We start from the raw sequence: 43,535 nt of genomic DNA on the forward strand, positions 1-43,535 counted from the left end.
AAAAATATATATTTCCTTAAAGAGACGGGCTTGTCCAACCACGGATAAGATTGTGGTTCGTTCGTTCCTCACTCACACAATCTATCCTTATTCGTTAGCGTTTTTGTCATTATTTCAATTGTTTGATTGTTATTCACATTGGGCTTTTCCATTCTGAATGAGCATGTCTGAAACGTGGACTTTCTGCTTTAGGGTTATACGATGCTTTTGTGTCGTCAATTATTACATTTCTTCCAAGAATGTCTCTAGCTTCACCAAGCGACCAAACAGTTGAAAGATCACTTGAAATATCTCGATACATTGATGAAAATCCAGTTTCTCTACCAATATTATGAAATATTTCTGGTAACTTTATTTTGAAATTATATGCAGGCAATTTGGGTAGGCCATTTAATGCAGCATATGTGTTATATACATGTATTAATCTAGTGATTGGAGTTCCTTGCCTTGTGGTGATAGAGAATTTAACTCGAATTGATTCTGAGATTTTATCTATTTCACCAATAATTTTTGACACCGCCTTGTTTGCTTGACCTATATCTGATTCATCAAAAAGTCTCCTAACCTCTCTGATTTGCTCTCTTGCCTGCGTAATATTTTTGTCATTTCTTATTTCAAAAGCAGCCTTGATAATATCTTTAACATTTCCGGTTTCTTTAGCTAACCAAGCCGAAAATATTGGTAGATCTATTGCTGTGGCTGAAGAAAGGCCGCCATTGTGTATTTCTATGAGATCTTTTGAAAGTATTCTTGAGAAATGATCTACTATTCGCCCAGTATAATCAAAACCATAGTTGCAGGTTTTGGAAATATAGTGTTGTTGGTATGCCTGTCTGATAGGATACACAAATGTGTCAGATTTTAGATACTTGGCAACCATTGAGTAAAAGATAGTTCGATTTGCCAACCATGTAAGTGATGCAACGAAAGCACTTATTGCAGGGGTTAAACCACCAGTTTCACCACTTCCCCATTTAGCTTTCGGAATACGATAACCTTTTTTTACTGGGTTACCTTTAGAATCATACAACCTTACAGCTGAACTTGTGTTGCCACTAACGTCCTCAATATCAGATAATTCAGAGAAAATTGCAGATGCTAAATTACCATATTTGTTGAATTCGGTTGAGCCCTGTTCTGCTAGACATTTTAATGTTAAATAATATACACTTGAGCTAATATCCCAGGTAACTCATGATATGAGTTTTTAAGATGTTGAAAAATTCACGGAAATTCTCATTGACGAACTCACCACCTCTAATTTCTGGATTCAGCTTGCTTGACTCTTCATATGCTTTTGTTTCTATATCATGCAAATTGTAAACGGTTGGGTCAATAAACTCTATATAAGGGAAGTCTTTAATCCTTTGCTCTCTATGTTTTGGAATATAGTTGTCTAGGGCAACTATTTTATCGTAAAACAAGATAGATTGAATCAAATTTTCTAAAGCAATAATATCCGTATCTACGGAATCTCTTGACCTTGTTTTTACCTCGCCAATTATTCTTTGAACACCAGTTATTGTTGCATTATCAATTAGAGAATAGGTCATAACGTTTAGTAATTACATGGGATTGTTTGTTTCGCTAACGTTGAGTTCAGTGGCGAGCTTCAGCGAGTCCACTGGAATGGTTGGTTGTGTGTTTTATTTCTATTTTCAATTTCCTGCCACCAGTGATTTCAAAACCATTAACTTGATAAAAATTTAGAGTCTTATCGAATTGAGGGAGTGGTGGTGTGGTGACTTCTAATCTTGACCAATTCTTGCCTTTAGCAAATTTAATTGCCTCATTGACTAGAGCATTGCCAATTTTATTTGAACGATACTTCTGAGAGATAAACAGTTCTGGTATAGTTCCATAGGCACCTTCAGAATATAGAGCGAAGCTTTCATAAAGGGATATAAAACCGATATTTTTTCCAGAAACAATATCCTTTGCCATAAAAACCCAATATTTTTCATTTGATATTAGATCTTTTGCAATAATTAGTGTCTTTTCAGGGTCGAAATGAAAGGCATGTAAATTGATTTTTGTCATTATTTCATTTAACAGATCTCCGACCAAGAGTATTAGATCTGAGAAATCTTCAGCTTGGATTGGCGCTATTGTAATATTCTTCATTCGTATTTTACTCACACAACGTGGAATTCACCGGCGAGCTTCGCGAGTCCGGTGGAATGATTGGTTGTGTGAGTTAATCTGCTGTTTTTTCGAGATCTTTAATGTTCTCTACAAGACCATTGAACAATTCAAAAACATCAATCTCTTCTTCTCTTTCAATTCTTTTTGAGATCATAGTCATTGGGTACATTATTATGCTGCTATTTCCTAATCGAATAGCTGGATCGCGACCCATTTCATCTTCAACTATTATCCAGTGCATATCAAGTTCTTGCACAAATGCGTCACCAAATATAATGCCCATGCATTGCAATTCGTAAGTATTAGTTGAATCAAATACTTTCTGCTCTATCAATGCTCTCAGTAAACCAAGTTTTCCAGCTACAGATTTATATTTATCACTTGAAGAAGGACTTAAATATTTCTCGATAACATTTCTTCTTTTTGTCAATTCAGATTCATCAATATTTGTAAGTTCACCAATCACCTGTTTGGGAGGTGGTTCAACAACCCATTCTTTGGCCATAGTAGAATTGTGGTTTGATAGCACTGCTACTGCTATAATTAAGAGTAAATTTAGTATTTTCATACACACAACGTTTTATAGGCGAACGTCGCATTTGGCGAGAAGATCAGCAAGGCGTTTGCGAATTTTCTTCTTTGTTGCCAATGGTTTTGTTCGTATGGATATAAGTGGTATTTTTTCTAACTTGTTTAATTTTCTATAAAATATATAGTTATTCTGTTGTTTTTATACCGCAAAACAGGTGGCATCGCAAGTGAAATGAGTGGCGATATTATGAGTCGTCTAACATTGAAATTTTTTATTTGTGGTATGCTGCATTTTTTGGATTTGGATCTGTTGCGGTACTTCTTTGCGTCGTTATTGGCTTGTAGAGACCGTTTTAGGCGACTGTCGTATAAAACGGAAATTTTTTAGAAAAAAAATTAAAATGAATATAATTTTAATATGTTAGATGCTACGAAATTTGCTGATTTTTTACTTGGAGGCGACTTGGTAGGGCAAGGGAAGGAAAAATATCATGTGATGTGGGTGAGGAAGTTTTTCAAGGTTAGGGTTCAGTGGTTGAATCACCCTTGGCCAGATCAACTACAGTATTTTCTTAAAGTTCTGGAAGCTGACCCCAAGGTTGAGCAATGGCAAATAGACCAGGCAGAGCAGTCAGTTCGTCTATACTTTGTTAATTTTTTGGGGCATCAGGAAAAGATAGATGATTGTGAGCCTCTGATTAGGATTGATCCTGAAAATGGCTTTATGGTTTCGGGAGCTATTGCTGCTTTTCAGGAGTCACTTCGTTTAAAGAATTATGCGTATAAAACGGAACAATCCTACCTCAATTGGTGTAAAAGGTTGCTGCGATTTACCTGCGAAGCACAAAACGTTCCCTCTAACGGGCCAGTACATCTGCATGAGCAACATATCAAAGATTTTCTTGCTTACCTTGTCCTTAAACGATACGTGTCCAGCTCAACACAAAATCAGGCTTTTAGTGCTATTTTGATGTTTTGCCGTGTGGTTTTACGTAGAGATTTAGGAGATTTTAAAGAAAATGTTCGTGCCAAGACTGGAAAACGTTTACCTGTTGTCTTTTCAATTGAGGAGGTTCAACGTATCTTTGCAAAAACACGTGGAACATCTGGACTTATGATCAAAATGATTTACGGAGGAGGGATGCGTCTTACAGAATGTCTTAGGTTGCGCGTCCAGGATATTGATTTTGACCAAAGTTTGATTTTTATTCGAGCTGGAAAAGGCGATAAAGATCGCACTACAATATTGCCGGAAAGTATTCAGGGCATGCTTAAAGAACATTTAGTGCGGGTTCGTGAATTGCACAAGATGGATCTTGAAAAGGGCTACGGACAGGTGTATCTTCCTGACGCCCTTGCCAGAAAGTACCCCGGGGCTGCTTCTCAGTGGGGGTGGCAATATGTTTTTCCAAGTATGGTATTGTCTACTGACCCAAGAACAAATGTTGTGAGAAGACATCACGTCAGTGCCCGGGCAGTCCAGAGAGCCCTTAAACAGGCGATGAATGATGCCGACATCAGTAAGCATGCATCCGTACACACCTTGCGCCACAGCTTTGCCACCCACTTGTTGCTCAATGGAGTGGATCTGCGCCAGATACAGGAATATTTAGGACACGCTCGTGTAGAAACTACCATGGTTTACACGCATGTTGTCAAGGATTTACGCAATCCGGCCGTTAGCCCTCTGGATATGTTGGAACAGTTTTGCAAGTGATTTTTGGAAATAAAAAATAACCAATATTTGGGGCCATGAATAGACTTTATCCGCTTTACGCTTATAGTTAAAATCAAATGCAGAGAGTGAAGATTTTTACCGTAATTGATCACAGGCGCACCTATTTGCGCGATCGTTATTGCCCGAATAGGTAGTGCCTGTAGCGAACAATAACGCTTGCACAAATCTTGGGCGACTTAAATCACTTACAGCCACGATGTAAATGGGGCAAGGGATTGCATGTTTCTGTAATCATTTGCGTTTTGCCATCTTTTATGGAGAGAAGATAAGAACACCAATGGAGTACTATGAAATTCTTGAGGTATCTAAGGATGCCTCAGCAGCTGAAATAAAAAAAGCTTATCGCAAACTCGCTTTAAAATATCATCCTGATAAAAATCCCGATGATAAACAGGCTGAGGCTAAATTTAAGGAAATCAGTGAAGCGTATGCGGTACTTTCAGACCCGGAAAAACGAAAACAATATGATACCTATGGGTCCACCGGTTTTCATCAGCGCTTCTCCCAGGAAGACATTTTTCGAGGTTTTGATCTCAATGATATCCTGCGTCAGTTTGGCTTTGGGGGAGGTTCTTTCCGTTCAGGTGGCAATTTTTTTACTGGCGGACAACAGGGAAGGGGAGGATTTGAATCCTTTTTCACCAATGGCGGGATGCGTGGAGGAGGTTGTGCTGGCGGTGGATGCGGCCCCCAGCAGCCAAAAGGACAGGATTTAACCTATGAGATCAATGTCAGTCTGGAAGACGTGCTGAATGGTGCGGAAAAAAATATTACCTTGCGTCATCACAGTGGGCAACCCCAGCATGTATCTGTGAAGATACCTCAGGGCATTGAAACTGGAAAAAGGCTGCGTTTGAGCGGCAAAGGGAATCCCTCTCCTGCAGGTGGGCCTCCGGGCGATCTGTATTTGAAAGTTTATGTAGAAAAACATCCTGAATATACTCGTGACGGTGACGATCTGATCATTGAAAAAAGGGTGCCATTCAGCCAGGCCTGTCTTGGAACCAGTGTGGAGATCACCACACTGGAGGGGAAAAAGATCAAGCTGAAAGTCCCTGCTGGGGTTCAGCAGGAATCAAAGCTAAGAGTCCGCGGACATGGGTTGCCGGACGGTCCAAATGGGACTAGAGGGGATATATACGTGAAGATTGCTGTGCAAATCCCAAAACAGCTGAGTAAGGAGCAGGAAGAGGCAGTAAACGCTCTAGCCGCACTTTCTCTGTAACACAGAAGGACTGTGTCAGCTTTCAGGATGCAGTAGCAGGGAAAGCTCAAAGCCCCTACAACTGTATCCTGAAAGGTTTTATTGAGCGCTCAGCAGTTGTTTGATGGCATTTGCCATACGTTTGATCCCTTCTTCGATAGTAGGGATGTCCATGCATGAGAAGTTAAGTCGCAGTGTATTGGTGTCATCTGCATTGATGTAAAATGGATTACCTGGAACAAATGCCACCTTGGCTGCCAGCGCATGTTCAAAAAGTTCCATGGCCGAAACTCCTTTTGGCAGGGTCACCCAAAGAAACATACCTCCATCGGGATTTGTACACTGAACTCCCTCCGGAAAGTAACGCCTGATACTCGCTACCATGGCGTCTTTTTGCGCTCCATAAGCAGAGGTAATGGTTCTGATATGCTGATCCAGGTCATTGTCACAAAGAAACTGGTAAATGATACGTTGTGCCAGGTAGTTGGTGTGCAGGTCTGCAGCCTGCTTGGCAACCAGTAGTTTCTCCATCAGGGGTGGCGGTGCAATGAGCCAGCCGATGCGCAATGAAGGCGCGACGGTTTTGGAAAATGAGCCTAAAAGTACAGTTTTTTCTGGAAGTAGCTTGCGGAAACTGGTTTTCGTCTGGGAGACAAAACAAAGATCAGCGTAGGGATCATCCTGGATGATATAAAGCTTCTTTTTTTCAAGCAGACGTGCACACTGCTGACGATTTTCCTCACTATAACTGATTCCGCTTGGGTTCTGAAAATTTGGAACCGTATACATCAGCTTTGGTTGTGTTGTGCTCAGAGTCATTTCTAATTGGTTAAGATCCATCCCTTTTTCGTCTACAGGAATAGGTAGAAACTGAGGACGGTATAAAGAAAACGCCTGGATAGCCCCAAGGTAACCTGGCTCTTCGATAATCATGTGGTCGTTTCTGTTGAGAAGAACCTTGCCAAGTAAATCTATTCCCTGCTGTGAGCCTGTGGTTATCAGGATATGTTCGGGATTGATATCAAGCCCCTGTTTCTCTGCATACCGTTTGGCTATGAGTTCCCTGAGCGGCAAGTATCCCTCGCTATTGGCATATTGCAATACTTCCTGGCCAGCTGTTGCAAACACCTTATCTGTTGCCTGTTGCAATCCTTGTACAGGAAAAAGCTGTCTGTTCGGCAGCCCGCCGGCAAAAGAGATAATGGATGGATCCAGTGTAACTTTCAGTATTTCACGAATAAATGATTGTGGGACATCAGCGATGCGGTCGGCAAATAAGGAGTTCATTTTGTTTTCCTGCAAAATTGAGAACAGCAGGCAATTACAATTGCTCTTTGCATCGCTTGCTGCGCCGAAACTACTCACAGGGTGTTAAGCCCGATGTGGTACCTTCTGTTATTTTACAATGTAGGTGCTGCTGTTGCTCCAGATTTATGTAAAGGTGGGGCTGTTTGTATTTTTGGTCAGCAAAGTTTGTGGTTCAGCAGCATGAAAATTGTTATTAGTACACCTCGGTGTAGAATTCGTCAATTTATTCTGAAAGGGACGGATGACAATCCATGAGGTGAACGATCAGGTGAACTCGTACCTGTTCATAAAGGAAGATTTTTACGCCTATTTAAGGTGTATGACGTTTTGAATGCCCCAAATAATATATATTCCCTGGAGTGCTATGCAAAAAATGAAACCGAGATTTCAAGAACAAGGTTGGCGTATGGCAGTAACGTTTCTCTGTCTTGTACTTTTATCTATGTTGCAACCTGCACAATCTCTCTTGGCTGCCCATGGTGAAAGTCTTGATGGCGAGCTGAAATATCCTAAGGATTTTAAACATTTTGATTATGTTTCACCCAATGCAAAACAGGGGGGAACTCTGAACCTACATAGTTTAGGTGGTTTTGATAAAATGAACCCTTTCACCCTGAAGGGGGAGAGCCCTGAAGGTTTAGGAACATATGTTTACGAAACTTTGACGGTATCCAGTCTTGACGAGCCGTTTGCGCAGTACGGTCTGATTGCTAAGGACATTGCCATGGCGCCGGACCAGAAATCCGTTACCTTTACATTGAATCCAAAAGCTCGCTTTGCAGATGGAACTCCGGTGAGAGCCGAAGATGTGATATTTAGCCTGGAGATTTTACAAAGTGAAGAAGCATCTCCTTTTTATCAACTGTATTTTCATGATATCGAGCGGGGTGAAATAATAGACGTGCACACTGTGAAATTTCATTTTAAAAGAAAAAACAGGGAGTTGCATATGATAGCTGGGCAGCTTCCTGTGCTTAGCAAAAAATTTTTTACTGAACATGGGTTCAACTCCACTGATGCCAAAGACACCCTGGCACTCCCGCTTGGGTCCGGGCCGTATATGGTAAAATCCTATGATTTAGGGAAACATATAACTTATGTCAAAAATCCTGATTATTGGGCAAAAGATCTGCCTGTACGCAAGGGAATGTTTAATTTCGACACCATTAACATTAAATACTTCAAGGATCAGACTGTCAGCCTGGAGGCATTTAAGGCCGGTGAATTTGACTTTATGTATATCAACATTGCCAAGCAATGGCAGCGTGATCTTGTTGGTAGAAAATTTGATCAGGGCCTGCTGACAAAACATGCCTTTGCTCACAAGAATAATGCAGGTATGCAGGGGTTCGCTTTCAACACCCGACGTGATTTGTTCAAAGACAGGCGGGTTCGGCAGGCGTTGGGCCTGGCGCTTGATTTTGAGTGGACCAATACTACCTTGTTTTACAGTCAGTATAAACGCACAAACTCCTATTTTGCAAATTCTGAATTGGCGGCTACCGGCCTGCCGTCTGAAGACGAGCTGAAAATACTGGAACCATTTCGTAAAGAGTTGCCCCCTGAAGTCTTCACTCAGCCATTAACACCTCCGACAACTGCAGGCCCCGGTGGGCTTAGGGCTAACCTGCGTAAGGCTATGGCCTTGCTAAAAGAATCAGGATATCAGATTCAGGATGGCACTCTTGTCGATTCTACTGGAAAACCATTCACCTTTGAAATCTTGCTTGTCTCGCCAACGTTTGAGCGGGTGATGGCAGGATATGTAAACAACCTGCAAAAACTAGGCGTGCGAGCCTCTTATCGAACTATTGATCCGGCACTGTACATAGATAGAATTAAGAATTTCAACTTTGATATGACCGTGCAGGGTTTTCCGCAGTCGCAGTCGCCTGGAAATGAACAGCGGGAATTTTGGGGAAGTAGTGCTGCCCAGCGTAAGGGCTCCCGAAATGTTGTAGGGATAAGTGATCCGGTTGTTGATGCGTTGATTGATGCGGTGATTTATGCGGAGGATCGAAAGACCCTCACTGTGGCATGTCGAGCTCTTGACAGGGTATTGTGGTATGGCTACTATGTCGTGCCTAATTGGTATCTGGATTCGCATCGACTGGCTTTTTCAACCAGTCTCAGATATCCTGAAACATTGCCTGTTTACTACAGTTACGACCAGTTCTTGAATACATGGTGGCAAGAGTGACGTATTCACACACTGTTGGCATTTTTTTTGTAAGGTCCCATATATCCTATATTCCTTGACGGAAGTAGGGTATAATGGGACCGAAGGTATCAACTTTTATCACGCGTATTCGTGACTACATGCTTGAGAGAATATTCTTAGAACAGTATTTAAACGTCTGCAGTACAGGTATTCGCATGTTCCGAAGTCTGTGTTTACCCGTAGGCAAAAAGGTACGTGTCAGATTGCGGAATTCCTCATTCAGGACCAGACAGTAAAGAGGAATTATGACCACTTCAATGGATAAAACGGATAAGGATTATCCGTGGATTTATTTAACCGGTAAGGAGGTCTATGACTTTTTTTGTAAAGTAAAGGGCCGGTTACAGGGCATAACTGTGTACGCCCTGGTGGGTAAAAGCGGAACGGGCAAAAGTTTTCGGGCTCGTTTGCTGGCTGAAAAAATTGGTATTCCCTATATCGTAGATGATGGCCTGCTGATACACGATACCGCCATATTGGCAGGGAGATCCGCCAAGCAGGAAAAGAACTATATCAGTGCGATTAAGACAGCTCTTTTTTCTGACTCTGTTCATCGAGACCAAGTGGTTGAGGTGATGCAGAAAAGAAAAATAAAGAAGATCCTTCTGATCGGTACGTCTGACAAGATGGTAGCCCGGATGGCCAGACGGCTCGAATTGCCCCCGATTTCCCGAATCATAAAAATTGAAGAGATCGCCAGCCAGGAAGATATAGAGAATGCAATTAAATCCCGCTTTGAAGAAGGCAAGCATGTTATCCCTGTGCCAGCCATAGAAATTCGGCGTGATTATGCTCAGATTCTTTCTGATTCCATCCGAATTTTTTTTAAGGGCAGCAAGTCAGCGTCCGGTAATAAAAAATCGCGATTTTTTGACAAGTCTGTCGTGCAACCTGATTTTCATACCAATGATCGTGTCGTTTCTGGAACAGTCACTATCTCTGAAGCTGCTTTAACGCAGATGCTCCTTCACTGCATAGATGAATTTGACAGTGAAATTCAAGTGAAAAAAATCAGGGTTCGTACTGCGCGTTCCGGGTATGGGATCAGTCTGTTTATTGGAGTGCCGTATGGAAAAACCCTGGCCGGAGGACTCCATGGCCTGCGGGCCTATATCACGGATCGATTACAGAGGTACACTGGTATTCTGCTGGAGTCTCTTGAGATTTCGGTTGATGAAGTCGTGCAGCGGAAAAAAGAGCAAAAAGATGAAATCGACAAAAAAAATGAACAGGGATAAAAAAAAGCCAATCTATCTAACCCCTCCATTTTACAACCTCTAACTGAGTCTTCATTCATTTTCACACAGGGGGTAACCCCCCCAAACCTTTATTTATCCCTTGACTCGATAAATATAATGTTGTTATACAACCTGTGTTTTGAGTGATTGTTTTGTAAGCAGTTTGCCGGGTGGAATCGTCGAGTTGTGGGTGAGGGCGGCTTGCTTCTATGGAAATGCACTCAGTCTGCTGTTTTGATTAAGTGCAGCTCTATTCCCGTTGTATCATCTTACTAGGTATATAATTCGATAATTTCACCGCGTCATCTTCTTCGAAAGTCACTTGACTCGTGCTCTGCAGTTTGTGGTAGTGGTGCAGGGTTTTGAGTGGTTTTTTCGGATGTGGTAGCGGTAAAAAGTGCTTAAGGGATGCAGTATAAGGGTAACCTTACAAACATCCTGAGTACGGTAATGTCTGGTCGGTGCGTATATCTGACCACGTCTTCTTTCCTGCTCTCCCATTTCTGAAAAAATGTTTTGTCTGGCCGTGGGGCTGAAGTGCATAGATGCGAAATCTCGTTGGGGGAGATTTTCACACTAGCGTATTGCCTTCTGCTTTGAGGCTGATCGAACGTTTTTTCTTGTTGGGAATGCGGAAGAAAGCTAGGCATATTTTCTGGGGGGAAAATTGCTTCACGTCTTTTCTCCTTGTCTTTTACTCTTCCTGCCGAATCCATCCCCGAAAAAGCGGGTGCATGTCACTTGAAGCTCGCAAAACAGTGTCAACAGGATTTCAAACAATTCTATTTCTCGAGGAGGCCGCCCGTCGATTGCGATCGGTACTCCGCAAAAGGATGCGTCTATGAAAGTTCATGAGTATCAGGCCAAGGAATTATTCCGGAAATTTAATGTACCGACCCCCAATGGTAAGGTCGCTTACACAACTGAAGAAGTTGAGAAAATTGCGGACGAATTTGGACTTCCTGTGGTAGTTAAGGCCCAGGTCCATGCCGGCGGTCGAGGAAAAGGCGGCGGTGTAAAACTCGCCAGAACCAAAGAGGAAGTGAAAGAAGTTGCTGACTCCATCATCGGTATGACCCTGGTTACCAAACAAACCGGTGCTGAGGGTAAGAAAGTAAACAAGGTACTGGTTGAGCAGGGTGTTTCCATAAAGAAAGAACTTTATCTCTCCATTATTCCCGATCGTGAAACCGCAAGCGTTGCCATTGTCTGCAGCCAGGACGGCGGTATGGATATCGAGGATGTTGCCGAGAAGACCCCGGAGCGGATCATCACCGTTAGTGTCAGCCCTGCCACAGGTATTCAGCCTTTCCATCTTCGCCAGGTCTGCTTCGGCCTTGAACTGCCCAAAGAGTTGATGAAAAAGATGTCTGCATTGGTGAAGAACCTCTATGAATGCTTTGTGGCATATGATTGCTCCATGCTGGAGATCAATCCCCTTATCATCACCGAAGAGGATGATATCATCGCGCTTGACGCAAAAATTGACGTTGATGGAAACTCCATGTTTCGTCATCCCGATGTCAAAGAGATGCATGATCCTGACGAAGAGGATCCCATTGAGTTGGAAGCCAGCCAATACGGGCTTAACTACATCAATCTTGATGGAAATGTGGGTAATATCGTTAACGGTGCCGGATTGGCCATGGCAACCATGGATATCGTAAAAATGGCTGGCGCATCTCCTGCAAACTTCCTTGATGTTGGTGGTGGAGCAAATGCTGAGGCTATTGAGAATGGCTTCCGACTGATTATGAGTGATCCTAGTGTAAAAGGTATTTTGATCAACGTATTTGGTGGAATTTTACGCTGTGATATCCTTGCACAGGGTGTGGTTCAGGCTGCAACAAAACTGAAATTGTCTGTTCCTGTTGTCGTTCGTATGGAAGGAACAAACGTAGAAGAAGGACGCAAAATTCTTGCTGACTCCGGTCTTGAGCTGATCAACGCAGTTGATCTGGCTGACGCTGCAGAGAAAGTTGCAAAGATTGTAGCCTAAATAGATTTCGCACTGTTCTCCAGGTTAAAAACACCTAGAGAACAAGATTTCGGGGTGCAAAGGGTCAGGGTTAAATGGCTGACTCCCGCAATAATGCCCTGTAACAGAAATACTAACCATACTCATAGAGGAATACGATGAGCGTTTTTATAGATAAAAATACCCGTTTACTTGTTCAAGGTATTACCGGTTCGGAAGGACAATTTCATACACGATCCTGTATTGCATATGGGACCAATGTTGTAGCCGGTGTAACACCTGGTAAAGGTGGACAAAAAATGGATGATGTACCCATCTACAACGGTGTTAAAGCTGCGAAGAAAGCATCTGACGCCAATGCATCCATGATTCTGGTACCACCTCCATTTGCTGCAGATGCCATTATGGAAGCTGCTGACGCTGGTATTGAATTAGTAGTCTGCATCACAGAAGGTATTCCTGTGATGGATATGATGAGAGTAAAAAATTACCTTGCCACCAAAAATACCCGCCTTATCGGCCCGAACTGCCCTGGCCTCATGACCCCCGGGCAGTGCAAAATCGGAATTATGCCTAATACCATGGGTAAAGGCGGCGGGCCGGTAGGCGTTGTATCTCGCTCCGGCACCCTGACCTATGAAGTTGTTCATCAGTTGTCCCAGGTCGGCCTCGGACAATCCACCTGCATCGGTATCGGTGGTGACCCCATCAACGGTACCAACTTCCTGGACTGCCTTGCAGCATTCAATGCTGATCCTGAAACCAAGGCGGTTGTTATGGTCGGCGAGATCGGTGGTAATGCTGAAGAGGATGCATGTGACTACATTAAAGCGAATATAGACATGCCTGTTGTCGGTTTTATTGCTGGCCTCACAGCTCCTCCAGGTCGTCGTATGGGTCATGCTGGTGCTATCGTAAGTGGCGGTAAAGGTACTGCTGAAGCAAAAATTGAAGCCATGAAAGCCAGTGGCGTTCATCACTGTGAAAATCTTGGCAAGATTGGCGAGCTTTGTAAAAAAGTTTTCTAAACAGCCGAATGTTGAGACCTGGAACTGATTACTCTTGGAACATCAGTTCCAGGTTCTAACAGGAGCACGGAATCTTCATTGAATTCTGCAGCAAGGAGACAGCATGAGTAGTACAACAAAAGAAAAATTGGAAGAGCTGAAAAAGCGCAGAGCCGCGGCTCTCCTCGGTGGTGGTCAAGATAAAATTGACAAGATCCACGCTAAAGGCAAGAAAACAGCCCGTGAGAGGATCGCTCAGTTACTCGATCCCGGTACCTTTGAAGAGTATGATTGCTTTAAGAGGCATCGCTGCCACAACTTCGGCATGGAAAAGATCCAGTTTGACGGTGATGGTATTGTGACCGGATACGGAAAAATCAACGGTCGTCCTGTTTATATTTATGCACAGGATTTTTCCGTACTGGCAGGCTCTCTTTCTGAGACCCTTGCTGAGAAGATCGTCAAGGTTATGGAACTGGGAATGAAAAACGGCGTTCCTGTTATTGGTCTAAACGATTCCGGTGGTGCGCGTATTCAGGAAGCCATTGAAGCACTTCGCGGGTATACGGATATCTTTTTGCGCAACATTCTGGCATCCGGTGTCGTTCCGCAGATCTCAGGCGTTTTCGGCCCCTGTGCTGGTGGTGCTGTATATTCTCCGGCCCTGACAGACTTCATCATCCAGGTCAAATTACAGTCTTACATGTTCCTGACCGGACCAAAAGTTGTAAAAACCGTCCTCAACGAAGATGTGACCGTTGAGGAACTTGGTGGTGCCTCAATGCATACAACCAAGTCTGGTGTGACGGACCATGCTGCAGAGAATGAAGATGATGCGATTTGGTACATCCAGACGCTGCTTTCCTATCTGCCGCAGAATAATATGGAAGATCCTCCTGATGTGGAGTGCACAGATTCCATCATGCGTAGGAGTGAATTGCTCAACGAGATTATCCCGGATAATCCCAATGCCGCATATGACATGAAAGACGTTATCAGAGAAACTGTTGATGATGGTGTCTTTTTTGAAATTAAAGAAAATTTTGCAGCAAACATTATAGTTGGCTTTGCCCGCTATGGTGGGAAAAGTGTTGGTATCGTAGCCAATCAGCCTAATTACTATGCAGGCGTACTCGATATTGACGCTTCAAAAAAAGGTGCTCGTTTTGTTCGTTTCTGTGACTGTTTTAATATTCCCGTTATCACTTTTGTTGACGTCCCAGGCTTTCTGCCAGGTACTGATCAGGAATTCGGTGGGGTTATTACAAATGGCGCTAAATTGATGTATGCCTATGGCGAAGCTACTGTACCGAAAATTACGATTATTACTCGGAAAGCATACGGCGGAGCATATTGTGTTATGTCCTCCAAGCATCTGCGCTGTGACATTAACTACTCTTGGCCGACCGGTGAAATTGCGGTTATGGGTGCAAAAGGGGCCGTTGAAGTTCTGTATGCAAGGGCTGCTAAGAAAGAGGATGATCCAGCAGCGTTTCTGGCTGAGAAAGAGAATGAGTACAATACTAACTTCTCTAACCCGTACTGTGCTGCCGAGCGTGGGTATATTGATGACGTCATCGAACCTGCGGAGACTCGCTATCGTATCATTAACGCTTTGGAATCCATCAAAACTAAACGTGATACTAACCCAGCGAAAAAACATGGTAATATTCCTTTGTAAATCCTGCCATTGTGGGAATACACTGGGGTGTTGCTGATTAATTCAATACTCAACGGGTGAAAAGATGGCAAAAAACAGTAAGAAAATGGCAGCGGCGCTTGCCGCAGTCAATATGTACCTCCAGCAGGAAGCTGAGGCAGCATATCTGGAGCAGCAGGCTGCTGCTGCCCGTGCCGCCAAGGCCGGTCCCAGTATTTGGGCCATAAGCGGGCGTCAGGAAATGATGTCCATGCGTAGGATGATGCAATTACGAGCGTTTTGATAGCTCCCTTTTAGATTTCGATATTTAACGATTACGTATTAGAGGAGAAACGAACAATGAGCGACCAAGTAACAATGACCGCCATGAATTATGATGCTGATCGTCCCAAGGCGGATAATCCAGTAAAAGTAATGGACCTCAGCCTTCGTGACGGACATCAGTCACTGTTTGCAACCCGCGGTCGTACCGAGGATATGATTCCAGTAGCAGAGCTGATGGATGAAGTTGGCTTCTGGGCTATCGAAACTTGGGGTGGAGCTACTTTTGATACAATGCATCGCTTCCTCAATGAGGATCCTTGGGAGCGTCTGCGTACCTTGAAACGCTACATCAAGAAAACACCTTTTTCCATGCTGCTCAGGGCGCAGAACCTGGTTGGTTACCGCAACTATGCAGACGACCTGGCAATGGCTTTTGTTGAGCGCGCTGCAGAAAACGGTATGGACGTTTTCCGTACCTTTGACGCATTGAATGATTACCGTAACTTTGAGACAGTTGTTAAAGGAATCAAAGCTGCTGGTAAACACTTTCAGGGATGTATCTGCTATACCTTGACAGAGCCTCGTCTGGGCGGTGATATTTATAACATTGACTACTATACCAGCAAGGCAAAAGATCTTGTTGATATGGGTGCTGACTCCATTTGTATCAAGGATATGGCAGGTCTGATCGCCCCTTATGATGCATATGCCATTGTCAAGGCTATCAAGGAAACTACAGATATCCCTGTACATCTGCACAGTCACTTTACTTCCGGTATGTCTCCTTTGAGTCATTTGAAAGCAATTGAGGCTGGCGTTGATATTATTGATACCTGTATGTCTCCATATGCATACAGAACAGCCCACGCTGCTGTAGAGCCTTTTGTTATGGCCCTGCTCGGCACCAATCGCGACACTGGTTTTGATATCAAGAAATTGGCAGAGATCAATACCATTCTGGAAAAAGAGGTTATGCCTAAATACAAACACCTCCAGGATGACTCCAAGTTCTCTATCATCGATATCAATGTTCTACTGCACCAGACACCTGGTGGAATGCTCTCCAACCTTGTTAATCAGCTCCGTGAGATGGACGCACTGGATAAGATTGATGATGTATATAAAGAGCTGCCTAAAGTACGTAAGGATCTCGGTCAGATTCCTCTGGTTACCCCAACCAGCCAGATTGTAGGTATTCAGACTGTAAATAACGTACTTTTCGATACCCCTGAAGAACGCTACAAAATGATCACTGCTCAGGTAAAAGACCTGTGCTATGGTCTGTACGGTAAAACGGCAGTACCTATTAACGAAGAAGTACAGAAAAAAGCGCTTAAAGGGTATGAGCGTGGTGAAACCCCAATCACCTGTCGTCCCGCAGAAGTACTTGAGCCAGAGATGGAAAAAGCTAAAGAGGCTATCGGTGATCTAGCCAAAGATATCGATGATCTCATCCTGTATGCTATTTATCCTGTAACCGGTAAGAAATTCCTTGAATGGAAATACGGTGTTTCTGAGCCACCTCCAGAGGTAAAAGCCCTTACCATGGCTGAGGTTAAGAAGCGTGATGATATTGTTGCCAAAGCCAAAGCTGGTAAACTCCTTGAGCCCAAGCCTGATACTCCTGATAAAACCGCAAATGTACGTGAATTCAACGTTTTTGTAGATGGAGAGTACTTCAAGGTTGAAGTTGATCCTCAAGGTGATATGCCTGTTATGGCTGCAGCCCCAGCAGCCGCAGCCCCTGCTGCCAGACCAGCCGCAGCCGCAGCTCCTGCCGCAGCTCCAGCAGCTAAACCAGCCGCAGCCCCTGCTGCACCGGCAGTTGATGTTGGAGATGGTACACCTTTGACTGCTCCAATGCCAGGTCTGATCATCAAGTATAATGTTAATGTTGGCGATAAAGTAAGTGCTGGAGATACAGTAGTTATACTGGAAGCCATGAAAATGGAGAATGCACTTGCCGCTCCATGTGATGGTGAAGTGAAAGCTCTTGGAGCAAACAGTGGTGACAACGTAACCAAAGGCGCTGTACTTGCTGTAATTGGCTAAGATATTCTAGAAATAGTGTTGTTGCAAAAAAGGGCGCTCTGAGCGCCCTTTTTTATTTTATGGCATTTCAAAAAAACTCTGTAATTGGTTGAATACGATAATAGGGGTAGCCCTAATTCTGCTCGCCCCATGGGGTGTCTTTTTTGAATCCTCCTGAAAAACACTCTGTTTTTTAAGGGATGCTAACCACTATCATTTCAGTGAGTGAAGCATATCTTCAAAAAAAATACGGGAAATGCTTGTGTAGATTCTCTCTTCACATCAATCCGAGATGTTTTGCAAGAGAGCAGAGTTGTTGTGCCATCCTGACCGTTGCCTGGTCTACCATTCTCCCTTCGACAGCTATGGCACCTTTACCTGTGGCCAGGGCTCGTTCATTGGCCTGTAATACCTTTTGGGCAAGGGTGATATCTTCACTGGCAGGGGTGAATACTTCATTGATGACATCGATTTGTGCAGGGTGAATAGCCCATTTGCCGTCACATCCCAGGGCACAGGTCATAATGGCAGATTTTCTCAGCCCATCGGCATCTTTGAAATTTCCATAAGGAGCATCTATAGCCATTACACCCGCAGCTTTGGCAGACATCACCATTTTTGACAGCGGATAATGCCATCTGTGTCCAGGGTAAAGATCCTCTTCTTTTTCTCCATGTCCTGAAATGGAAACCAACCTTGCGCCTACGGAAGCGGAATAATCCGCAATTCCAAATACAAGAGTAATAATCCGTGGGCTGGCAAGTGCAATTTCTGCTGCGTTGGAAAGACCCTGGGCTGTTTCAATTGAAGCTTCTATTCCAATGGTTGTTTGCAGCTTCTTCGCAATTTCAATGCCGTTAAGCATGTGATCTGCAAAGTGTATATCACTGACAGTATTCACTTTTGGGATAACAATGGCATCTATTATAGCTCCGGCACCTTCTGCAACCTCAAGCAGATCTCTATAACCAAATTGCGTGTCCAGCGAATTAATACGAACAGTCACGGTTTTTTGAGACCAGTCATAATCATGTAAAGTCTTAATTACCTGTAAACGTGCTTGTTCTTTCTGGTCCACAGGGACACTGTCTTCAAGGTCCAGCATGACGACATCTGCTGCACATTCCACTGCTTTGGCATGCATTTTAGCTACATGTCCCGGTACTGATAGGTTTGAGCGTCTTGGTTTCATGTAAACTCCTTACACATTAATGATTTACAGAGATTATTTTGCAGACGTGCATCTGTACGCAATTGATGTGATTTGCTTGCACCTACTCAGAGCGGACATGTACTGAATATATATGTTTTATAGGAACAATACGGTGTCTTGTTCAATACTTGGAATGTGTGTCCGCGGTGGTAAGTGAGCATTTACCATGGAATGGCTGCCTGTGGATAGCAGTTGCGTATATATGAAACGTTGCCCAGAAAAATATCCCCCCAATAATCGGTAGAATATCAGGCAAACTGTAAGCTGTTAAGCTTTTTATGCGTTGTAGTGGACATTTGTTTAGGGCAACTGGCATGTGAAATAATCCGGAATGAGAGGTGTAACAATTTAGAATTGGAACCATTTTTTCTTTTTTCTGGGATTATACATGGCAACTTTATTCCGGCCGCTATTTTTAGCATCATACAGCGCTTCGTCAGCGAGCCCTATGAATTCATTCTTTTTAAATCCATCACCCGATGGTCTGGCACAGGCAACACCGACACTAATTGTTACATGGTAGGTTTCTGCGCCATCGTCAAAAATGTAATCATCGACAGTTTTTCTAATTTTTTCTGCAACAAGCAATGCATCTTCAGGTTCTGTCTCAGGGAGAACAAATACAAATTCCTCGCCCCCGTAACGAGCAATGAGGTCATACTCCCGAATGACTTCTTTAACAACACGGCAAAAATCTCTAAGTATGAAATCACCAACTTGATGTCCGTACTGGTCATTAAACTTTTTAAAATGATCAATATCAGTGAGCAGTATTGAAATGGTTTTCCCGTTTCGTATGGAGCGATTTATTTCTTTGTCTAAAAAATTTTGAAAAAATCGATGGTTATTAATTTCGGTAAGCCCATCGATATTTGCTAGATTTTCAAGAAGTGAATTTTTGTGGCCAAGTTCTTCTGTCAAATTTTCCAGTGCCATTTTTGCTTTAATGAGTTCTCTGTTCATTTCCTCGTAGCTGAGATTGAGCAGGCTCAAACGCAGGTTGGCTTCCTGCAGGATTTCTGCAACTGATTTTACCTCTCCAATTTTTACCCCAAAATACTCTGCGGAATTTCGTATTTCTCTATCTACTTTACGCAGGATAGCGTTAACAGCTATTGCTTTAAGGCCGAGAAGTTTTTGCGCATCTTGGCGAAACTGTTTGTGGAAGCGTTCAGGACGTTCACTGTAAAAAAGCTGAGTTAATAAATCAGAAAGGTAAACAGCATGTACGTTATGAATGAGTTGTTCATCATGGTTTGAAACATCTTTAGGTAGATGATGGAAACGTATTGGATACAACAGACGTTCTGGAAATCCCCAGTGTTTTGCGACCATATGTCCGGCCTCACTGTGATTTAAGCCGATTATCTCCTCTTCTATGACTTTTTCGTCAGCCTCATCGCCTTCCTGTTGTATACGTTCCAGCACGCGGGCATATTGCTCCGGAAGAGTGGTCGCGAAGATGAGTTTACCTATATCTTGTAACAGGCCTGAAATGAAGATTTCTTCAGTGTCAGCCCCTTCAATTTGCTCTAAAATCAATTTGGCTGAAGCTGCCCGGACAAGAGATTTTTCCCAGAATTTTTGGAAGTCAAAAGAGCTAATACTATTCTTTTTGTTCATACTGAAAAAGGAAAACGATAACACCAGGCTCCGTACTGCATTTGTACCAAGAATAGAGACGGCCTGATTAATAGTCGAAATCTGTTGAGGAAAACTGTAAAAAGATGAGTTGGAAACACGAAGCACCTTTGATGACAGAGCCACATCTTGAGAGATAAGGTGGGCGATATCAGATAGCGTCGTATCTTCCTTAGCAGTTAACGTCAGTAGTTTAGAGGCTACAACAGGTAGTGTTGGGAGTTCTTTTGATTCAATAATAAAATTCTGAATATTTTCCGGAGGATGCTTCATGGATTTTCCTGTTAATTTTAAGCAAAGATACATTTCCTGGTGCTCAAAGACGATGCGGATGGCGTTTATCCGGTAGTATCCTGATCATTATACAGCGGTAAAAGAGACTGGTTCAAGTTTTGATTGGTAAAATATAGCACCACAGGTCAGTCATTGATTTCTACGTTTGGATAGCTGCATTTTTTCCCCTTATAGGTGGTAAAATCAAAGCTCTCTCCTATGTGTTGTATATACTCTGGAGTAATAGGGATTTTGCCACCGCCGCCAGGGGCATCCAAGGCAAAAGTCGGTATGGCCATTCCGCTTACTGAGCCAATGAGCTGTTCCATGATGGAGATACCTTTTTCAACCTTTGTCCGGAAATGGGCGGTTCCTTTTGTCAGGTCAGCCTGGAAGAGATAGTATGGTTTAACACGCATTCGTAGCAGCCCGTACATGAGGTCGCGGATGATGTCAATGGAATCGTTTACTCCACGCAGCAATACGGTTTGACAGCCAAGGGGAATTCCTGCGTCAGCAAGGAGTGCACAGGCATGGGCGGCTTCCGGAGTAAGCTCCGCAGGATGATTAAAATGTGTATTGATATAGATGGGATGATTTTTTTTCAGCATGGCAGCAAGTTCGGGAGTGATACGACTCGGCAGGGTACACGGGATTCGTGTTCCGATGCGTATGGTGATCACAGAAGGTATGGCTCGAACCTGGCTGATGATTTCCTCAAGCTTGCGGTCAGGCAGCATCAAAGGGTCGCCCCCTGAAATCAAAACATCTTTAATGGCTGGTGTTTTTTTGAGATAGTCCAGCCCTTGCCGTATGGTATCATCATTGATAACCATTGATGACGTTCCAACTTTTCTTTTTCTGGTGCAAAAACGGCAATACACAGCACATTCATTGCTTACCAAAAACAGTGCACGGTCTGGATATTTATGTACCAGGTTAGGGACAGGACTGAGATTTTCTTCGTCAAGAGGGTCAATCATACCATCTGAATCATACAGTTCCAGCGGATCAGGTATTGCCTGTTTTTGCAGGGCTTGCCCGTGTTTGCGCATAAGTTCAGCATAATAGGCGCTGATCCTCATTGGATATTTTGCGTGTACTTCAGCAACTTGCCTAATGTCGATTCCTGGAATATTTCTCAGTTGTTCCGGATTAGTGATGGCCGTGCCACCTGTTATGTGAGTATTGCTCATATGTATAATTGACGTAAAGTGGTGTGTATTCCCCAGAAGGTGGATGTTCTTCGATGTTGACTGCCCGGGCTGTTTCCCTGGCAGGTGAACAAATATACGGAATATGATCCTGATTCGCCAGAACCATTTCATTATGGTATGTTTTAGCCTTGTGGGAAATCTGTTTGTCCGAAATTTTCAGGTGCGCCGAAGCCACATGGAGTTTCTGGAAGGCTTTGGCTTTAGGGGTGCCGTAAAAGTACTTCTGTAGCAAATATCCCAAAGGTTTGATTTTTTGAAATACTACCCGGAATCAGTGTTAAAGCTGACTTCTTGTTAGGATAATCTCTAAGCATTATGAAACGCTCCCTGATAACAGTCATTTTGATAGGTATCCTTTGTCTGACAGGTGCTGTGGTTGGTGTCGGCAAATGGGCATACAGGCAGGGTGTTGCTGAACGTGCCAGTGAGTCTAGTGCTCAATTGGCATTATATCAGTCATATCTGAGAGGCGTTCTGGAAAAGTATGAATATCTTCCAGAATTGCTGGCCAATGATAAGAGGCTGATTACTTTTCTGGAAAATCCAGGCGGACGCGAACGTATTGAAGCCTTTAATCGTTATCTGGAAACCGCCAACGCCATCAGTGATGCCGCAGATACATATCTTATGGATAGAGAGGGCTTGACCATTGCTGCCAGTAACTGGCAGACTCCCAGACCTTTTGTTGGTCGCAATTTCAGTTACCGTCCTTATTTTCAGGAGGCCATGCGAGGCAAATTGGGAAGGTATTTTGCGTTGGGGACAACTTCAAGCCAGAGAGGGTATTATTTTGCCTATCCCGTTCGACAAGGTGAAACTATCCTTGGAGCACTGGTTATGAAAATAAATATCGATTCTGTTGAAGAAAACTGGAAAAAACAGGATGCAACTTTTCTGGTTACTGACCCTGACGGTGTTATTTTCATCACTACAAAGTCCAACTGGCGCTATCGGACATTGAAACATTTATCTCCGCAATCAGAAAAAAGAATTGTGGAGTCAAAAAGATATCCTGATGCTTCGTTGAAGCCACTGTTCATCGCAAAACATGATCAGAGTGGAGGATATTCGTTACTTTCAATACAGGACGAAGCCACAGGAATTGTTCGTACTTATCTACATATGACGGCCAATATGCCGCATGCTGGCTGGGAGGTACAGATACTTTCCGATATCAAGGGTGTTGACCGCTTTGTTATTCGCACTATTATCGGTATAAGCTCTGCCATGGTCATAGCCATAATGATTATGTTATTGTTTTGGCAACGGCAGCAGCAGATGTCGGAGAGACATCGCTACGAAGAGGAGTCGCGCAGGGTTCTTGAGCATGCCAACGAAGTTCTTGAATCACGGGTTGCTACCAGAACGCACGCTCTGACAGAATCCAACATCAAGCTTCGGCAGGAGATTATTGAACGTAAAAAGACCGAAGCCAAATTACGAAGCGCACGTGAAGAACTAGTCCATGCTGCAAAACTTGCAGCCCTTGGCCAGATGTCTGCTTCCATTACCCATGAATTGAATCAGCCCCTAGCTGCAATACGTGCGTACACAGACAATGCTGTTCACTTTCTGCAAAATGAGAGACAACAGGATGCGATGTGGAACCTGGAGCAGATTAGCGAATTGACCGAGCGAATGGCAAAACTCGGGAGCCAGTTAAAATTGTTTGCGCGTAAGGAAAGTGATAAGGCTATAACTGTTGCCTTGCACGGATGCCTGGACGGCGCATTGGAGATTCTGGGGCCTTCCATCAAAAAATCAGCTGCGGAATTGAAGGTACAAATTGTACCGGAAGATCTCGCGGTATGCGCAAATAATGTGCTGCTTCAGCAGGTTTTGGTGAATTTAATCGGAAACAGCTTGCAGGCTGTAGAAGGACAGGCAACCAAAAGGATTTCTATCAAGGCCGGCATTGTCAATGATATTGTTGAATTAAGAGTTATGGATAATGGCCCGGGGATAGAGCCTCAGCTGAGAGAAATAATCTTTGAACCATTTGTGACAACCAAGGAACCAGGGAAAGGACTTGGCCTGGGCTTGACCATCACCTCACGCATTGTCAGGGAAATGGGGGGGAGTATTTCCTATGAGGATGTTGGTGGTGGGGCTTGCTTTGTCGTACAACTACAATTACCGGACACGACCCATGAAAATGTTGACCAAGGTACTGTTTATAGATGATGAAATGCATATTCGCCAAGCCAATCGCCAGACATTGGAGTTGGCAGAGCTTGAAGTCACTACCTTGGAGACGGCTGAAGACGCGCTAGGCATCATTACCTCTGATTTTCCAGGAATAGTTGTCTGTGATATCAAGCTTCCAGGAATGAGTGGCTTGGAATTACAGGAAAAATTGCAGACAATTGACAGGCATCTCCCTGTTATTTTCATTACGGGCCATGGTGATGTGTCTACTGCTGTCCGTGCCATGCGTAATGGAGCCTATGATTTTTTGGAAAAGCCCTACTCATCGGAACGGCTGGTGAAAACTGTCACGCGGGCACTTGAAAAACGTATGCTTACGCTGGAAAACCGACAGCTGCGTACAGAGTTGGAAGCTCATAGTGCACCAGGCCCACGTATTATTGGAAAAACACAGGCCACACAACGCTTACGCGCCACAATTACTCAGATTGCCGATACAGGCGCTGATGTTCTGATCGTTGGTGAGACGGGAACAGGTAAAGAACTGGTCGCGCGTTCACTACATGAACATAGCCAGCGCAGGAATAAGAATTTCGTAGCTGTTAACTGTGGGGCAATTGCTGAGAATATCATAGAAAGTGAGTTGCTTGGACATGAAGCAGGGGCGTTTACCGATGCCAAATCCAGGCGTATAGGCAAGTTTGAGTACGCTAATGGTGGTACTTTGCTGCTTGATGAAATTGAAAGCATGCCCCTTCAGATGCAGGTGCATTTGCTGAGGGTTTTACAGGAAAGGGTTGTTGAGCGGCTTGGCTCAAATAAAACCATACCATTGGATTTGCGTGTTGTGGCGGCAGCTAAAGTGGATCTCAAAGAGGCTTCTGACAAAGGTGAATTTAGAAAAGATCTCTATTATCGTTTGAATGTGGTTTGTATAGAAATTCCGCCATTGAGAGCCAGAAGGGAGGATATTCCGCTACTCTTTCATCATTATCTGCTTGTTGCCGGGCATCGTTACCAGAAAGAGGTTCCGGCCCCTCAGTCTTCAGAAGTCAATATGCTGATGGCCTACGACTGGCCGGGTAATGTGAGAGAATTACGTAATCTTGCAGAACGTTATGTACTTCTTGGTAGCCAGGCTGGATGGTCCATTGACAAACTTCTTTCCTGGGATGTTGCAGAAATGTCCGGTAGTTTGAACCAACAGGTGGAACTCTTTGAAAAAACTCTTCTTGAACAGGCTCTTACCGCCCATAAAGGATCATTGAAAGAGGTCATGGCCACCCTGTCGTTACCAAGAAAAACTCTCTACGACAAATTACAGAAACATGGCCTGGATAAGAACGACTATAAATGATGTTTGATGTGAGTCATATTCTTTGGGTCACATTGAGAGTGTTTCTCAACGTGTGACTTTCCCCTAATAATTTGTACGCAATGGGTGGAGTCCCACCCATTGGTCTTTTTTTTAGACCTTGCCGCTGTCGATTCAGGCAGTGCACTCATCTGTATTGCTACCTGACCGCGATGTCATTTGAATGAATTAGAAATATATCAAAATATCGGTCTGTTATTTGTGGGATATTTGGCTGGATGCCACCATTTTTTACCTGTACTGTATTTGTTGATAGGCGTTTTCTTCTTCAAAATGTCCCTTTACCCGGAACTGGCCTCTTCTTTGCTCCTAATTTCAAGTGAAGCTCTATGTTTCATTTACTCTTTCCTGCTTTTTCGTGGGTGGGAATGCATGCAGCCGGATGATTTCCGAGAGCTGTGTCATTAAAACAATATTGGAGGATTGTATGGTTCGTAAAGTAACATTGGCGTTGGCGTCACTTGCACTTGCAGCAGCTTTTACCAGCAGTTCGGTAATGGCCAAGCAAGTGGTCATTAAGTTTTCTCATGTTGTGGCCGAGAATACGCCAAAGGGGCAAATGGCTAACAAGTTCAAAGAGCTTGTAGCAGAAAAATTAGCAGATAAGGTAGTCGTGGAGGTCTATCCTAACTCCCAGTTGTTTGGTGACAATAAAGTGCTTGAGGCAATGCTCTTGGGTGATGTGCAGATGGCTGCGCCGGCATTGTCAAAATTCGAGAGATATACCAAAGCTGTACAGTTGTACGATTTGCCTTTTCTTTTCAAAGATATGGCAGCTGTAGACAAGTTTCAGTCCAGTGAAGAAGGGCAAAACATGCTGTCTTCCATGAAGAAGAAAGGTTTGATTGGGCTGGGGTATCTGCACAACGGTTTGAAACAGCTTTCATCATCCCAACCTCTGCGTGTTCCCGCCGATGCAAATGGGCTGAAATTTCGCATTATGGCCTCAGATGTGCTCGCAGCGCAGTTTCAGGCGGTAAATGCCGTTCCTCTGAAAAAACCATTTTCTGAAGTTTTCACTTTGCTGCAAACCAAAGCTATCGATGGTCAGGAAAATACGTGGTCTAATATTTATTCCAAGAAGTTTTATGAGGTACAGCCCTACATCACAGAGTCTAACCATGGCCTGCTTGACTACATGGTGGTAACTTCTGCCGAGTTCTGGATGGACTTGGATGACGGTCTGCGTAGTGAAATCAAGGCATTGCTTGATGAATCAATAGCCTTCGGTAACCAAGTAGCTCTGAAAAAATCAGAAGAAGACAAACAGAAAATCATTGAATCTAAACGTAGCGAAATCCTGACTCTCACTCCTGAAGAGAGAGCACAGTGGGTTGAAGTTATGAAACCTGTGTGGAAGGAGTTTGAAGACGAAGTTGGCAAAGACTTGATTGATGCTGCTTACAATTCCAATATGTAAGTCTTATCAGGTTGGTTATTTTATTTCGTGCCGGTGATGGGCGGGGACAGATGTCCCTGCCCATTGTGGTGTGAGGGGATTGGCTATATGTTCTTTCGATTAATAAATAAAGCGGAGGAGGCAATTATCAGTCTGCTTCTTATCGCAACGACATTGCTTGTTTTTGCAGATGTGATCATGCGGTTTGTCTTTAATACCGGATTTTTATGGACCCAGGAATTGACGTTGCACATGTCTGCCTGGTTCGTCCTTTTTGGCACATCTTATGGTATCAAGGTTGGATCCCACATCGGAGTTGATGCCTTTGTCAAGCTTTTCCCAAGGGGAATACGACGCGCATTAACAGTTGTGGCTTGTTTACTTGCACTCAGCTATTGCGGGCTGATTATGTATGGAAGCTGGATTTACCTGGAAAAAATGAAAAAAATCGGCATTGAGCTGGAAGATTTACCAATACCCACTTGGCTGGCCCATGGAATGCTTCTGGTTGGTTTTATTTTTATCAGTGTACGATTGCTTATTCTTTTGGTGCAGGTGATTATAGGTCAGGCTGATTGTTTCCGTCATGTGGATGAGGCCAAAGAAAGTATGGAGATTGTTGAGGAACTCAAAGAAGATGGAGGCATGGCATGACAACAGCTGCACTGTTTATTCTGCTATTTGTGTGTATGCTTCTGGGCATGCCCATTGCGCTCGCTTTGGGACTTTCCAGTATCACTACCATATTGTTTTTTTCCAGTGATTCTTTAGCCTCAATAGCTCTGAAGCTTTTTGAAGCGCTTTCTGAGCATTATACCCTGCTGGCAATTCCGTTCTTTATTCTTTCTTCAGCCTTTTTATCTACAGGTGGTGTTGCAAAACGCATTATCCGTTTTGCATTGAGTCTGGTTGGTCATATTCGAGGAGGATTGGCCATGGCTTCCGTCATGGCTTGTATGATCTTTGCTGCAGTTTCCGGTTCATCCCCTGCAACAGTTGCCGCTATCGGATCCATTGTCATTGTGGGGATGGTTAAGGCTGGTTATCCAGAGAGTTTTGCAGCAGGTGTTATCACCAATGCTGGTACATTAGGGATTTTGATTCCACCCTCAATTGTTATGCTGGTATATGCTGCGGCAACAGAGGAGTCTGCAGCACGCATGTTTATGGCTGGGTTTATTCCCGGTCTGATGATGGGTGGCTTGCTGATGCTGGCCATTTACATAGCTGCCAGAATTAAAAAACTCCCTGCTCAACCGTGGGCAGGTTTTAAAGAAGTTTTTTCTTCCGGAGCTTCCGCGTTCGGCGGCCTGATGCTTATTATTATTGTTTTAGGATCCATTTATGGTGGTATAGCAAGTCCAACTGAAGCTGCTGCTGTGTCAGCGGTTTATGCCTTTCTGGTATCAATATTCGGGTACAGGGATGTAGGACCATTGCGCAATACTGCGTGGCATAATCCTGGCGAGTCCATTGGCGCAGCTGTTGGCCGCAACTGCTTGAGAATCGTTGCAGCTGTTCCCATGTGCGTTGTGGATAAAGATGTGCGTAAAATTGTACTGGATGCGTCAAAGGTATCCATTATGCTGCTTTTTATCATCGCAAATGCCATGCTCTTTGCCCATGTACTGACGACAGAGCGCATTCCCCACCATCTTGCAGAGTTGATCATAGGATGGGGATTGGAACCCTGGATGTTTCTCATTGTGGTGAATCTACTTCTGCTATTGGCAGGAAATTTTATGGAGCCTTCAGCCATTCTTCTGATCATGGCTCCCATTCTTTTTCCCATAGCTGTTAAATTGGGGATTGATCCTATCCACCTTGGTATCATCATGGTGGTGAACATGGAAATCGGTATGCTTACCCCGCCGGTAGGCTTAAATCTTTTTGTTACCGCCGGTATAACAGGAAACAGCATCGGATGGGTTATCAGAGCTTCTCTGCCGTGGCTGCTCTTGCTGATATTCTTTTTGCTCATCATTACGTATGTTCCACAGGTTTCACTGTTTTTGCCAGAATATCTTGATAAAATACAAGGGTATTAACTCTTTGTTCCTCTTCAGGGGTCTGCTTTAATCTCGGACCCCTGAATTTCTCAGCATTCTATTTACCATCGGAGGAGGATACTTCATGATTCCCCAAATACAAAAAGTCCTGTACGCAAGCGACCTTGGCGAGCATACCAGACCGGTTTTTGCACGTGCAGTAAGCCTTGCTCGACGATATGGGGCAGAACTGCTGATGGTTCATGTGGTTGAACCCCTTGGTGTAACAGGCACTTCAATTATTGAGAGCTATCTTCCCGAGGAAACCGTTCATAAAATTCAAAAAAACGGTGGAATGGCAGAAATGATGGAGCGGGTAAAACGCCAGTTGCATGATTTTGCTGAGGAGGAATTGAAGGAGGAGACACCTGAGCGTGTACCTGCTATTGAGGTACATGTCACCCTTGGGATGCCAAGTAGAGAGATAATGCGTATAGCTGAAGAAAATAATGTGGACGTTATTGTCATGGGAAAAAGTGCCCATAGTTTTTTTGGTAATACCATGATGGGGACATGTGCCAGAAGGGTAACTCGTCACAGCAATATACCTGTGTTTCTTATTCCCAACAATGGATAGAATAATTATCTGTAACCAGGAGCCTTTCCCCCTGTGTTAGGGAAGGAAGTTGTCAAATTGTAAGAGAAGTATCCCCGCATGTGATCAACATGCGGGGCCTCGTTGCATTTGGTTTTTTCATTGTTCATTTTTGAAAAATCGTTTCGTAAGCTGCAAATCCTTAGCGTATATATCCCGGTAAAAAATAAGCTCGTCGGTTTCCGGGTCTGCATAAACAGTCATATACAGAAGATGAATAGGGATAGGGTTATCAAGGAGGACGACCTGGGTCTGACCTCTTTTTAGGACATCTTCTATTTGCTGCCGTGACCAGCTGCGTTTATTTCCTGCAAGCAGATATTGGGCAAGTTCCACAGGTCTGCTGACTCGGATACAGCCATGACTATAGGCTCTTGTGGCGTTTTGAAAAAGGTTGTGAGTCGGTGTGTCATGGAGGTAAATATTGTGTTTGTTGGGGAACATGAACTTTAATTGGCCCAGGGAGTTTTCTGGGCCTGGATCCTGTCGAAATCTATAACGTCGTATCCCCTGGCCGAGTTTTTTCCAATCAATAGCCTGAGGATTTACCTCTTTCGCATCCTGCTCCCATCCGGCAAATATTCGCATATTTTTTTCTTGAAGATAGTTTGGATTGTGAATCTGCTGGGGAAGGATTTCACGTACAGCTATACTCACCGGAACATTCCAATAGGGATTCAACACAAGATACCGCATTCTGTCGCTGAAAAGGGGGGTTTTATGGTCAATTTCACCTACAATTACAGGCATATGCAAGTCGACCTTTTCGTTGTTGAGAATTGTCAGTTGATATCCTGCTATATTGACGAGAATCTGTTTGCCAACCATCCTGTGCGGTAACCAGCGCCATCGCTCCATATTGATGCGAATTCTCTGGATAAGAGCGGAAGGGGGAGTATTCAGAGCAATGATCGTATCGCTGCCAATGATACCATCCTGGGTAAGATTAAATTTTCTTTGAAAGGCGCGAACAGCTTCCACTATTCGAGGACTGTAGAGATTGGTTGCATCCGGAATGTAACTCTCTCTCAGGTATCCTTCACTTTTTAAGCGCTGTATGAGGAGAGGTATTCTTTGGTCAGACATTCCAGGTTTAAGGACAGGACCTGACGGCACAGTGGGAAACCCACCGTTCTTTGCAAAAGTACGGTAGCGCGCCAAGCCATTTTTTAACGCGTGATATTGATGGTGTTGCGGTTTATGACGATTTAAAAAATCGGTGATATTCTCTGTCGTCGTAATTTGTTTAAGCAGAAGAGCCACGTCAATGGTAAGTGATTGCTGTGGAGAATAAACGTCATTTTGCAACAGGTTTGGCGGATTGGTTCCTGCGACCGTGTCAACCATGTAATGGACCAGAGCCGTGGAAAGGAGGAGGTCCAGTTTAGCCTGATATTCTGGAAAAGGGATGTTCCAGAGCTGGCTAATATCCTTAATGAAATAGTCTTCAGGGTTGAGACCATCACTCCATGCTTCAGTCAATATGAGGAACAGTTCCTTGGCTTTCTGAGTTGGGCCGGACGTGGACGTCCAGAGAGGTAAGAAATTATTTCTTTGATAATACTGCGTAATGGCCTGATTAATCAATCTGCTTCTTGGGTCGGTAGGGTTGTTGGACGTGTATGTCTGTTGTAAATGGCTCTGGCTTCTCTCTTGCGTGGTAGGTAAAGCTTGTGATGAAGAGGGCAATTGCTGAGCTCGCACGCTATCTGTCAATACCGCATACTGGATAAGAGAATAGCAAAGAAGCAGTCCAAGGTGATTCAGTTTTGGAAAATGCACGATAGTAATATTGGCTTTGGAAGTGTTACAGGTATATGAAACAGTGGCTACAATCAAGTGAAAGTATACACTAAAAATGAGAGGGAGGAAATGAACTTCGAAAGATGGATGATTCTGATTATCGTGTGGGACTGGTGGACAGGTTACAAGGTTATGGGTAAAAAAAACGCCCGGCCCATATGTTGGACCGGGCGTTTGTATGTGGTTCCGTTAGACCTTGTTACTCAGCGTAGGTAAATGCCGCTTTAAGATATTCGCGGTTCAGGCGTGCAATATTACGGATGGAAATGCCTTTTGGACAGACATTTTCACATTCTCGTTCATTACCACAGTTACCAAACCCTTCATTGTCCATACATGCAACCATATTTAATGCACGTTTTTTCGCTTCAAGTTGGCCTTGCGGAAGCAGGGCCAGCTGAGAAACCTTAGCTCCTATAAAGAGCATTGGGACAGCGTTGGGGCAGGCAGCCGCGCATGCTCCGCAACCGATACAGGCTGCAGCGTCCATGGCTGCTTCGGCAACATGCTGGGGAATCAGGATATTGTTACCATCCTGAGGAGAGCCTGTGTTTACAGAAACGAATCCGCCAGCCTGGATGATTCGATCCAGGGCAGACCTGTCAACCACCAAGTCTTTAATAACAGGAAAGCCCCGTGCTCTGAATGGTTCAATAACAATGGTATCGCCATCTTTGAAGCTGCGCATATGCAGCTGACACAGAGTTGTTTCTTTTTCAGGGCCGTGTGCAGTTCCGTTGACCACAGCTCCGCACATGCCGCATATACCCTCGCGGCAGTCGTGATCAAAGGATACAGGCTCGTGCCCTTTCATTGCTAACCATTCGTTCAATACGTCAAGCATCTCGAGAAAAGAGCTGTCGGTACTGATATCTTTCAAAGCGTGATCTTCAAAATGGCCTTTAGCAGTAGGTCCATTTTGTCTCCATATTTTCACTATGATATTAATCGTTTTCGATGCCATGAGATGTCTTCTGCGTTGTGGTTAATGCTCCAGTGGTACACCCACATTCCAGTACGATAGATGAGTATTCCTTACTTATAGCTTCGTTGCGTCAGTTTGACGTTTTCAAAGGTGAGTTCTTCCTTGTGCATAACAGGATCGTTGCCCTCTCCCTTGTATTCCCATACTGCAGCATGAGCGAAGTTCTCATCATCACGCTTCGCTTCGTTCTCTTCAGTCTGACTTTCTTCTCTGAAGTGACCACCGCAAGACTCTTCACGATTGAGAGCGTCTCGTGCAAGGAGTTCGCCGAATTCGAGGAAGTCGGCAACACGTCCTGCTCTTTCCAGAGACTGGTTGAATTCGTTTTTACCGCCAGGTATAACGACGTTTTCCCAGAACTCTTCACGAATGGCAGGAATTTCCTTGATAGCCTTTTCAAGGCCCTCTTTGTTGCGAGACATACCACAGTAGTCCCACATAACATGACCAAGTTTTTTATGGTAATAGTCAACGGTTTGTGCACCGGCTTTGTTTTGTCCGGTATTTTTCATGAGCTTATCAGTAATCGCACGTACGTTGTTTTCTGCAGCGTCATACGCTTCGTGTTTGGTATCAGTGGGCTCAGGAGCCACATTCGCAAGATAGTTACCAATGGTGTATGGCAGTACAAAATAGCCGTCAGCCAAACCTTGCATCAGAGCCGATGCACCCAAGCGGTTGGCACCATGGTCTGAGAAGTTTGATTCACCTGTAGCGTACAGACCAGGTACCGTGGTCATCAATTCATAATCAACCCAGAGTCCACCCATGGTATAATGAACCGCAGGATAAATCATCATTGGTTCCTGGGTCGGATCTGAGTCGGTGATTTTCTGGTACATGTGGAACAGGTTACCATATTTCCGGAGAATAACATCCAGACCATCGCGCTGAATAGCCTCGGCAAAGTCAAGGTATACGCCGAGTTTGGTGTCACCTACCCCAAGTCCGTCATCACATGCTTGTTTGGCATTTCTGGAAGCCACGTCTCGAGGAACAAGGTTACCGAAGCTCGGGTACTTGCGCTCAAGATAGTAGTCTCGTTCTGATTCGGGAATATCCCGTGGGTGACGTTTCTCGTTCGGATCTTTTGGTACCCAGACACGGCCATCATTACGCAGACTCTCACTCATCAAAGTCAGTTTGGACTGATAGTCGCCGTGTACCGGAATACAGGTAGGATGAATCTGTACATAGCAAGGATTCGCAAAGCCTGCGCCCCGCTTATAACACCTGTATGCAGCGGTTACATTGGATGCCATGGCGTTGGTGGAAAGGAAGTATACGTTGCCATAGCCACCTGTAGCCAGAACAACTGCGTGAGCAGAATGTCTTTCCAGTTCACCGGTAACAAGGTTACGAACGATGATACCTTTTGCAACTCCGTCCACAACAACAAGGTCAACCATTTCGCGGCGGGTGTAGAGTTTAACTTTTCCTGTGGAAACTTGTCGCATCATGGAAGAGTAAGCTCCGAGCAGAAGCTGCTGTCCCGTCTGGCCGCGAGCATAAAACGTACGTGATACCTGTGCTCCACCAAAAGAACGGTTGGCAAGGGTTCCGCCATACTCTCTTGCGAATGGGATTCCCTGGGCAACCCCCTGATCTATAATATTGTTGGCAACTTGTGCAAGGCGATAAACATTGGCCTCACGTGCCCTGAAGTCACCACCTTTAACGGTGTCGTAAAACAGACGGAAAATGGAGTCGCCGTCACCCTGATAATTCTTGGCGGCATTGATGCCACCCTGTGCTGCGATGGAGTGTGCGCGACGGGCACTATCCTGGATACAGAAAGATTTTACGTTGTAACCAAGCTCCCCAAGGGTTGCTGCAGCAGATGCCCCGGCAAGTCCTGTTCCAACAATAATAACCTCGTATTTTCTTTTATTGGCAGGATTGACAAGTTTATATCCAAATCGGGCTTTGTCCCACTTCTCTGCCAATGGTCCTTCTGGAATTTTAGAATCAAGCTGCATAATCTTTTCTTCTTGCTAAGGGTGGAAAGTGAAGGCCGACGTTCAACGTCGTTCCTTAGTATACAAATCCATTTTTACCCAGCCGGTGTACCTGTCGGAAGAAGGCTGGATATAATCATGATCAGGTTGCTCTTATCCAAGCAAATGGCTTCGGGAAACCACCAGCAGGAGAGTAATGAGCAGGAAGACAACGATCATGACTGCAGCCACGGCCCATGTGACTACACGGATGGGCCTGTCGTATTTTGGGTGACTGATTCCAAGAGTCTGGAACAGTGACCAGAAGCCATGGCTGATGTGCAGTGCAAGAAGAACCATTCCCGCACCGTAAATCAAAGTGAACCCTGGGTTATTTAAAACATCGGTTACTATATCTGAGATGGTGAGCACCTCTGTTTTTTCAACAAAGTGAAAGTTGAAAAGATGAATAAGGATGAAAAGGAATATGGCCGCCCCAGTGTAAGGCATGGTGCGTGAGCCGATTGTGCGACCGCCGGCAGAGGTTTCAACCTCGTACTTCTGCTCCCGTGCACTTCTATTCTGCAGAAAAAGCAGCACGCCTGTAATGACGTGAATAAAAAAGATAGTGTAGAGGCCTGCCTCAAAAATGGGAACAAACGGTCCCAGCGAGTGCAGGTGGTGAGCATAAGCATTAAAAGCTTCTCTCCCCCAGAAAATGGTGGCGTTACCGATCGTATGGACGAGCAAAAAGCCCCCCAGCATAAGACCGGTTAAAGCCATGATGTACTTTTTGCCTAATGATGACTGACAAGTTTGAATGAACCACGACATAGCTGTTGACCTTGTGTTTTGGTTAACGGAAATCAAACAACATACTTTAGACTGAGTTTCTGCCAGGGCTGGCAACGGACCACCATTCAGTTCCTGAAGAGCCCCCCCTTCAACTGAATGATCATTCATTAACAGGCATGCCGATAGACTGTCAAGGAAAAAAGAGGGGAAAAAATGACCTGGGTATGGGTTCTATCTTTATGATATGTCTACGAAAAGATTGGTTTGTGCAAAATATGCAAATAGTGCTTGTTGTTGGTACGGAATATTGTTGTGTAGCTGTTCAATGCTTTGTTGACAGGTGGCTCTGTTGTTGACTCGCACGAAAGGTGTGTTTGCTTGAGTTGGTTTGACAGGTTTTATCGTAGGTTGTGTTTTGCGCTTGTCTGTTACCTTTGTGATATGGAGTTTTGGTTTTCGGCTTTTGGTGGTGTTGGTTTGTTTTGAGGTTTGCCTGGTGTGTGTTCTGTTTGTTTTGTGGCAGGAATGTGAGATTTGACTTGTATATTGTCAGTTAATTTGCACAATAAGCACAATATGTTGCAGGGGGTATGTTCGGAATGCTCCGTGAAATGTATATGGCAACATATGTGTGATGTGTAATTTTTACATGAATAAGTTTGTAAAAAGGTAAGTTGAAAAAATGATGTGTCAAGGTGACTCAAATATGAGAAAAGAAGTTGAAAAATTACTCAAAAGTTTTAAACTGTTGTTTTTGTTTGTATTGTGCAATTTGTGTAAGCTTGGTGTCGTATCACGGGAGGTGGCTGGAAAAATCTGGGTGCATGTATCCTGTGCAAAACGGTTAGGGGCTCGGGAAATAATAAATATTTAAAAAATGCGCAGGATATCGGTTTGGTAATGTCTTCGCGTCAAGGGGTTCATGCTGGTCGTATTGAGCCATTGGCGCGACAACTTTATCGAGTTGAGGGACAAGCTAGATTGGATAATGTATTTTTTCGTGACCCTTAAGCTGCAAGTTAGGTGTTTAGGGGGGGAGAGATTGCCCGGTTTTGTTGGTCCTTTTGCGCGATAGCTGTGTGAGTTTCATGATTTTATCCTCGAAATATAAGCTTGATGCCCGTGGGGAATGGTTAAATGCCTTCCTCTTGGATGTGAATACTCGTTTATATGCTGAGGTGAAAAGCCTGTCGGAGAATTGCTATTTTTTCTCAGGATAAGGCAGTTTCACGATATCAAACACAGTCATGTGTCTGATATCGTGAGCATTGATTTTCTGAAAATAACACAAACATGGGGAAAAGGCTTTCTCAGGCAGATTCCTAGTTCGGTTTAGGCGTATTCTGCTCGTCAACTTTTTGTAGCCCCTGCATGAGTAGTTTCATGAAATAGCCGATTTCCGGAACGTCAAGATCTTCAGGAGGGAGTCCGGGGGTAAATTTAAATCTCCCTTTCTTTTCTCGTAATACTTCGTAAAATGCAGTTTCGCCTTTGTTCCCGCCGTAACTGGCCTTGATAAGGGCACCCTGGCGCATGGAAAACCTAGCGGTTCCTTTTTGTAATTGGGTAATAGTTAATATCCCTGTCTTGTTATTTGCGTTCAAGGTTTGAAAAAGAGCTTCAGCCGGTATCTCTTCAAGCTTGCCTATCATGCCCGATGCATAGTCGTCATTTCTAACTTTGTTGGAGGCCGTTAATCGTTTGGCGAGCAGTCTGGCAAAATACATCTGCAGACCAGGTTGTTTTTCAAGTAGCTTTCTAAAGTGTTTGTGATCAATGAACAGCAATCTGCTCTGTCGGCTTGCCTGAGCAGTCGCGCCAACATTATCTTCGGAAATAAGGCTCATTTCGCCAAAGACTTCGCCTCGATGCAGGCTGGTAATGGGTATGCCGGCATCATTTAATATTTCAATCTGGCCTTCCGTCACGATATAAAAGAATCCTCCCGGATCGCCTTTACGCATGATTATGCTGTCTTTTGGGTAGGTTTTTAGTTTGAAATACTTGATAATTTCTTTAAATTCTTTTTTGTCTATATTTTTAAAAAAAGAAAAATTACTCAACAGGTGCAGGATAGAGCCGATCTGGTTGCTTGTAGATTCGTTTTCGGCATCGACATTTTTGACGTTGGTATGCTCAAGTCTGATGGAGCCTGTACATCCGCTGCACGAAAGAAGACAGTCGGGAATCTGATCAGCACGTTCGTACTTGATGATGACTCTGTTCAGGTCTCCGTAAAGTATTTTGCAGCTTTTTCTTTCAGGGGGAGCGTGAACCACAGTCGTACAGATGAAGGAATTGTCCTGATCGTTGTGCATGGTGATTGCTATGCCGGACAGTTGGAAGACATCTCCCCATTTATATAATGGGCAGTCAGATACTTCAGATATTCGAAATTCAATTTTGGGAAAACCCATTGCCGGTGCTCCGGGAGTTGCTGCCACTCAGTTTGCGGAATGAAAAAAAAATCAGTTGTCTGTATATTGCTCTTTTTCCTTTTTGCCGCAGGGTAAAGTGATTGTAAATGATAATGAATAAAATCGACCATTGGTTTATTATGCGCAAAATTGTCTCGTGATACAAGGGGTGGACGAGAAAAAAACATCTCGCCTGCAAAGATGTAATCCTCTGATAAATAAGAATATCTTAAAATGCGTACATGTATAAGCCCTGCCGGGGAATTCAGGGTAGCAAAACATGCTCCTCATTATAGAGTTGCTAACTTCCGCCAGGAGACTCATGTCAGCGATCTGGGGGGAAAACCGGACGGGCAGCAGGTAAAGAACTACGCAAATTTCCCTCAAGGGGATATTCGTGTAGATCAGGCAAAAGTCATTTACGAAATTGCCAATGCTTTTCCATTCAGAGGCGTTACGTTTATTGATTCCGGATGGGCCGTTGCTGCGGCGAAGAATCCCGGACGCATGAGCATAAAAAAAACGCAGGAGTCCTCTACCCGCGAAACCTTGACTCAACATCTTTCACCTGAACAGGTTAAACAGGCACTGGTTAGCTTACCTGCAAGTATCCGCTATTCTATTGCTGCTGCATCATACGACAGTGATGAGTTGGTTATCCTGGCAGAGAGTTGCTGCCGTTTTGTTCATGATTCTGCGGGTAACCCCATAGGGCTGGAATATACTAATGACGGGTCTGGCTTCAGACCTGTAATAGCAGACTTTGAACTGTTTGAAACCATTGCCAACAATCCTTATCTTCCAGATGTGTATAAAGAAGTTATGGTTTTGCGTCCAGGAGTTCAGGGAAACAGTGAAATTGTCGGAGATTACAGGAAGGGGGAAACACATATTTATGAATACCTGCGGACAAACTCATATATTCCCTGGGGACATTATGCAGCAAATTGCTCAGAGGATTGTATCCGTTATACTATAGATACGTTGAGTTATGAAGATATGCAGGGGCTTCGACACCTCTATTATCAGCGAGCCTATGCCCAGACGGCAATGAACCTTGGTGTCAGCCTGCCTGAAAAGAGGAGTGAGCGATACACTGCCATTGAATTGGAGAAGTTGCGCAAAAAAATTCTCAGTATAAAAAATACACTCGAAAACGTGCCTAACCTGGCGACCCTCTGGGGATGGAATTTCGGTTATGATTTTTCTGGTACAGGATACCGTTTGCATGCTTCACATCAGATGATTCATCAACAGTATGCATTTATTGGAGAAAGTGTTCCCTCGCTTTCTGGTGATATACTTGTTCCGTTCAGTGCCGGTGATATGGTGGCAGAAACTGTTCGGCAGTATGGAGAAGAAAACGGATCGGATTTTTTTTCAGATTATCTTACTAACTTGCGTGCCAATACCAGGATTGATGGCAACTCTGGCCCAGATTCTCTTATTGTCTGGCAGGACGATCACGTTATGCTGTTCGTACCAAAAGCACAGGTTTCACAATGGGAATTGCAGATTTTAGTTATCGCAGATGAAGATGATGGACCTGTGGGCAATGTATTTGAAGCAAGCTCGGCGGTCAGGGATAGCCTGGATAAGGGACTGTTCTATGCCCAGACGGCACTTGCAGGGCTTGGTGCGAAGCTGGTGACTTCCATAGAGTATTCTAAACGTTTTGCCCTGAATAACAGGCAGCGTCTGCTTTATTCGCTGTTGCCGAAGCTGCCGTGGTCCATGGGAGCTTTCAGTGAAGCCCAATACCGATTTATTTGCGGTCATTATCCCGAGGATTTTGCAGAGGCGTGTAGAAAAAGTCTTGCCAGGGCTCGCCTGTGAAGATACTGCGGCTGAAGATGAAATGACAGGGGTGAACTCATTTAGCAGATATAGAGAGTTGCTCTTGAAAAGTTTAAAAGAAAAGGTAGTTGATACGATGAAAAAAGGATATTTCGGTCAATGGGGTGGAGCATATATTCCAGAAGTACTCCATGCGACTTTTGTAGAGTTGAATAAAGCCTATGATCTTGCCCGAACAGATAAGAAGTTTTGGCAGGAATACGTGGATTTTATGCAGAACTATTCCTGCAGGCCGACACCGCTGACGTATGCTGAAAATCTGAGCGATCATCTGGGTGGTGCACGTATCTACATCAAGAGAGAAGACCTCAATCATACCGGTGCCCATAAAGCGAACAATGTCATGGGACAGGGGTTACTGGTGAAAAGAATGGGAAAAAAACGGGTGATTGCCGAAACGGGAGCAGGGCAGCATGGAGTTGCCACTGCAACCATGGCCGCAAAATTCGGTTTTGAGTGCACCATCTACATGGGTGAAGAAGATGTGTTGCGTCAAAGGCCCAATGTTTTCTGGATGGAAAAACTCGGTGCAACGGTAGTGCCGGTCACCGATGGCTCAAGAACACTTAAAGATGCCATGAATGAGGCCTTTCGTGATTGGGTTTCCTCAATGGATACAACCCATTATGTAATAGGAACTGTCTGTGGCCCTCATCCTTTTCCCGAAATGGTTGCCTGGTTTCAATCCATAATTGGCATTGAAGCACGTGAGCAGATTTTAAAACAGTTCGGTAAATTACCTTCGCGTGTGTATGCCTGTGTAGGTGGCGGTTCGAATGCCATGGGAATTTTTCAGGGCTTTTTACAAGATGAAGGGGTTGAACTCGTAGGTGTGGAAGCAGGTGGTAAAGGCTTGGAAACAGGAATGCATGCTTCCAGAATGGTTGGTGGCAAGTCTCAACCAGGTGTTGCCCAGGGATATAAGACCATGTTTCTGCAAAGTGATGAGGGACAAATGCTGGACACCCATTCCATTGCCGCTGGGCTTGATTATGTCGGCGTCTCTCCCATACTCGTTGATCTTGGTGAAAAAGGCAGGGTCAGGTTCGAGTCTGCAACCGATGAGGCCGTTCTTGAGGCTCTTAGCCTGTCCATGCGAACAGAAGGGATTATTCCTGCTCTTGAATCTTCCCATGGTTTTGTTCAGGCCATCAAGGAAGCTCCTAAAATGCAGCGTGACGAGGCTATTATCATCAATATGTCCGGGCGAGGAGACAAGGATATTTTTACCATTGCCCATGCCTACGATGATCCCTCCTGGAAAGAATTCATTATACAAAGGGCAGAGGAATATAAAAACAGAGTCTAAAGGCGTACCCGCATTCAGATTCATGACCGTTGTCTCGCTGTTGCAGGGAAACATGTCCGGGGCAGAAATCCCGGTAACTATGAGCGAACGCTGGTATCCTGCGTATTTTTTCAAATGTTTCGACCATGCCGCGTGCACTTGGGAAAGAATGAGCAGGGTGTTTGCCGTAAAACGATTTTTACAAACTGAATATGACATTACAACAAGAACTCAGAAAACGACTTGAACACAAATCCATACTTCTCATGACCCACCTGGTACTCGGGTATCCTTCGTTTGAGGTCAATAAAGAGGTCATCAGGCAAATGGCTGAAAATGGTGTGGATTGTATAGAATTGCAGATACCCTTTTCAGAACCAATCGCCGATGGGCCAGTAATATCGAAAGCCAATCAGAAGAGTTTGCAAAACGGAACAACCGTCAGGGAATGCATCCTCTTTGCAGAACAGATGGCGGTTGAATTCCCTCAAGTACATTTTTTGTTCATGACGTATTACAATATTGTTTATAAATACGGTGAAAGGGCCTTCCTTGAAAAAACAAAAAAAATTGGCTTTACAGGAACCATCATCGGCGATCTGCCCCCTGAAGAAGGGCAGAGTTACGTTGCTGCAAGTAGAGAATTGGATTTGGCTCCCATTGTCTTTTTTACGCCCACTTCGACTTTTGAACGGATGCAGGACGTAGCAAAATATGGTGAGGGATTTGTCTACTGTGTAGCTCGAAAAGGCGTGACCGGAAAACAGACAGCTCTGGATGAACATGTTGCCGTATATCTGGAACAATGTCGTAAAGCAACGGACCTTCCTCTGGCTGTCGGCTTTGGTATCAGTGGTGCCGCAGATGTGCAGAAACTACAGGGCAGGGCGGACATGGCTGTGATAGGTACAGCTACCATCCGGTTGGTGGATGAAAAAGGACCGAGTGCTGTAGGGGCTTTTATTGCCGGCCTGAGAGATTGAAAGCAGCGTAATCGCGGCTTTACAATGGAAAGAATATAAGAAGGAACAGTATGAGTACAGCAGGGAATGTATCGTTGAAGGTTGAAAACGTTGTCTGGGATTTACATGATCTCTATGCAGGCGCCGAAGACCCTCAATTACTGGCAGATATTCAGCTTTGTTCCAGGCAGGCTGAGGAGTTACACCAGCAATATTTCGGAACAATAGCTTCTCGAACTGCGAATGAGTTGTTCACTCTTCTCAGTGTACTTGAAAAAAATGATGCTCTTCTTGGCAGGCTTTCTACGTACGCTTTTTTGCATTTTACTACCCAGACCTCAAATGACAAAGCCTCCGCCCTGTTGCAGAAAATTGAAGAACTTGCTGCTGAAGTAGGGCGCCGGACCATATTTTTTCGTTTGGAATGGAACCGTATCGAGGAATCACTTGCACATTTGATGCTGGCTGCACCTGAACTTGTACATTACCGCTACTATCTTGAAAATTTGCGCAAATTTGCCCCTCACCAGCTTTCTGGACCAGAGGAAGAGCTTTTGCAACAGTTCGGACCTGTTGGCAGGAGCGCCTGGGTCCTTTTGTTCGATAAAATCATGGCCAATATGAAGTTTGGCGAAAAAAAACGGACAGAAGAAGAGGTACTGAGCGATCTCCATTCAAGCGAACCTGAGGTCCGCAAACAGGCTGCCGACGACATGACCCATGGGCTTCAGGACAATCTACATATTCTCACTCACATTTTCAATACTCTGGCCAGTGAAAAAATGATAACTGACAGGGTCAGAAAATATCCTGGGTGGTGTGCTCATATGGATCTTGAGAACGGGTTAGAGTCCCATACCGTTGATACCTTGATCCAGGTGGTGGTGAGCCGTTATGATCTTGTAGAAAAATATTACAGGCTTAAAAAGAACATACTCGCCGTAGATACGCTTTTTGATTTTGATCGATATGCCCCCATCCCTACTTCAACGGGAGATCAACTTGTTGACTGGCAGCAGTGTCAGCGTATGGTGCTTGAAGCATTTCAAGATTTTTCTGGGGAAATGCATGACATAGCTTTGCTTTTTTTCGAAAAAAACTGGATTCATGCACCTGTGGCCGAGGGTAAGAGAGGGGGGGCTTTTGCTCACCCTTGTGTTCCGGGCGTGCATCCGTATGTTATGGTGAATTACACCGGTGGAATGCGAGACGTGTCAACCGTTGCCCATGAACTCGGACACGGTGTTCATCAGTATCTCGCAGCAAAGCAAGGACTATATAACAGTGATACTCCATTAGTCTTAGCAGAAACTGCTTCGGTTTTTGCGGAATTTCTGGTGTTTAAAAAACAGTTGCAGTGCTTTGATTCAGCTGAGGAAAAAAGGGCCTTTATCTGCCAGAAAATTGAATCTATTTTTGCTACTGTCTTCCGGCAGGTTGCCATGAACCGCTTTGAGCATCAGATGCACACCAGAAGAAAGGATCAGGGGGAACTTGCAGGTGAAGAGTTTGCCCAGATTTGGATCGAGACCCAGCAAGCAATGTTTGGAGATTCCGTCCAATTAACAGAGAATTATAGAGTGTGGTGGTCATATATTCCTCATTTTCTAAGTACTCCTGGGTATGTGTATTCATATGCCTTTGGCGAATTGCTCGTATTGTCCCTGTATTCGCAGTATGAAGAGCAAGGAGAAAAATTCGTTGGCAACTATCTCGAGTTGCTTCGTTCAGGAGGGAAAGACAGTCCGTACTCCCTGCTGACTCCATTTGGCATTGATCTTGATCAACCTTCTTTTTGGCAAGGCGGCATGAAGATTATTGAAGAACTTCTTTCACAAGTACTGACAGTTTCACAGTGATACTGTTTCTCGGCTTCCAGTGGAAGGTGAGCTTTGAGTTTGTGCAACTTGAGTCAGAAAACCGTATATCTTTTATGGTAACTACTCGCAGGGGTGGAGTTATGATCGAAAGTGGTGTTTGAGGAAGACATAAAAAATAAATGACGTATCCTGTTGGGACCAATCCGCCAAGAACAATTCCAACACAAAAAGGATACGTCATGAACAAGAATAAAATTATTAGCCTGAAAAAGCCTGGAGAGTTTTCCGAGGATCCACTGACCGAGTTGTTGCGACATGGTGCTCGACAACTTATTGCTGACGCTGTCGAAGCTGAACTTCAGGATCTTCTGCAGCAGTATGCAGATGTGAAAAATGACCGGGGGCATAGGCAAGTGGTACGCAATGGTTATTTGCCT

At 44.3% G+C, this 43,535-nt stretch carries 32 protein-coding genes and 1 pseudogene; 20 read left to right on the forward strand and 13 right to left on the reverse strand.

What is annotated here, in order from left to right; all coding sequences use genetic code 11:
• Positions 1-133 precede the first annotated feature (133 nt).
• The 4 genes from G493_RS34055 to G493_RS0118645 form a co-directional block, all read right to left on the reverse strand.
• Positions 134-1,030: a hypothetical protein gene (locus G493_RS34055; RefSeq protein WP_205623715.1), complete on the reverse strand. Its 897-nt coding sequence runs from the start codon at positions 1,028-1,030 to the stop codon at positions 134-136.
• A 145-nt stretch (positions 1,031-1,175) separates the two neighbouring features.
• Positions 1,176-1,553, reverse strand: coding sequence for a hypothetical protein (locus G493_RS34060; protein WP_205623716.1), 378 nt, complete (start codon positions 1,551-1,553; stop codon positions 1,176-1,178).
• A gap of 46 nt (positions 1,554-1,599) precedes the next feature.
• Entirely contained in the window at positions 1,600-2,124 is a 525-nt protein-coding gene (locus G493_RS30095; RefSeq protein WP_051309553.1) for a GNAT family N-acetyltransferase, read from the reverse strand.
• 73 nt (positions 2,125-2,197) lie between these two features.
• The gene (locus tag G493_RS0118645; protein ID WP_205623717.1) at positions 2,198-2,713 is read right to left on the reverse strand and encodes a DUF3806 domain-containing protein; all 516 of its coding nucleotides are present in this window, start codon (positions 2,711-2,713) and stop codon (positions 2,198-2,200) included.
• A 381-nt stretch (positions 2,714-3,094) separates the two neighbouring features.
• On the opposite strand from G493_RS0118645, the gene G493_RS0118650 reads away from it, so the two are divergent.
• The gene (locus G493_RS0118650; RefSeq protein ID WP_205623718.1) at positions 3,095-4,393 is read left to right on the forward strand and encodes an integron integrase; all 1,299 of its coding nucleotides are present in this window, start codon (positions 3,095-3,097) and stop codon (positions 4,391-4,393) included.
• A gap of 298 nt (positions 4,394-4,691) precedes the next feature.
• On the forward strand, positions 4,692-5,639 hold the full coding sequence (locus tag G493_RS0118655; protein WP_035275146.1) for a DnaJ C-terminal domain-containing protein: 948 nt from the start codon (positions 4,692-4,694) through the stop codon (positions 5,637-5,639).
• 78 nt (positions 5,640-5,717) lie between these two features.
• Here the strand turns inward: G493_RS0118655 and G493_RS0118660 are convergent, their stop codons facing one another.
• Positions 5,718-6,905: an aminotransferase-like domain-containing protein gene (locus tag G493_RS0118660; protein WP_028581620.1), complete on the reverse strand. Its 1,188-nt coding sequence runs from the start codon at positions 6,903-6,905 to the stop codon at positions 5,718-5,720.
• A 385-nt stretch (positions 6,906-7,290) separates the two neighbouring features.
• Between G493_RS0118660 and G493_RS0118665 the strand changes: the two genes are divergently transcribed.
• The 7 genes from G493_RS0118665 to G493_RS0118695 all read left to right on the forward strand — a co-directional run bounded on the left by G493_RS0118665 (position 7,291) and on the right by G493_RS0118695 (position 17,346).
• Complete coding sequence (locus G493_RS0118665; protein WP_232363794.1) at positions 7,291-9,126, forward strand: extracellular solute-binding protein; 1,836 nt, start codon at positions 7,291-7,293, stop codon at positions 9,124-9,126.
• A gap of 266 nt (positions 9,127-9,392) precedes the next feature.
• Complete coding sequence (locus G493_RS0118670; protein WP_028581622.1) at positions 9,393-10,385, forward strand: type 1 periplasmic-binding domain-containing protein; 993 nt, start codon at positions 9,393-9,395, stop codon at positions 10,383-10,385.
• Positions 10,386-11,226: 841 nt separating this feature from the next.
• Positions 11,227-12,384 carry an ADP-forming succinate--CoA ligase subunit beta gene (gene sucC / locus G493_RS0118675; protein ID WP_028581623.1) on the forward strand — a complete coding sequence of 386 codons (1,158 nt, stop codon included), beginning with the start codon at positions 11,227-11,229 and terminating at the stop codon, positions 12,382-12,384.
• A 137-nt stretch (positions 12,385-12,521) separates the two neighbouring features.
• Positions 12,522-13,391: a succinate--CoA ligase subunit alpha gene (gene sucD / locus G493_RS0118680; protein ID WP_028581624.1), complete on the forward strand. Its 870-nt coding sequence runs from the start codon at positions 12,522-12,524 to the stop codon at positions 13,389-13,391.
• A gap of 103 nt (positions 13,392-13,494) precedes the next feature.
• Positions 13,495-15,051 (forward strand): acyl-CoA carboxylase subunit beta, encoded by a 1,557-nt coding sequence (locus tag G493_RS0118685; RefSeq protein WP_028581625.1) that lies wholly within the window; start codon positions 13,495-13,497, stop codon positions 15,049-15,051.
• A gap of 64 nt (positions 15,052-15,115) precedes the next feature.
• The gene (locus tag G493_RS0118690; protein ID WP_028581626.1) at positions 15,116-15,313 is read left to right on the forward strand and encodes a hypothetical protein; all 198 of its coding nucleotides are present in this window, start codon (positions 15,116-15,118) and stop codon (positions 15,311-15,313) included.
• Between the two features lie 56 nt (positions 15,314-15,369).
• Positions 15,370-17,346, forward strand: a complete 1,977-nt coding sequence (locus G493_RS0118695) for a pyruvate carboxylase subunit B (protein WP_028581627.1) — start codon at positions 15,370-15,372, stop codon at positions 17,344-17,346.
• A 256-nt stretch (positions 17,347-17,602) separates the two neighbouring features.
• Here the strand turns inward: G493_RS0118695 and G493_RS0118700 are convergent, their stop codons facing one another.
• The 3 genes from G493_RS0118700 to G493_RS0118710 form a co-directional block, all read right to left on the reverse strand.
• Positions 17,603-18,517: an HpcH/HpaI aldolase/citrate lyase family protein gene (locus G493_RS0118700; protein WP_028581628.1), complete on the reverse strand. Its 915-nt coding sequence runs from the start codon at positions 18,515-18,517 to the stop codon at positions 17,603-17,605.
• A 369-nt stretch (positions 18,518-18,886) separates the two neighbouring features.
• A complete protein-coding gene (locus G493_RS0118705; protein ID WP_028581629.1) occupies positions 18,887-20,452 on the reverse strand; it encodes a sensor domain-containing diguanylate cyclase in 1,566 nt (521 codons plus the stop codon).
• Positions 20,453-20,598: 146 nt separating this feature from the next.
• Positions 20,599-21,648, reverse strand: a complete 1,050-nt coding sequence (locus tag G493_RS0118710; RefSeq protein ID WP_028581630.1) for a KamA family radical SAM protein — start codon at positions 21,646-21,648, stop codon at positions 20,599-20,601.
• 336 nt (positions 21,649-21,984) lie between these two features.
• On the opposite strand from G493_RS0118710, the gene G493_RS30100 reads away from it, so the two are divergent.
• From G493_RS30100 to G493_RS0118745, 6 genes are all read left to right on the forward strand, one after another.
• The gene (locus G493_RS30100; protein ID WP_084813655.1) at positions 21,985-23,853 is read left to right on the forward strand and encodes a sensor histidine kinase; all 1,869 of its coding nucleotides are present in this window, start codon (positions 21,985-21,987) and stop codon (positions 23,851-23,853) included.
• Positions 23,819-25,174 carry a sigma-54-dependent transcriptional regulator gene (locus G493_RS0118725; protein WP_028581631.1) on the forward strand — a complete coding sequence of 452 codons (1,356 nt, stop codon included), beginning with the start codon at positions 23,819-23,821 and terminating at the stop codon, positions 25,172-25,174. Before G493_RS30100 ends, G493_RS0118725 begins: the two co-directional genes overlap by 35 nt.
• A 445-nt stretch (positions 25,175-25,619) precedes the next feature.
• On the forward strand, positions 25,620-26,612 hold the full coding sequence (locus tag G493_RS0118730) for a TRAP transporter substrate-binding protein (protein WP_028581632.1): 993 nt from the start codon (positions 25,620-25,622) through the stop codon (positions 26,610-26,612).
• An 87-nt stretch (positions 26,613-26,699) separates the two neighbouring features.
• The gene (locus G493_RS0118735; protein WP_028581633.1) at positions 26,700-27,245 is read left to right on the forward strand and encodes a TRAP transporter small permease; all 546 of its coding nucleotides are present in this window, start codon (positions 26,700-26,702) and stop codon (positions 27,243-27,245) included.
• Entirely contained in the window at positions 27,242-28,639 is a 1,398-nt protein-coding gene (locus tag G493_RS0118740) for a TRAP transporter large permease (protein WP_028581634.1), read from the forward strand. The genes G493_RS0118735 and G493_RS0118740 overlap by 4 nt, the downstream gene beginning before the upstream one ends.
• Before the next feature lie 85 nt (positions 28,640-28,724).
• Positions 28,725-29,216, forward strand: coding sequence for a universal stress protein (locus G493_RS0118745; RefSeq protein ID WP_028581635.1), 492 nt, complete (start codon positions 28,725-28,727; stop codon positions 29,214-29,216).
• Between the two features lie 117 nt (positions 29,217-29,333).
• Here the strand turns inward: G493_RS0118745 and G493_RS0118750 are convergent, their stop codons facing one another.
• The 5 genes from G493_RS0118750 to G493_RS0118775 all read right to left on the reverse strand — a co-directional run bounded on the left by G493_RS0118750 (position 29,334) and on the right by G493_RS0118775 (position 37,171).
• Positions 29,334-31,016: a L,D-transpeptidase family protein gene (locus tag G493_RS0118750; RefSeq protein WP_332308225.1), complete on the reverse strand. Its 1,683-nt coding sequence runs from the start codon at positions 31,014-31,016 to the stop codon at positions 29,334-29,336.
• 220 nt (positions 31,017-31,236) lie between these two features.
• Positions 31,237-32,001 carry a succinate dehydrogenase/fumarate reductase iron-sulfur subunit gene (locus tag G493_RS0118755; RefSeq protein WP_028581637.1) on the reverse strand — a complete coding sequence of 255 codons (765 nt, stop codon included), beginning with the start codon at positions 31,999-32,001 and terminating at the stop codon, positions 31,237-31,239.
• A 71-nt stretch (positions 32,002-32,072) separates the two neighbouring features.
• Positions 32,073-34,001: a fumarate reductase/succinate dehydrogenase flavoprotein subunit gene (locus G493_RS0118760; RefSeq protein WP_028581638.1), complete on the reverse strand. Its 1,929-nt coding sequence runs from the start codon at positions 33,999-34,001 to the stop codon at positions 32,073-32,075.
• Between the two features lie 132 nt (positions 34,002-34,133).
• Positions 34,134-34,922 (reverse strand): succinate dehydrogenase cytochrome b subunit, encoded by a 789-nt coding sequence (locus tag G493_RS0118765; protein ID WP_232363795.1) that lies wholly within the window; start codon positions 34,920-34,922, stop codon positions 34,134-34,136.
• Between the two features lie 1,154 nt (positions 34,923-36,076).
• The gene (locus tag G493_RS0118775; RefSeq protein WP_028581640.1) at positions 36,077-37,171 is read right to left on the reverse strand and encodes a cyclic nucleotide-binding domain-containing protein; all 1,095 of its coding nucleotides are present in this window, start codon (positions 37,169-37,171) and stop codon (positions 36,077-36,079) included.
• Between the two features lie 234 nt (positions 37,172-37,405).
• Here G493_RS0118775 and G493_RS0118780 point away from each other — a divergent pair, with 234 nt between their 5' ends.
• The 5 genes and pseudogenes from G493_RS0118780 to G493_RS0118800 all read left to right on the forward strand — a co-directional run.
• Positions 37,406-39,007 (forward strand): hypothetical protein, encoded by a 1,602-nt coding sequence (locus G493_RS0118780; RefSeq protein WP_028581641.1) that lies wholly within the window; start codon positions 37,406-37,408, stop codon positions 39,005-39,007.
• 97 nt (positions 39,008-39,104) lie between these two features.
• Complete coding sequence (gene trpB, locus G493_RS0118785) at positions 39,105-40,337, forward strand: tryptophan synthase subunit beta (RefSeq protein WP_028581642.1); 1,233 nt, start codon at positions 39,105-39,107, stop codon at positions 40,335-40,337.
• A gap of 191 nt (positions 40,338-40,528) precedes the next feature.
• Complete coding sequence (trpA, locus tag G493_RS0118790; protein ID WP_028581643.1) at positions 40,529-41,299, forward strand: tryptophan synthase subunit alpha; 771 nt, start codon at positions 40,529-40,531, stop codon at positions 41,297-41,299.
• A 50-nt stretch (positions 41,300-41,349) separates the two neighbouring features.
• Positions 41,350-43,137 (forward strand): M3 family oligoendopeptidase, encoded by a 1,788-nt coding sequence (locus tag G493_RS0118795; protein WP_028581644.1) that lies wholly within the window; start codon positions 41,350-41,352, stop codon positions 43,135-43,137.
• A gap of 200 nt (positions 43,138-43,337) precedes the next feature.
• Positions 43,338-43,535, forward strand: a pseudogene (locus G493_RS0118800) (IS256 family transposase); the annotation flags it as partial.

The organism is Desulfogranum japonicum DSM 18378, assembly GCF_000429945.1.
GTDB classification, from domain to species: Bacteria; Desulfobacterota; Desulfobulbia; order Desulfobulbales; family Desulfobulbaceae; genus Desulfogranum; species Desulfogranum japonicum.

Bases quoted from the DNA above. Each gene is read 5' to 3' on its own strand.
- G493_RS34060 (WP_205623716.1), bottom strand. From the start codon at position 1,553: ATGACCTATTCTCTAATTGATAATGCAACAATAACTGGTGTTCAAAGA.
- G493_RS30095 (WP_051309553.1), bottom strand. From the start codon at position 2,124: ATGAAGAATATTACAATAGCGCCAATCCAAGCTGAAGATTTCTCAGAT.
- G493_RS0118645 (WP_205623717.1), bottom strand. From the start codon at position 2,713: ATGAAAATACTAAATTTACTCTTAATTATAGCAGTAGCAGTGCTATCA.
- G493_RS0118650 (WP_205623718.1), top strand. From the start codon at position 3,095: ATGTTAGATGCTACGAAATTTGCTGATTTTTTACTTGGAGGCGACTTG.
- G493_RS0118655 (WP_035275146.1), top strand. From the start codon at position 4,692: ATGGAGTACTATGAAATTCTTGAGGTATCTAAGGATGCCTCAGCAGCT.
- G493_RS0118660 (WP_028581620.1), bottom strand. From the start codon at position 6,905: ATGAACTCCTTATTTGCCGACCGCATCGCTGATGTCCCACAATCATTT.
- G493_RS0118665 (WP_232363794.1), top strand. From the start codon at position 7,291: ATGCAAAAAATGAAACCGAGATTTCAAGAACAAGGTTGGCGTATGGCA.
- G493_RS0118670 (WP_028581622.1), top strand. From the start codon at position 9,393: ATGACCACTTCAATGGATAAAACGGATAAGGATTATCCGTGGATTTAT.
- sucC (WP_028581623.1), top strand. From the start codon at position 11,227: ATGAAAGTTCATGAGTATCAGGCCAAGGAATTATTCCGGAAATTTAAT.
- sucD (WP_028581624.1), top strand. From the start codon at position 12,522: ATGAGCGTTTTTATAGATAAAAATACCCGTTTACTTGTTCAAGGTATT.
- G493_RS0118685 (WP_028581625.1), top strand. From the start codon at position 13,495: ATGAGTAGTACAACAAAAGAAAAATTGGAAGAGCTGAAAAAGCGCAGA.
- G493_RS0118690 (WP_028581626.1), top strand. From the start codon at position 15,116: ATGGCAAAAAACAGTAAGAAAATGGCAGCGGCGCTTGCCGCAGTCAAT.
- G493_RS0118695 (WP_028581627.1), top strand. From the start codon at position 15,370: ATGAGCGACCAAGTAACAATGACCGCCATGAATTATGATGCTGATCGT.
- G493_RS0118700 (WP_028581628.1), bottom strand. From the start codon at position 18,517: ATGAAACCAAGACGCTCAAACCTATCAGTACCGGGACATGTAGCTAAA.
- G493_RS0118705 (WP_028581629.1), bottom strand. From the start codon at position 20,452: ATGAAGCATCCTCCGGAAAATATTCAGAATTTTATTATTGAATCAAAA.
- G493_RS0118710 (WP_028581630.1), bottom strand. From the start codon at position 21,648: ATGAGCAATACTCACATAACAGGTGGCACGGCCATCACTAATCCGGAA.
- G493_RS30100 (WP_084813655.1), top strand. From the start codon at position 21,985: ATGAAACGCTCCCTGATAACAGTCATTTTGATAGGTATCCTTTGTCTG.
- G493_RS0118725 (WP_028581631.1), top strand. From the start codon at position 23,819: ATGAAAATGTTGACCAAGGTACTGTTTATAGATGATGAAATGCATATT.
- G493_RS0118730 (WP_028581632.1), top strand. From the start codon at position 25,620: ATGGTTCGTAAAGTAACATTGGCGTTGGCGTCACTTGCACTTGCAGCA.
- G493_RS0118735 (WP_028581633.1), top strand. From the start codon at position 26,700: ATGTTCTTTCGATTAATAAATAAAGCGGAGGAGGCAATTATCAGTCTG.
- G493_RS0118740 (WP_028581634.1), top strand. From the start codon at position 27,242: ATGACAACAGCTGCACTGTTTATTCTGCTATTTGTGTGTATGCTTCTG.
- G493_RS0118745 (WP_028581635.1), top strand. From the start codon at position 28,725: ATGATTCCCCAAATACAAAAAGTCCTGTACGCAAGCGACCTTGGCGAG.
- G493_RS0118755 (WP_028581637.1), bottom strand. From the start codon at position 32,001: ATGGCATCGAAAACGATTAATATCATAGTGAAAATATGGAGACAAAAT.
- G493_RS0118760 (WP_028581638.1), bottom strand. From the start codon at position 34,001: ATGCAGCTTGATTCTAAAATTCCAGAAGGACCATTGGCAGAGAAGTGG.
- G493_RS0118765 (WP_232363795.1), bottom strand. From the start codon at position 34,922: ATGAATGATCATTCAGTTGAAGGGGGGGCTCTTCAGGAACTGAATGGT.
- G493_RS0118775 (WP_028581640.1), bottom strand. From the start codon at position 37,171: ATGGGTTTTCCCAAAATTGAATTTCGAATATCTGAAGTATCTGACTGC.
- G493_RS0118780 (WP_028581641.1), top strand. From the start codon at position 37,406: ATGCGTACATGTATAAGCCCTGCCGGGGAATTCAGGGTAGCAAAACAT.
- trpB (WP_028581642.1), top strand. From the start codon at position 39,105: ATGAAAAAAGGATATTTCGGTCAATGGGGTGGAGCATATATTCCAGAA.
- trpA (WP_028581643.1), top strand. From the start codon at position 40,529: ATGACATTACAACAAGAACTCAGAAAACGACTTGAACACAAATCCATA.
- G493_RS0118795 (WP_028581644.1), top strand. From the start codon at position 41,350: ATGAGTACAGCAGGGAATGTATCGTTGAAGGTTGAAAACGTTGTCTGG.